The organism is Pseudomonas sp. HR96 (genome assembly GCF_034059295.1).
In the GTDB taxonomy this organism is placed as follows: Bacteria; Pseudomonadota; Gammaproteobacteria; order Pseudomonadales; family Pseudomonadaceae; genus Aquipseudomonas.
Map to the genome: position 1 here is coordinate 1,460,857 of NZ_CP139141.1, position 54,951 is coordinate 1,515,807.

Sequence of the window (54,951 nt, forward strand, 5' to 3'; positions counted from 1 at the left end):
TCGGCCATCGAAGGTCTGGAGCTGGCCTTCGACGGTATCGAACACTGGGTGGTGCCGTTGTCGCTGGTGGTGCTGGTGGGTCTGTTCCTGATCCAGCGTCATGGCACCGCGCGCATCGGCAAGCTGTTCGGGCCGGTGATGGTCACCTGGTTCCTGGTGCTCGGGGCGCTGGGCGCCTATGGCATCTCCCAGCATCCCGAGGTGCTGCAGGCGCTGAACCCGAAATGGGGCGTGCGCTTTTTCACCGCGCACATCGGCATCGCCGTGGCCGTGCTCGGCGCCGTGGTGCTGGCGCTGACCGGCGCCGAGGCGCTGTACGCCGATATGGGCCACTTCGGCCGCAAGCCGATCGCTCGTGCCTGGTTCATCCTGGTGCTGCCGGCGCTGGTGCTCAACTATTTTGGCCAGGGCGCGCTGATGCTCGGCGACGCCGAAGCGGCGCGCAACCCGTTCTACCTGCTGGCGCCGAGCTGGGCGCTGCTGCCGTTGATCGGGCTGTCCACCGTGGCCACGGTGATCGCCTCGCAGGCGGTGATCTCCGGGGCTTTCTCGCTGACCCAGCAAGCTATCCAGCTGGGTTACATCCCGCGCATGCAGATCCAGCACACCTCCAGCAGCGAGCAGGGGCAGATCTACATCGGTGCGGTGAACTGGGCGCTGATGTGCGGCGTGGTCCTGCTGGTGCTGGGCTTCGAGTCCTCCGGCGCGCTGGCCTCGGCCTACGGCGTGGCGGTGACCGGGACCATGCTGATGACCACCTTGCTGGTGTCGGCGGTAATGCTGCTGCTGTGGAAATGGCCGCCGCTGTTTGCCGTGCCGGTGCTGATCGTCTGCCTGCTGGTGGATGGCCTGTTCTTCGCTGCCAACGTGCCGAAGATCGTCCAGGGCGGCGCCTTCCCGGTGCTGGCCGGTACTGTGCTGTTCATCCTGATGACCACCTGGAAGCGCGGCAAGCAGCTGCTGGCCGAGCACATCGACGAGGGCGCGCTGCCGTTGCCGCTGTTCATCAGCAGCATCCATATCCAGCCGCCGCACCGGGTGCAGGGCACTGCGGTGTTCCTCACCGCACGTTCCGACGCCGTGCCCCATGCCTTGCTGCACAATCTGTTGCACAACCAGGTGTTGCACGAGCAGGTGGTGCTGCTCACGGTGATCGCCGAGGACACACCGCGGGTCCCGCCGGCCGAGCGTTTCGAGGTGGAAACCTTCGATGAGGGCTTCTTCCGGGTGATCCTGCATTATGGCTTCATGGACGAGCCGGATGTGCCGGCGGCCCTGGCGTTGTGCCACATTCCGGAGCTGGATTTCAGCCCGATGCGCACGACTTATTTTCTCAGTCGCGAGACGGTGATCCCTTCGAAGATTGTGGGTATGGCGCGTTGGCGTGAAGGCTTGTTCGCGTTCATGCTGAAGAACGCCAATGGTAATTTGCGGTTTTTCAGGTTGCCGGTGAATCGGGTGATTGAGCTGGGCACCCAAGTAGAAATGTAAAAGCCCCACAGCTCGCGCTCTGCAGCGCGAGCTACTTTGCTTTTGATCTGCTTTTGATCTGCTTTTGATCTGCTTTTGATCTGCTTTTGATCTGGCTTTTGATCTTGATCTACCGCGACTTCAGCAGGCCGACTGAAGCAGCGCGGGAGTGGTGGCGCGAGGCAGGAGCCGAGCGAGCGCCGCGCGGCCAGGGACGGCCGCTCGGCGCGTACGCCACGGAGCGATGCGTAAGGAGGGAACCCGTAACGTAGCGTAGCGAAGTGCAGGGCCAATGAATGGAGCGGAGGCCTTTTGCTTACTTTTGGGCCTTTCCAAAAGTGAGTCGCCGTAAGGGCGAAAAGGTGAGTACGTACCTCCCGTAGAAATGGATTAGCTTAAAAATCAACGAGTCGCTACTGCGATATTGAGGCTTATCCGGCATCTCCAACGCGGCCAGAGGCCCCTTTCGCTCTTACAGCGAGTCACTTTTGGAAAGGCCCAAAAGTAACCAAAAGGCCTCCGCTCCATTCATTGGCCCTACGCTGCGCTCCGGGTTCCCTCTCTCCACATCGCTCCGTGGCGTACGCGCCGAGCGGCCGTCCCTGGCCGCGCGGCGCTCGCTCGGCTCCTGCCTCGCGCCACCACTCCCGCGCTGCTCCGTTCGGCCTGCTGAAGTCGCGGTAGATCAAGATCAAGATCAAAAGCAGATCAAGATCAAGATCAAGATCAAAAGCAGATCAAGATCGAAAGCAGAGCAAGATCAACAGCAGATCAAGATCAGAGGCAGCTCGCAGGCTGGATCAGACCTTCGGTGTATCCAGGGAATCATTCCCGGTCACGGTCGCATCCTTGGTCGCCTTCACCGCATTGTCCTTCAACTTGACCAACTCGTCGCCCGCACGCTCGATGCTGCCACGCACCTCGTCCAGGCTCTCGCGGCCGCGTTGCAGCATGCTCTTCGCCTCGCTGTGGCCGGTAAAGCCGCGCTTGAGCGCAACGCCACCCAGGGCGATTTGCAGCAGGCCGAAGATGCCGCCGCGGGCCACGCCCTTGCCCAGCAGAATCACGCCCGCGGCAATCGAACCTGCCCGTTCCCAGCCTTGCACATTGTGCTCGGCCGGCGTGGTGTAGGGAGTGTCCAGCACTTGCAGCACCTTGTTGTCGCTCATGATCGTCTCCTGATGGCAATGATAATAAGCTGACTGCCAAAGCGCCGGGCTGTTCCATCGGTTATTTGAATTTCGGCCCCGAACGGGTGTTGTTGCCCTTGGCCATGCGGTCATAGAGCACCACGTTCACCGTCGCGGCCAGGTTCATGCAGCCGTGCGTAGGGATGTAGATGGTCTCCTCGCACCAATCGCGCACGCTGGCGTCGAGGCTGCCGTCTTCCGGGCCGAAGATGTAGATGGCGCGGTCCGGGTGGGTGTATTCCGGCAGGGGCCGGGCGCCGTCCACCAGCTCTACCGCCACCGGGGTGCAGCCCAGCGGGATGATTTTCTGCAGGTCGTCGATGCCGATCAGCGGGATGTCGTAATGAATGCGCTTGGTATCGGTGACGAAGTCGCGAGCCCGCTCGTAGCGCTTGCCGGTGTAGAACACCGAATTGACCCCATAGCACCCGGCGGCGCGCATCACCGAGCCGACGTTTTCCGGGGACTTGGGGTTGAACAGCCCGATGCAGCTGTAACGTTTGTTGTAGCGCTGCTGATAACTGTCTTGCGTCACGCTCAGTCCTTCTTCATCAGGCCGGCAAGGGCCGCGAAGGGATTGTGGGTGGCCTTGGCAATGGTCGGGCTGCTGGTGGAGCCTTCGGCATAGTACTGCTGGTCGGTGTAGCGCGAGTGCTCGTTGTCGTGGCAGTACAGGCACAGCAGCTCCCAGTTGGAACCGTCCTGGGGGTTGTTGTCGTGGTTGTGGTCGCGGTGGTGCACGGTCAGCTCGCTCAGGCGCTTGCCGGCGAACTCGCGGGCGCAGCGGCCGCACACGTGCGGGTACATTCTCAGGGCCTTGTCGCGGTAGCCGCTTTCGCGCTCGCGCTGGGCCTCGGCGAGAATCTTGTCGAGCTTGGCGGTATGGGGGGTGGACGAACTCATGGGTTCACCTCGGGCATAGGACGGTTAAGGGGCCATTCTACAGCTTCTGGGCGATCCAGATGGTATGGCGCGTGCCCTTGTTGCCATGGGCGAACACCTGCACCTCCTCGGCCTTGAAGCCGGCCTTGCGCAGCTTGTCGGAGAACTGCCGGTCGGCGCTGGCCGACCACACCGCCAGCACGCCCTTGTTGCGCAGGGCCTTGGCGCAGGCCGCCAGGCCACCGCTGGAGTACAGCCAGCTGTTGGCGCGCTGGGTCAGGCCTTCGGGGCCGTTGTCCACGTCCAGCATGATTGCGTCGAAGCCGGCGGGCTCGGCCTGCAGCACCTTGGCCACGTCCTCCAGACGAATGGTGGTGCGCGGGTCGAGCAGCGGCCGGCCGGCTTTTTCGCCCAGCGCGCCGCGGTTCCACTCCACCACCCCGGGCACCAGTTCGGCGACCACCACCTCGGCGGTCTTGCCCAGGTGCTTGAGCGCCGAGGCCAGGGTAAAGCCCATGCCCAGGCCGCCGATAAGCACCCTGGAGTTTGGCCGGCCCGCCACCTTGCGGCAGGGGATCTCGGCCAGGGCGTCCTCGGAGCCGTGCATGCGAGTGTTCATCAATTGGCCGCCGTCGCCGCCCTGGATCTTGATGACGAAGTCTTCGCCGTACTCGAACAGGCACAGGGCACCGCCGTTTTCCGGAATGGGGGCGGTGTCGAGTAATACGAAACGTTTCATGTGGCGCTCATTAGTAGTAGCCTCGTCACGGGCAGGAATGGGTCAGGCAGCAAGAAGTGCAGACAGTGGAAGCAGCAATGAAGTCAATCATGGTAGCGGTGATGGTCGGTGTGGCCTGCTGGGCAGGTGGCGCGGTGGCTGAAGACGCGCCTTTCGGCAACGGGGCGACGGTCAAGTCGGCCGGCCCGAGTGCGCCCATCCCCACCCCTTACCCGCAATTGACGGTGCCACCGCCGCCCGGCGATGGCGGGATCACCCGTGATTCGCCGCTGTTGCCGGCGATCAAGCCGCCCAGCCCGCCCAAGGAGCAGGACTCCGGCGGCTTCGAAAGCACCGAGAACAAGGCGCGTGCACCGACCGGTTGAGTCAGCTCGGCGCAGCGCTCAGGGTTTGGACGCCAGCAACTGGCCGTCGACCATGCGCAGGCGCCGCGACAGCGCCACCGCCAGCGCGCGGATGATCTTCGCCGCGACCTTGGGTGCGTCATTGATCATCTTGTCCAGCGAGTCCTTGCCCAGGTTCAGTAGATAGCAATCGGTGGCGGCGATGCAGGTGGCCGAACGGCGCTCGCCGTCCAGTACCGCCATCTCGCCGAACGTGCCCTTGCGCAGCACCGCCATCTCCACCTGACGATCGTCCACGCTGGTCTTCTGCACCGAGACGTGGCCGGAGTGGATGATGCACATGAAGGTGCCGGCATCGCCCTCGTGGAAGATTTCCTCGCCTTTTTTCATCTGACTGATGATGAAATAGCCCGCCGCGGTGGTCAGCTCCGCCGGTGGCAGGTTATTGAACAGTCCGCAGTCCATCAGCTTGTCGCGAATTTCGATTTTGAGCGTGGCTTGGTCTGACATGGTTCACGGTCTTCAAATTGTCGTCTGGGGCGAGCGGCCGATGCCGGCTGCCTCGCCCGGTGATTGTTACACCAACCCCAGCACCTTGAATACAAAACCGTATTCGAGGGCCAGGTCACGCAGACCCTGGTAGCGGCCGCTCATGCCGCCGTGGCCGGCACCCAGCTCGGTCTTGAGCAGCAGCAGGTTGCTGTCGGTCTTGCGTTCGCGCAGGCGCGCCACCCATTTGGCTGCCTCCCAATACTGCACGCGGCTGTCGTTGTAGCCGGCGATCACCAGCATCGCCGGATAGGCCTGTGCGCGCACGTTCTCATAGGGAGCATAGGCCTTGATTCGCGCGTAGACCTCTGGATCTTGCGGGTTGCCCCACTCGTCGTACTCGGTGACAGTCAGCGGCAGATCGGGGTCGAGCATGGTGTTGAGCACGTCGACGAAGGGGACCTCGGCGATGGCCGCCCGGAACAGCTCGGGCCGCTCGTTGAGCACCGCGCCGATCAGCAGGCCGCCGGCGCTGCCGCCGCTGATGACCAGTTGCTCGGAGCGGGTAAGGCCCTGGGCGATCAGGTGCTCGGCGCAGGCGATGAAGTCGCTGAAGGTATTGGCCTTGTGCTCCTGCTTGCCGGCGCGGTACCAGGCTTCGCCCAGCTCGCCGCCGCCGCGCACATGAGCGATGGCAAAGGCCACACCACGGTCGAGCAGGCTCAGGCGGCCATGGGAGAACCAGGGGTCCAGGCTAGAGCCGTAGGCGCCGTAGCCATAAAGATACAGCGGGGTCGGCTGGCCCACGGCGTCGCGGCGCACCACCAGGCTGATCGGCACCTGCACGCCGTCCGGGGCGGTGGCCCAGAGGCGCTGGCTGACGTAGTCATCGGCATTGAAGGTGCCCAGCACCGGGGTTTCCTTGAGCACCTGCTGGCTGCCGTCGGCCAGCGTCAGCTGGCGGATCTGCCCGGGGCGGTTGAGCGATTCGTAGCGCAGGCGCACCCGTGTGCTGGTGAATTCCAGGCTGTCGTAGAGGTACAGGTTGTACACCGCGTCGGGCAGTTGCACGCGATAGGGCGCCAAGCCCTGGGCGTGCACCTCGATCACCGGCAGGCCGCCCTCGCGCAGGCTCAGGCTGAAGGCCTGGGCGTTTAGGGTGACACCTTCGAGCATCACCTGGTCGCGATGGCCGATCAGCTCCTGCCACTGCTCGCGGCTGGGCACCTGGCCTTGATCGGGCACCTGATAGAGGGCGAAGTTGATGCCGGTCTGGTTGCTGCGCACAAACCAGGTCCATTGACCGTCGAGCTGGCCGTGGTCGATGTGATAGTCGTGGTCTTCGACCCGAGCGGCAACGCACTGAAAGGCGCCACGCGGTTGTTCGGCGTCAAGCACCCAGTTCTCGCTGGTGGTCTTGCTGCCCAGTTGCAGGATCAGCTGGCGCTCGGAGCTGGAGCGGTAGCAGTGCAAAAAGAAACGCCCGTCGGCCTCCTCGAACACCGCCTCGCTGCCAGGTTCGCCGAGGGTGTGGCGGTACAGCTTGAACGGCCGGTGGGTTTCGTCCAGCTCGGCGAAGAACAGCGTCTGGCTGTCGTTGGCCCAGGTCATGCTGCCGTCGCAATCGTCGAACGGCAGTTGCTCCACGGCGCCGGTGGCCAGCTCCTTGACGTACAGGCGGTAGATCTCGTCGCCGGTGGTATCCAGGCTGTAGGCCAGGCGTTGGTGGTCGGGGCTGACGTTGAAGGTGCCCAGCGAGAGAAAACCGCCGGCGGCCAGCTCGTTGGGGTCGAGTAGCAGCTGCTCCTGGCTCTCGTCGACCGTGGCCGAATCATCGGCCGGGCGCGGGCAGCGGTAGTGGCGCGCGTATTCGTCGCCCGCCGTGGTGCGGGTGTAATACAGGTAGGCGCCCCAGGGCGAGGCCAGCGACAGGTCGGTTTCGCGGATGCGTGCCTTGATCTCCTCGAACAGCTGCTCGCGCAGCCCTTGTTCATCGGCCAGGCAAGCTTCCTGCCAGGCGTTCTCGGCCTTGAGGTAGTCCAGCACGGCCGGGTCGTCGCGCTCCTGCAGCCAGGCGTAGGGGTCGGTGCCAGGCACGGTGTGGGCGATCGGGGCGTGAGCGGATTGGGGCATGGGCGGTCTCCGGTTCGGCCATTGGCCGCCATGTGGCGAGCCGGTCGGGCGAAAAGCCGTTATCATAAGCGCCCCCCGGACTCCCAGCCATGAAAAACCATGACCGAAAACGACTATCTGCACGCATGGGCAATTTACGCCGTTGCCGCCCTGGGCTGCCTGTTGGTGTGGTTCAGAATCACTCGCTGGATGTGGCGCTTTCTGCGTGAGCCGCTGCGGGTCATCGGCCTGGTGGCGCTGGTGGCGCCGACGCTGATCGACCCGGCCCAGGAAAAATACGCCCCGGCCGTGGCCGTCACCGCCCTGGACCTGGTGTTCAAGGTGGGCAACAACGCCTGGCGGTCGATCTCCGAGTTGCTGATGTACAGCATGATCGCGCTGGGCATCTACCTGGTGTTCGCCCTGATCCGCTGGCCGTTCCTGCGCAAGGCCAACGAGCGCCGCGCCGCCCAGGCCCAGGCCGCTGCGGCGGCAGCGGCCGCACCGGCGCCGCAGCCCGAGGTGGAGGAGCCCTTTGGCGCCGCCGGGCGGCCGCATTACAGCGCCGATCCGGTGCCGCGCAGCGCGCCGCGCAACCCGCCCGCCGCCGGCCCGCGCGGCCGCGTTGAACCGCGTCTCTGAGCAGGGCAAGCGAACATGTGCGAACTGCTGGGCATGAGTGCCAATATCCCCACCGACATCGTCTTCAGCTTCACCGGGCTGATGCAGCGCGGTGGCCGCACCGGCCCGCATCGCGATGGCTGGGGCATCGCCTTCTATGAAGGGCGCGGCCTGCGCCTGTTCCAGGACCCGGCGGCGAGCAGCGAGTCCGAGGTCGCGCAGTTGGTGCAGCGCTACCCGATCAAGAGCGAAGTGGTCATCGGCCACATCCGCCAGGCCAACGTCGGCAAGGTCTGCCTGGCCAACACCCACCCGTTCGTGCGCGAGCTGTGGGGGCGCAACTGGTGCTTCGCGCACAACGGCCAGCTGGCGGACTTCAACCCGACGGCCGATTTCTACCGCCCGGTGGGCGATACCGACAGCGAGGCGGCGTTCTGCGACCTGCTCAACCGGGTGCGCGGCGCGTTTCCCGAGCCGGTCGAGATCCAGCAGCTGCTGCCGGTGCTGATCGACGCCTGCAGCCAGTACCGCTCGCAGGGCGTGTTCAACTGCCTGCTCAGCGATGGCGACTGGCTGTTCTGCTTCTGCTCGACCAAGCTGGCGCACATTACCCGTCGGGCACCTTTCGGCCCGGCGCGCCTCAAAGACGTGGACGTGATCGTCGATTTCCAGGCCGAGACCACGCCCAACGACGTGGTCACGGTGATCGCCACCGAGCCTCTGACCGAGAACGAAACCTGGAACCGCTACCAGCCGGGTGACTGGGGCCTGTGGCGCCAGGGCGAGTGCATCGCGCAGGGCTCTGAAGCATAACCACGCAAGGGAAGGGTGTTCATGCTGCGAAGCTATCTGCGACTGGTACTGTTTGCCTTCGGCCTGCTGGTGGGTGTGCAGGTGCCCGGCTTGATCAACGACTACAGCCAGCGTGTCCAGGCCCACCTGATCGAGGCGCGCACCAGCCTGCAAGGCTTCAACGACACCGCGCAGAAGTTCTTCAACGGCGACCTGCAGGCACTGGTGGAGCATTACCGCAGCAGCGACGACCCGGTGTTTCGCAGCGACGCCGACAGCATCGGCGCACTGCTGACCCGCAGCCAGTCGCTGGAGCACGAGTGGCAGGCCCTGCAAGCACCCTGGTACGCCCGCGATTGGCATGTGCTGGTGGGCGCCGACCCGCAGATCCGCCAGGAAACCCTGCAGGGCTATACCTACCAGATCCTGCTGTCTCCGCAGGCCATTGGCTGGGCCATCGCGCTGGGCTTCCTGCTGTCCTGGGTCATCGAAAGCATCGGCGTGATCATTGGCTGGGTGTTCACAGGCGGGCGCCGGCGCCCGGTGATTTCCCGCGACACCCGTTAAGCTTTTCTTATCGGCCGCGTGCAGTTTAATTCGCTGGACGCCACGGGCGGTCGGCCTCAAAAATGTATGTCAGGCCATGACAACATTTTCAGGAGCACGCCCGTGAGCCGTCTTCTACTCAACTGCGACATCGGCGAGAGTTTCGGCGCCTGGACCATGGGCCTGGACGCCGAAGTCATGCCCCATATCGATTGCGCCAACATCGCCTGCGGCTTTCACGCCGGCGATCCGACGGTGATGGGCAAGACCGTGGACCTGGCCCTTGAGCACCAGGTGCAGATTGGCGCCCACCCGGCCTATCCCGACCTGGTCGGCTTTGGCCGGCGTTCCATGGCCTGCTCGGCCGACGAGATCCGCGACCTGCTGCACTACCAGATCGGCGCCCTGGACGGCATCTGCCGCGCCCGTGGCGGCCAGGTCAGCTACGTCAAGCCGCACGGCGCGTTGTACAACGACATGATGGCCAAGCCCGTGCAGTTGCGCGCGGTGATCGAGGCCGTGGCGCGCTACGACCGCCCCCTGCCGCTGATGCTGCTGGCCATGGCCGACAACAGGGCGGCGCAGGCGCTGGCCGACGAGTTCGGCGTGACCCTGTGGTTCGAGGCCTTCGCCGACCGCGCCTACGACGGCGCCGGCAAGCTGGTGTCGCGGGCCTTGCCCGGCGCGGTGCATCACGACAGCAAGGTGGTGCTCGACCAGGCCCTGCGCCTGGCGCGCGGGCAAAGCCTCACGGCCAGTGATGGCAGCCTGCTGTGGCTCAAGCCCGACACCCTGTGCGTACATGGCGACAACGCCAGTTCGGTGGCGGCGGTGCGGCAGATTCGCCAATCCCTCGATGCGCTGCTGGCGCCATGAAGGCGCGGGTCGAGGTGGTGGCCATCGACTGCCTGATGGTGCGGTTGTTCGAGACCATCGACGAGGCCCACATGCCATGGATGCTGGCGGCGGCGGGGCGCTTGCGCAGCGCTTTCGGCGCCGCGCTGGTGGACCTGGTGCCGTCCTATACCACGCTCATGGTGCACTACGACCTCCAATCCCTGAGCCCGGCCGACGCCCGTGCCTGCATCGCCGCCGCGCTGCACGACCTGCAACCCGAGGCCGCCGGCCAGGGGCGGCTGCACCGGCTGGCGGTGTGGTACGACGTCAGCGTCGGCCCCGAGCTGGCGCGCATCGCCGAGCGCACCGGCAGTGGCGTGGGCGCGGTGATCGCCAGCCATAGCGCCAAGACCTATCAGGTGTTCGCCCTCGGCTTCGTGCCGGGCTTCGCCTTCATGGGCCTGGTCGACCCCAGCATTGCCACCCCGCGCCTGACCACCCCGCGCCAGCGGGTGCCGGCCGGCAGCGTGGCCATCGGCGAGCGTCAGACGGCGGCCTACCCGGTGCAATCGCCGGGCGGCTGGAACCTGATCGGGCGCACCGCCGCGCCGCTCTTCGACCGCCAGCGCGACGGCTACAGCCTGCTGCAGCCGGGTGATCGGGTGCAGTTCGAGGCGGTGGAGCGCGCCGAATTCGTCCGCCTGGGCGGTGACGACAGGCCTGTGGAGGAGCGCTCATGAGCCGTCTGCTGATCCAGGCCAGCACGCCACTGTGCCTGCTGCAGGACACCGGACGCTTCGGCGTGCGGCACCTGGGCGTGACCCAGGGCGGCGCCCTTGACTGGCTGTCGATGGCCTGGGCCAACTGGCTGCTGGGCAACGCGCCGGGAGCGGCGGTGCTGGAGGTGACCCTGGGCGGCCTGACCCTGCTCGCCGAAGACGATTGCCAGTTGGCCCTGGGCGGTGCCGACCTCGGCGCCGAAGTCGACGAAGTACCGCTCAAGCCGTGGCGCAACTTCATTCTGCGCGCCGGCCAGACCTTGCGCCTCAGGCATCCACTGCACGGCGCCCGGGCCTATCTGGCCGCGCCTGGCGGCTTCGTCGCGCCCGAGGTGCTGGGCAGCCGCTCGACCGTGGTGCGTGAGGGCCTGGGCGGGCCGGACGGCGAGGGGCGGGCACTGGCAGCGGGCGCGCAGCTGCACTACGCCGGGCCCCTGCGCCAGGCGCGAGGCATGCCCCGTGGCGCCGAGCCGCAGTTCGAGGCTGCGCCGCAGCTGGACCTGGTGATGGGCGCGCAGATCGGCGAGTTCGCCGGGCAGAGCCTGTTCGATGCCTTCAACCTGCCCTGGACCCTGGACAGCCGTGGCGATCGCATGGGCATCCGCCTGCTCGGGCCGGCCTTGCAGTACCAGGGCAAGGCGTTGATTTCCGAAGGCATACCCCTGGGCGGGGTACAGGTGCCGCCGGACGGCCAGCCAATCGTGCTGCTCAATGACCGGCAGACCATCGGCGGTTACCCGCGGCTGGGGGCGCTGACGCCATTGGCGCTGGCGCGCCTGGCACAATGCCTGCCGGGGGAGGAGGTGCGCTTGCGGGCGGTGGTGCAGGAGCGGGCGGTGGCGGAGCACTTGGCGGTATTGCGCTCGTTCAGCGAACACGGGTGAGGGCAGAGAAGCTCGGGGGGCTTTGCCCCCCCCCGCCTTCTGCCCCTACGCTTCAGGATTCTTCGATCGACAGCGACTCACCGCTCACCGCCGCAGTCTGAAAAATCTGCTCCGGCAACTTGAACCCCCGCAGCTTGAGCAGCGCCAACGGCCCATGGCCCAGATCGGTGCGCAGGTGCCAAGTCAGTGGCAGGCCATCGGGCGCCTTCAACAACAGGGCAAAGCGTGTGTCGCTGTCGTCCAGCGGTGTGACCTTGGCCAGTTCCAGGCAGCCCCTCATGCCTAATTTAAAATTTGTTAATGAAAGTCCCGAATACCCGTCATCCCAGAAGCCCCCAATGCACCCGCTCTTCTGTGACCGTATGCTTGTCGGAGAACGGCCAGGACCGGACGAAGTATCGCTCGGCCAGATGGGTAGGCATGATCTCGCCCTCTTTGACGTGGCGGATGACCTCGGAGTGAAGCATCCCGCGAACTTCATGGGGCAACCACATGGCTTTCCAGTATCCGGTCTGCGGGCAGACCTGTCCGCTGAAGCAACTTTTGACTGGAAACTTCGACTAGTCGAAGCCGGCAGCGCCGGGCATGGGTTTGCCGGTGGCGGGCTCTAGCTTCTTCTCATCAGCGAGCCGTTTGATCAGCTCCTCGGTGGGTTTCTCAGGTGGGATGTTGGCGAGGCGCTCTTCCAGCCACTGGAGTTTGCCGTCCCACTCAGGTAGGGGCGCTGGGGGGAGCGGGACGATCTCGTTGATTTCGGGGACTTTCGGATGGGCGTAGGAATAGCGCGCGAGAATGCGCCATATGATCGTGTAGCGCTCCGCACGCTCAAGGTCTTCTTGCTGAGCTAAGTATAATGCATCAGATTTAGGCTGACCCAGAAAACCATGGCGTAAGAACGACGCCGATGATTCGTTGCCAGCGGCGACGCCGAGTTGAAAAGCGCGTATAGCTTCAGGGTATTTTTTTTCGAGTTTAAGTTTCATGGCCAAAGCTTGTGCCGCTTTAGGATGCCCCTGCTGGGCCGCGCACTCAATCATTTGCCATCCAGCATCCCAAGCTGCTGGAGCCTGTAAAAGTCGATTCCCTAAATACTCTTGGGCGTCGGCACTACCATGGTCGGCAGCCATACGAATATACCGAAGCGACATTTCCTGATCCTGTCTCAGCCCGGCTGATCCCCTTTGTAAATAAATACCAATTAGGTAATACCCTGTTGCAAGACCTCTATCAATGAGAGCTTGACTGAGCCTGATATGCTCTTGGGCGCTTAACTCGAATAAACCCTGCCTCGATCCATTTTGCAGATTTACATTCGCTTTATAATGACCGTGCTCAGCTGCAATACGATACAGTCGCTCAATTTCTGCATTCATCAATTTATCCTGCTTGAGCACGTTGTTTTTCTGTAGCCAGCGTGCGTCGTTGAACAGGAGATCGGGCTCCGGGTCAGGCGCAGGAATTTTTTTATGGACGCAGGTAAACGCAAGATTGGCTTTGACATCGGCGAGGTTATCTATATCGGCTAACTTATTAGCGTTAGTTGTTTGGCTGTTGTCACAAGCAGCGACGACAAGGCAAGCTGAAGCCACAGCGCCACGGGTGAACTTAACACTCCGATCGCTTATTGGCGCAAAAGCGGCGCTGTACTTGATACGTTTACTTTTATTACCGAGTGCTCCCTCATGCCTGAACTTAAAATTTGCTGATGAAAGTCTCAGAATACCCGTCATCCCAGCAGCCCCCAATGCACCCGCTCTTCAGTGACCGTATGTTTATCGGAAAATGGCCAGGACCGGACGAAGTATCGCTCGGCCAGATGGGTAGGCATGATCTCGCCCTCTTTGACGTGGCGGATGACCTCGGAGTGAAGCATCCCGCGAACTTCATGGGGCAACCACATGGCTTTCCAGTATCCGGTCTGCGGGCAGACCTGTCCGCTGAAGCAACTTTTGACTGGGAACCTCGACTGGTCGAATCCGGCAGCGCCGGGCATGGGTTTGCCGGTGGCGGGCTCTAGCTTCTTCTCATCGGCGAGCCGTTTGATCAGCTCCTCGGTGGGTTTCTCAGGTGGGATGTTGGCGAGGCGCTCTTCCAGCCATTGGAGTTTGCCGTCCCACTCAGGTAGGGGCGCTGGGGGGAACGGGACAATTTCGTTTATTTCAGGTACTTTGGGGTTGGCGTAAGAATAGCCAGCTAGAATGTCCCAGATCTTCATATACCGCTCAGCTCGCTCGCTATCCTTCTCTTTCCCTAGGTAAAAAATGCTGGATGACGGTTGACCGTTAAAAGCTTCTTGTAAGTATGCTGCGGAAGTTTCATTACCTGCAGTGACCCCAAGCTGGAATATTTTCAATGCTTCCTCATATTTTTCATTCGCTTTATATTCGGTCGCTACAGCGAGCGCTGCCCTTCCTTCTCCTTGTTCTGCAGCGCAACGACGCATCTGCCAACCAATTTCCCAACCCTGTGGCGTTGCCGCTAACTCTTTTCCCACGTAATCTTGAGCTGCCGCGCTTCCTTTATCGGCCGCCATACGGATATACCGAAGCGCCATCTCTGGATCCTCTTTGAGACCGGCAGATCCCCTCTGCAAGAAAATGCCAATCAGATAATAACCTGTCGCTACCCCCGCATCGATGAGGTTTTGACTCAACCTTAGATGCTCGTAGCCCCCAAGGTGGAACAGACCCCGCCTTGTCCCATTTTGCAGATTTATGTTAGCTTTGGCGTGATTGTGCTCCGCTGCAATCCGGTAGAGCCGTTCGATCTCTTGATCGACCAATTTATCCTGAGCCAGCTGATTGTTCTTTTGCAGCCATCGCGCATATTTAAACAACCTGTCGGACTCAACACTTGGGATCGGCAAAGCCTCCTGCACACAAACAAATGCCAGCTTAGCTTTCAGATTGTTTTCATGGTGCATATTAACGCCCTTATTTAGATGATTTGTTTTACTTTCGGCACCACAACCAACAACTAAAATACAACCAGCCAATATCAAAGATCGCATCAGTCTAAATCCTTCAAAGAGGCTTTTCCAAAATAGAATTCTATGATAGGAGCGTATGGGCCGACGTTTTCAGCAGAATGTGCGGACGCGGTCTGGCGTCGGGAATTCTCATTTAAAATAAATGCCCATTTTTTAAATGCCGCCTTTGGATCATCTTGATCCCCCATCCCATTCGTATGCATGCCCCACAACTTGCGCCGCAACGCCTGAGTCACACTCACCCACTCATGGGCAATGTTCAGCTCGCTGTCCACCTGCATACTTCGTGTATTGATGTTCGCCGAACCATGGGTGGTGAACACGTCGTTGACGATCATCAACTTGGAGTGGATATACACCGGCATCCATGGCAGTTCCGCCGGGGAGTCCTGGGCGACCAACGAGCAGATGTGAATCTTCAGCCCCGGGATTTCCATCGGCTCGATGGTGCTTTCTTTGATTTCCTTGATGGCTTCCTGAAGTTCCTCGTGGGCTTTGCTTACCCGTCGGTCGTCAGGGTCCAAAGGCGGCGCCGCGAGCCTGGCTTTTTCGATACGCCGAAGTTTGGTCACGTTCGGGATGGCGTCTGCGCGGCCAAGACACTCCAGCATGCGCTGGGTATTGACAGTGCCAGCGCCGATGCCGTCATCGGTGGCATTGGTGATCACGAACAGATGCAGCGCGCCGTGCAGCCCGGGGTCGCGACCTGCGCGCGTCTGGTCCGCCGCCGCCTTCTTGATCGCCTCGGCCAGCGGTGGCCAGCGGAAATACTGGTTTTCGATGTAGATGAACTGCGTGGCATTGTTGACCGCCTGCAAGTACGCCCGCTCGATGTCCCGCGCCCCCGTCTGCGCTTGAGTACGCAATAGCTGCGCGATCTGCCAGGGCCTGGGGCCGCGCTGGAGCGCCTTGCCGACCTTGTCGGCCTCGCGCGCTGTCATCAGGTCTTCGCGGTCTCCTTGAGCCAGGCCGTGGCGAAATTTGGAACTGATTTCGCGGTCGAGACTGCTGTCTTGCCTAAACTTAAAATTTGCTAATGAAAGGCTCAGAATACCCGTCATCCCAGCAGCCCCCAATGCACCCGCTCTTCTGTGACCGTATGCTTGTCGGAGAACGGCCAGGACCGGACGAAGTATCGCTCGGCCAGATGTGTAGGCATGATCTCGCCCTCTTTGACGTGGCGGATGACCTCGGAGTGAAGCATCCCGCGAACTTCATGGGGCAACCACATGGCTTTCCAGTATCCGGTCTGCGGGCAGACCTGTCCGCTGAAGCAACTTTTGACTGGAAATCTCGACTGGTCGAATCCGGCAGCGCCGGGCATGGGTTTGCCGGTGGCGGGCTCTAGCTTCTTCTCATCGGCGAGCCGTTTGATCAGCTCCTCGGTGGGTTTCTCGGGGGGGATGTTGGCGAGGCGTCCTTCCAGCCATTGGAGTTTACCGTCCCACTCAGGCAGGGGCGCTGGAGGGAGGGGGACGATTTCGTTAATTTCGGGAACTTTAGGATTGGCATAGGAATAGTCAGCTAAGATGCTCCATATTTGGTTATAGCGATCAGCCCGGTCTAGGTCCTTTCTCTGTCCAAGATAGCTCAGGACGTCGGCAGGAATAGGGCCGGAAAAAACATCACGCATGATTCCCGCAGATGTTTCGTCACCAGCACCTATGCCAAGCTGAAGGTTTTTTGCAGCTTCGTTATATTTTTTGACCGTTTTGTAATACATACCTAATGCAAGCGCTGCCTTCCCGACCCCCTGCTCCGCAGCGCATTGCCGCATTTTCCAACCAATATCCCAAGCTACAGGCGATCGCACCAACTTTTTCCCCACATACTCTTGAGCTTCAGCATTGCCTCGATCCGCAGCCATGCGAAGATATTTCAGCGCCATTTCAGGATCTTCTGCGAGTCCGGCATAGCCCCGCTGCAAGAATGTTCCTATCAGATAATAACCAGTTGCCACGCCAGCCTCTATAAGATCTTGACTTAACCTCAGATGTTCTTTGCCATTCAGCTTGAACATGCCTAACCTCGTTCCATTTTGTAAATTGATGTTTGCTTTGTAGTGACCGTGTTCTGCTGCGATTCGATAAAGACGCTCTATTTCAGCGTTAACCTTACTATCTCGGACCAGCTGATTGTTTATTTGGAGCCATCGCGCGTACTTAAACAATAGGTCAGAGTAATCATTGGGTATTGGAAATTTTTCATGCGAACAAGCAAATGACAGCTTGCTTTTAGTATCACTTTGGGAGTGCATCATAAGCGCCTTGTGCGAGTTATTTTTCTCATTTTCCGCATAACAACCTGCAAAAAAGAGAAGAATCAAAAGAATTGAAATCTTCATCAGTCAAGATTTTTCAGAGAGGCTTTGCCGTAGTAGAACTCTACGATGGGGGCATAGGGCCCTAGTTTAATCCTTGGCTCTTCTGAAAAACTTTGGCGAGCAGAATTCTCAGCTAAAAGCTTGCTCCAGTTAAAAAAGGCAGCTTTTGCATCATCCTGATCCCCCATCCCATTCGTATGCATTCCCCACAACTTGCGCCGCAACGCCTGAGTCACATTCACCCACTCATGGGCAATGTTCAGCTCGCTGTCCACCTGCATACTTCGCGTATTGATGTTCGCCGAACCATGGGTGGTGAACACGTCGTTGACAATCATCAACTTGGAGTGGATATACACCGGCATCCATGGCAGTTCCGCCGGGGAGTCCTGGGCGACCAACGAGCAGATGTGAATCTTCAGCCCCGGGAAGTCCATCGGCTCGATGGTGCTTTCTTTGATTTCCTTGATGGCTTCCTGAAGTTCCTCGTGGGCTTTGCTTACCCGTCGGTCGTCAGGGTCCAAAGGCGGCGCCGCGAGCCTGGCTTTTTCGATACGCCGAAGTTTGGTCACGTTCGGGATGGCGTCTGCGCGGCCAAGACACTCCAGCATGCGCTGGGTATTGACAGTGCCAGCGCCGATGCCGTCATCGGTGGCATTGGTGATCACGAACAGATGCAGCGCGCCGTGCAGCCCGGGGTCGCGACCTGCGCGCGTCTGGTCCGCCGCCGCCTTCTTGATCGCCTCGGCCAGCGGTGGCCAGCGGAAATACTGGTTTTCGATGTAGATGAACTGCGTGGCATTGTTGACCGCCTGCAAGTACGCCCGCTCAATGTCCCGCGCCCCCGTCTGCGCTTGAGTACGCAATAGCTGCGCGATCTGCCACGGCCTGGGGCCGCACTGGAGCGTCTTGCCGACCTTGTCGGCCTCGCGCGCTGTCATCAGGTCTTCGCCGGTCTCCTTGAGCCAGGCCGTGGCGAAGTTGTGGTGGACATCGCGCAGGATCTCGCCGGTCAGCTTGCAGGAGATGTCCTGGCGAGGGGTGAAGCCTCGGGGGCCTCGGTTGGGTTCAGGCCAGGTGTGGGTGGAGCGATTGAGCGCGGAATGCGCATCGGTGTCCCAATACGCGTCCAGCATGTTGTGCCCCATGACAAACCCCACCGCCCGGTCCGGCACTTCGAAGTCCACCAGCACACTTTTTTGGTGATGCGTGGCCGACAGCTTCAGGACCTGGCGCGTCTTGAAACTGATTTCGCGGTCAAGACTGCCGTCTTCCAACTCGGCGCTGATTCTCTTGCGTTCCTCCCAACTGAAGCCGCGGCTGACGAACAGCGGATGTCCCGCCTCTGCCTTGCCTGCCGCGTTGCCATCAGCCACGGCGCAATCCGAAAACCACTGTCGGTCCTCTGCATACTGCCTGGGGGTCGAGTTCTGCTCTGCCCGATCCTTGATGCGCAACGCGCCCTTGCCCGGAAGATTGCCCTCACCCCCGAGGCCCGCCAGGTTGAGCGGCATTTCCCAACCCAGTACCCGCACTCGAACGCCTTGGCGGGCCTTGGTCCGCAGCAGTTCGCCGATGCTCGGGTGCCGGCCATCACGAATGAAGAACATCGACGGCTGAAAACCCCAGCAGATGATGTCCACGGTCCTGGTGGCGGCCGCAATGGCCAGATGCACGGCTCTGAAGGTTTCTTCACCGTTGACCAGGGCTACGTACGTACAGAGCGCGGGGTCGTACTCACTGCGCTGGACGTACCAGGGCGCCGTGCAATACACCACATTGGTTTCGCTGAGTACGCAGGGAACGACGATTTCGTCTTGTGTCATGAGTGGGCTCCTTGCGGGTCTGTTCCGGCTTGCAGGGCGGTGATGTGCCGGGTGTGGTCGATGAACAGCGGACGTGGCTGTGACATGTGGGTCCTGCCTCCAGGTGGGCTGGGCTTTTTCAGGGGCGTGGGGAAGCCGACCCAGTGGGGCCAGTCCGAACGCGATCTAGAGAGAGAGCGGTAGCGCTAGCGCTAGCGCTAGCGCTTAGCCGGTGGCCGAGCGCTGCTCGAGAGGGGTGACGTCGAGGGTTTTTAGCCGGAAAAAGGCGGGAATGATCATGTGAAGCTCCTTTCGCTTTTTATTGTTAGTCGTCCATTCAATGGGCGATCGTCGCAAAATTGGGGTGAAGCGAGGGGGAGGAGTCTACGCTTGGCTGGCGCCAAAAATGTGTCGGGAGTTGTAACAGAGGGGGGTAATTTTTCTGATTTACATATAGGTTCTTCCCGGCGGGGTTGGCTCTGGAGGTGCGCCGGCGCTGCCAGAGCCTGCCAAAGTCTCCACCGGGCTCTCGCCTATTTGGCGAGAAAGCGCATCCCTTCCTCCAGCCCGCGCAGGGTCAGCGGATACATCTGCTCCTCGATCAACTCGCGGATGATGTTGGTCGAGGCGGTGTAGCCCCAGGCGTCCTTGGGGTAGGGGTTGATCCAGATCAACTTGCGGTACTTGGCCATGAAGCGCTGTATCCAGACATAGCCGGCCTCTTCGTTCCAGTGCTCGACGCTGCCCCCCGGCTGGGTGATCTCGTAGGGCGCCATCGCGGCGTCGCCGACGAACACCACCTTGTAGTCGGCGCCGTACTTGTTCAGCAGGTCCTGGGTATTGAAGCGCTCTGAAGTGCGGCGCAGGTTGTTCTTCCACACCGACTCGTACACGCAGTTGTGGAAGTAGAAGTACTCCAGGTGCTTGAACTCGCTCTTGCAGGCGCTGAACAATTCCTCGCAGATTTTCACGTGGGCGTCCATCGAACCGCCGATGTCGAGCAACAGCAGCAACTTCACGCTGTTGCGCCGCTCCGGGCGCATCTGGATGTTGAGCAGGCCGGCATCGCGGGCGGTGTGGTCGATGGTGCCGTCGATGTCCAGTTCGTCGGCTGCGCCCTGGCGGGCGAACTTGCGCAGGCGGCGCAGGGCCACCTTGATGTTGCGCGTGCCGAGCTCCACCGAGTCGTCGAGGTTTTTGTACTCGCGCTGGTCCCAGACCTTGACCGCCTTGCCCTTGCGCTCGCCGGCATCGCCGACGCGGATGCCCTCAGGGTTGAAGCCACCCGAGCCGAACGGGCTGGTGCCGCCGGTGCCGATCCACTTGTTGCCGCCGGCGTGGCGGCCTTTCTGTTCTTCGAGGCGCTTCTTGAATTCCTCGATCAACTTGTCCAGGCCACCGAGCGATTGAATCTGCGCGCGCTCTTCGTCGCTCAGGCTGCGTTCGAACTCCTTGCGCAGCCACTCTTCAGGAATCAAGGCCTGCAGGTGATCGTCGAGTTTTTCCAGGCCGTTGAAGTAGGCCGAGAAGGCCCGGTCGAACTTGTCGAAATGGCGTTCATCCTTGACCAGAATGGCCCGCGACAAGTAATAGAACTCGTCCATGTCGGCAAAGGTGACCCGCGCCTGCAAGGCGTGGATCAGGTCGAGCAGCTCGCGCACCGACACCGGCACCTTGGCTGCGCGCATCTCGTTGAACAGGTTGAGCAGCATGGCAATGGCCCCGGTGGTCAGCGATTGCCGCGACGGCTCATGAACGCCAGCCGCTCGAGCAGCTGTACGTCTTGTTCGTTCTTGACCAAAGCGCCTGCCAGCGGTGGGATGGCCTTGGTCGGGTCGCGTTCGCGCAGCACCGCTTCGCCGATGTTGTCGGCCATCAGCAGTTTGAGCCAGTCGACCAGTTCCGAGGTGGAAGGCTTCTTCTTCAGCCCGGGCACCTTGCGCACGTCGAAGAACACGTCGAGCGCCTCGCTGACCAGCTCTTTCTTGATGTCGGGATAGTGCACGTCGACGATCTTCTGCAGGGTCGTACGGTCGGGGAAGGCGATGTAGTGGAAGAAGCAGCGACGCAGAAAGGCGTCCGGCAGCTCTTTCTCGTTATTGGAGGTGATGATGATGATCGGGCGCTGTCTGGCCTTGATGGTTTCGTCGATCTCGTAGACGTAGAACTCCATCTTGTCGAGCTCCTGCAACAGGTCGTTGGGGAACTCGATGTCGGCCTTGTCGATTTCGTCGATCAGCAGGATGACCCGCTCCTCGGACTCGAAGGCTTCCCACAACTTGCCCTTCTTCAAGTAGTTGCGCACGTCGTGAACCTTGTCCACGCCCAACTGCGAGTCACGCAGGCGGCTCACCGCATCGTACTCGTAGAGGCCCTGGTGGGCCTTGGTGGTGGACTTGATGTGCCAGGTGATCAGGCGCGCGCCGAAGGCCTCGGCCAGTTGTTCGGCGAGCATGGTCTTGCCGGTGCCCGGCTCGCCTTTGACCAGCAGCGGGCGCTGCAGGGTGATGGCGGCGTTGACCGCCAGTTTCAGATCGTCAGTGGCGACATAAGCGCGAGTGCCTTCGAACTTCATCCAGCCTTCCTCAAAAATGCTGCAGCGAAAAATCAATGGCCGATAGTACCGCGCCGCGAGTGAAGACGCAGCCCGGCAGAACGGTCATTCCTTGGGCGGCGCCTGCTCGTAGCGTGCATTGAATGCCTGGACGAAACCGTTGTGCAGGATCTCCCAGAAGGCCTGCAAGGCGCTGATGTCCTGGCGGTGCACGCTGCCGCTCAAGTCGACGCGGGTGGCGAACTGGTTCTTGTCATGGTTCTTCAGCACCGCCTGGGTGCCGCCCACCAGCGCCTCCCAGACCGAACGGAAGAAGCCTTTATCCTTGTTTTCGACGTCCTGCTGCCAGTTGAACACTTCGACGTTGTGCAGCAAGGGTTTGATGTAGCCACTCAACTGCGCCTTCTTGGCGTCAGCTTCGATGACGATGTCACCGGTGCCGGCATTGAAGTCGAACTTGCCGTAGGCCGAGGAAAAGTCATTGAGTTTGCGCAGCTCGATGCCGGTGGTGCGCAGGCGGAACTGGAAGTCTTCGAAGTTGCTGAACGGGTCGAAGGTGGTGGTGACGTCCAGCGGCGCCTGACCGAACAGCTGCGCCTTGCCTTCGAAGCGCGCGTCGCGCTTGCCTTGCTTGTCCTCGACGTTGGTGAGGTTGTACAGGCTGGCGTCGATCTGGGTGGCGCTGAGGTTGACCGGCGGCTTGGAATTGAAGTTGCGAAAGGTGATCTTGCCGTCTTGCACTCGCACTTCGTTGAGGGTGATGGGCAACAGCTTGTTCATCTGCTCGCGCCAGTCGGTGCCGGCACCCGTCTGCGAGGCCTGCTTGTTGGCGCCGCCGTCGACGAAGTTGAGCTCCGGATGCCAGAACTCGACGTGGGCGACCACGGCATGGTCGTGCCACAGCGAATGCCAGCTGACCGCCAGGTCGATCAAGGGCACGCTGAGCAAGGGCACCGGGACCTTGCCGTCGACCTTGACGATTTTCAGCCCGTTGATCTTGTAGGCGCCGCGCCACAGGGCCAGGTCCACGTCATCGACGTGGCCACTGTAGGCGCCCATGTCCGCCAGCTTGGCGTTGAGCTGGTTGCGCACGACGATGGGCAGGGCAATATGCACCACGATGAGCAGCACGACGATGATTGCCAGAATCCAGACAGGCCAGCTGTAGCGACGTTTCATGATGGTCGAGGTCCTTGACGGTAATAAAGGATGGACTCTGCCCGGCCGCGCAGGTTCTGCGGCCCTGCGAGATGGCAGCGCGGACTGGACTGGACTGGCCTGGCAGGCAGGCATACCCTTGCAGGTCAATGCTGGTGCACAAGGACCTCCTCACCATGAGTCGAATTTTCGCCGACAACGCCCATTCCATCGGCAACACGCCGCTGGTGCAGATCAACCGCATCGCGCCGCGCGGCGTGACTATCCTGGCCAAGATCGAAGGCCGCAACCCCGGGTATTCGGTGAAGTGCCGGGTGGGCGCCAGCATGATCTGGGACGCCGAAAGCAGCGGTAAATTGAAACCGGGCATGACCATCATCGAGCCCACCTCGGGCAACACCGGCATCGGCCTGGCGTTCGTGGCGGCGGCCCGCGGCTACAAGCTGATGCTGACCATGCCCGCGTCGATGAGCATCGAGCGGCGCAAGGTGCTCAAGGCGCTGGGCGCTGAAATCGTCCTGACCGAGCCGGCCAAGGGCATGAAGGGCGCCATCGAGAAGGCCGACGAGATCGCCGCCAGCGAGCCGGGCAAGTACTTCCTGCCGCAGCAGTTCGACAACCCGGCCAACCCGGCCATCCACGAGAAAACCACCGGCCCGGAGATCTGGAACGATACCGACGGTGCGGTGGACGTGCTGGTGGCCGGTGTCGGCACCGGCGGCACCATCACTGGGGTGTCACGCTATATCAAGCACACCCAGGGCAAGTCGATTCTCTCGGTGGCGGTAGAACCGATCGGCTCGCCGGTCATCACTCAGGCCCGTGCTGGCGAAGAGATCAAGCCCAGCCCGCACAAGATCCAGGGCATCGGCGCCGGTTTCGTGCCCAAGAACCTCGACCTGTCGATTGTCGATCGGGTGGAGCTGGTGGGTGACGAGGAAGCCAAGGCCATGGCCTTGCGGCTGATGCAGGAGGAGGGGATTCTCTGCGGGATCTCCTGTGGCGCCGCCATGGCCGTGGCGGTGCGCCTGGCCGAGAAGCCGGAGATGCAGGGCAAGACCATTGTGGTGATCCTGCCGGACTCGGGCGAGCGTTACCTGTCGAGCATGTTGTTCAGTGATCTGTTCACCGAGGCTGAATTGCAGGCTTGAAGGCCTGGATCGATCCGGTAAACCGGCCGTGAGGGCTCTCGGGACCATGCCGCTCCCACAATGATCGCAGACCCCTGTGGGAGGGGCATGGCCCCGAGAGGCCGCAGGCCGGTTTGATCCCCCGTAGCCAGTTTCAGCCGAACAACCAATACCCAAGCAAAGCCGCCACCACCACCGCCAATACCGGCCGCATGATCCGGTAACCCTTGGGGTTGGCCTTCTTGAATTTCTTCACCTTGCCGGCGAAGCCGTCGCTGAAGGTCTTGCTCCAGGCGTAGGCCTGGTTGATGCCGCCGACGCGCTCGTCATCGAGGTTCTGCGGGGCCGTGGCGCGGCCCAGGAAGGCGCTGACGCTGCGGTTGATGCGGGTCATCAGGCGGCTGCTCAGCGGACGCTCGATGTCGCAGAACAGGATCACCCGGGTCATCTCGGTTTCGTTCTTGACCCAATGCACATAGGTTTCATCGAACATCACGTCCTGGCCGTCGCGCCAGGCGTACTCGGTGCCGTCGACGAAGATCCGGCAAGCGTCGGAATTGGGTGTCGACAGGCCCAGGTGATAGCGCAACGAGCCGGCGAACGGGTCACGGTGCGGGTTCAGGTGGCTGCCACCGGGCAGCAGGGCGAACATCGCGCCCTTGACGTTGGGGATACTGTTGACCAGCTCAACGGTCTTCGGGCAAAGCTGGTTGGCCGACGGCAGGGATTTGTCGTACCACTTGAGGTAGAAGCGCTTCCAGCCTTTCTTGAAGAACGAACCGAAGCCGGCGTCGTTGTTCTTCTCGGCAGCACGAATGTAGCCCTCGTCGAACAGGTGCATGGCCTCGTCACGAATGGTCTGCCAGTTGTCCTTGAGCAGGTCCAGTTCGGGGAATTTGCTGCGGTCGAGGTAGGGCTTGGAGGGCACTCCGGAAAACAGGTACATCAGCGCGTTATAGGGAGCGAACAGCGCCGAATGGTTGACGAACTGGCGCAACACCGGCAGCCGCGCCTTGCCGCGCAGGTGCACGTACAGCGTGCTGCCGATGAACAGCAACAGCACGGCGAGCTTGGCGGCTAACGAAAGGGTCATGCAGCAACTCCTGAGAAGGGCAGTCCGCCATGATAAACCCTGGACGCCCCAGCACAAACCCGCCGGTCATGCATTTCATTGATGGCAGTCATGCAAGGGCGGCGACGCCCGCCTTGGCGATCCGCGCGTCGTCACTGGACTTGACCCCCGACACCCCGACCGCACCGATCACCTGGCCCTGGTGAATCACCGGCACGCCGCCCTCCAGGCAGGTGAAACCCTCGGCGGACAGAAACGCCACACGGCCGGGAATCATCTCTTCGTACAGGCGGCTCTCGCGTCGGCCCAGGGCTGCAGTCGCCGCCTTGGCCGGCGCCAGCCGCGCGGTGCTGGGCGCCGCGCCGTCCAGGCGTTCGAGGGCCAGCAGGTGGCCACCGTCGTCGACCACGGCGATGCTCACTGGCCAGTTTCCCGCCAGCGCCTCGGCGCGGGCAGCGGCCATGATGCGGGTGACGTCACTGTGCTCGAGTACGGCTTTGCTGTGCATGCGCGGGGTTCCTGTAGGAGAGGAGGCGGGTGCCGGAGGGGAAGCTGGAGAATAGGCGCTCGCGCCTGTACACGGCAACGATCATCGGAAAAGCGTCATGTGGACCGAACGGTCTGGAACTGTTTGGCCTATCTGTGCCAAGATTGTGCGTCACTCAGGTTGGATCCATTGAGTGGCGACTGTGAACCATGCCTGCGGTCCAGGACCCGTCCCGCCGGCTCATCTTCGAGATACCTGTGATGAAGTTATCCAGTGTCAGAACCGCCCAGGCGCATGACGTCGCCTCGGTCCGGACGGTTCTGCAAGCACGCGGCGGGGCCCTGAGTCAGGTCGCCGACGCCTGTTCGAGCAGTGAGCAGAGCTTGCTGCATCGGCTTGAAACCACCCTGCGCGATTTCCCGTTCCTGCTGGCGTTCGACGACGAGCGCTGTGTGGGCCTGGCGTATGCGCGGCCGCATTGCGCCGGCGCCTACCGTTGGTCGGTGGACGTGGCCCTGCAGGTCGATGCCCAGGCCACCCCCGGCACCGCCGAACGCCTGTATCGCCAGTTGCTGCGCGACCTCGCTGCCCAGGGCTACCTGGCCGGCTATGCGCTGGTGGCGCCCAGTGATGCGCAGAGCGTGGCCTTGCATCAGAGCCTGGGCTTCGTGCGGATCGGCGCCCACCAGTGCATCGACCTGCACCAGGACACTGACTGCTGGTGCGTGTCGCTGGGCGACAGTCACCCGCTGGCCGAGCCGGTGTCATTTCAGGTGTTGCAGCAGTCTCGTCAGGGGTTGGTGGCGGGCTGAGGCAGTGGAACGCTCGCAGGCTGGGCCCCGAGCATTTCTGAGTCAGCCCGCCTGCTTGACCGCCTGCATGCACTTGAGCTCGGCAAAATCCTGACGCAGTTCAGCCAGCTTCTGCTCGATCTGCTGTCGCTGCGCGGGGCTGCTGTCGGCGATCAGACCGATCAGCAGCTGGCGCGTGGCGGCTTCTGTCTGCGCGAAGGAAGCCTTGTACTGCGGCGTCCACAGGCTCTCGCGCTGCTGCAGCAAGTGGGCGATGCGCTGGCCGAAATCGGCGTCGTGGCGGTGCTGCAAGGCGTCGAGGAACAGTCCCTGCCAGTGCTCGCGGTTGTCGATCCACTGCTTGTACTGATCGTTGAGTGCCAGGGACCATGCATTGACCCGCTGTACCTGGTTGTCGCTCAAGGTGCCGAACCACGGCAGCAGGCGCTTTTGCATGCGCTTGGAGCGGTCGCTGATCTGCTGGCTGAGCGGCGGCTGCACGAACTCGGCGCGACGCTTGCGCAGGTCGTCGCTGAACGATTGCTGCATGGCCCGTACCTGCTGGTCGTCCAGGCCCTGCAGCAATTCGACGGCGGAGGGGGTGATTTCCCTGGCCACTTCGCCGATGGCCTGCTTGGCCTCGGCGGTGCGCGCCTGCAACTGCTCGTCGGTGACCTGGTTGCTGGCCACCATCTGGGTGACCTTGTCCAGCCAGGCGAGGTTTTCCGGCAGTTGCGTGGCGCAGTGCCAGCGCAGATGCTCCTTGAGGCGGTCGTTGAACCAGCCTTTCTGGTCGCGGTTCATGTCCAGGTAGTCGCCCAGCGTCCAGGGCACTATCACGTCCAGGTTGCGGTAGGCGAGGTCGACGCGGGTGCAGGCGGCCAGCCCGAGTGACAGGGCCAGGAACAGGATTCGGGCAAGCGCGCGCATCAGCATGGCGTATCCCTGCAATGGTGATCTCAGGGATGTAGAGCGCGGCGCCTTGCCGAGGGTTCAGCGGCCGATTCAGAAGAACGAGCGCTGCGCCTTGAGGGTGAACACCCCTTCGCAGTCTGGGTTGTGCCCCGAATAGGCCGCGCAATCGGGCCGGGCCAGGTTCGAATCGCTGTAGACGAAGGCCAGGTCAACGCCCATCAGCGAGCGTGAGAGCTGCACCGACCAATCGTTGTAGCCGCGCACCTCGTCGCCGTTGTCCACCGCGAAAGGGGTGGTCAACTGGTGTGTGGTGACCTTCATGGTCATGTCCAGGTGCAGCAGGGGCAGGCCGCCGAGGTCGGCGAACAGCGTGCTGTCGCGCTGGGCGGTGGAATTGTTGAAGGCCGCCCCAAAACGGGTGCCGAGCATCTTCAGGCCGGCATAAACCTCATGGCTGTCGCTGCCGTCCAGGTCCGGGAAACTGTAGTGGATGACGCCGACTTCATAGCCCACGCGGTTGTCGAACGGGTGCTTGAAGCCGACATAGGAATCCACTTCCAGTGAATGCAAGGCATTGAGGCCCATGCTCGGCGACCACTGGCCAGCGTAGAAGCCGCTGTCGTGGGTCAGGTCGAAACCGCCATGCACGGTGTCGGTGGTGGCCGGTTGCACCAGGCCGGCGGCCATGCTGCGAGAAGGCGTGGTGCCCAGCTTGACGTCATAGTCGCCCCATTCGCGCTGCACGGTGTCTGCGAAAGCGGGGGCGGCGGTACTGGCCATCAAGCCTGCGATGATAAGAATGCCGTGTTTGCGCATCATGATCAGCTCCAGTGGCGGCGAGGCCTGTGCTAGAGGCTACCCAGCATACCGACGCGGCGCGTGGAGTTCGCGCCGTTCGTCGATTCAATGGAAATTATTCGCATCTGCACGGTCGTGGGGCGGGGGATTACTTCTTGCCGAGGCTGATGTGCTTGGATGGTGCGAAAGTCTGGCCGCTGACGCCCTTGGCGATCTGCTGGATTTCGCCACCGGACTTGAGGAAGGCAGCGATCTGCTCGTTGATCGACTCGCTGGTCTCAACGGCGGGGGCTGGCTTGGCTTTGCTGGTGGATGCTTTTACGCGCATGGCTGCCACGGACCTGTCTGATTGAAGAATGGCCAGCCATTGTACAGGAAATGTGCAGCCTCTGTCGGCCTGATTCGGCTGTCCGACCCGCGGTGCCCCTGCTGGCGACGGGCCATGTCCCGGACAGCGCAGGCTTTCTCGGGTAGAATGCGGCCTCGTTACGAGGGGTATGAAATGGCTTTGGTCGGTCGCTACAACAGTTTGCAGGTGGTTAAACATACGGATTTCGGTTTGTATCTGGATGGCGGCGCCGACGGCGAAATCCTCCTGCCCAACCGATATATCCCCAAGGACACCCCCAGCCAGGACGAGGACTGGCTGAACGTGTTCGTCTACCTCGACAGCGAAGACAAGCTGCTGGCCACCACCGAGCGGCCGAAGGTCCAGGTCGGTGAGTTCGCCAGCCTCAAGGTCAAGGAAATCAACAGCATCGGCGTGTTCCTCGACTGGGGCCTGCCCAAGGACCTGCTGCTGCCGTACTCCGAGGAAAAACGCCAGCTCAGCGCCGGCGACTATTGCGTGGTGCACGTCTACCTCGACAAGCGCACCCGCCGTATCACCGCCACGGCGCGTCTGGACCGCTACCTCGACAAACTGCCGGCGACCTATAGCGTCGGCCAGGAAGTCAGCTTGCTGGTGGCCGAAGAGACCGACATGGGGTTCAAGGCCATCATCGACAACAAGCACTGGGGCCTGATCCACAAGAACGAAATCTTCAAGTACATGCGCGCCGGCAAGCAGGAGAAGGGCTATATCAAGGAGTTGCGCAGCGACGGCAAGATCGCCCTGAGCCTGCAGCCCATCGGCGCTCAGGCCAGCAGCAGCCTGCACGCCACCATCCTCGACAAGCTGCGCGCCAATGGCGGCACCCTGGCCGTCAGCGACAAGAGCGAGCCGCAGCTGATCAGCGACCTGTTCGGGGTCAGCAAAGGCAACTTCAAGAAGGCGATCGGCGCGTTGTACAAGGAAGGCCGTATCCTGATTCACCAGGACCGCATCGAGCTGGTCTGATCAGCCCTCCATCTGGCCTAGGGGCCACGCCCCCTGGCCGGTTTCAGGACTGAAGAAAGCCTGCGAACGAGACGTTCTTGCCGGCCGGCCGTACATCCAGCAGGAACGAGTCCTTGTCCGCGCTCAGCTCCAGGCTGACTTCGGCCTTGCGCTTGCCGGCGTTGCGCACCACCAGGCCGTCCATGTGCTCGCGAAAGTACGCGGTGGGTACGCGCAAGTGCAGCAGCTGGTCGCTCTCCACCGTGTGCAACAGCAGGTGAATCCACTCGTACTGGCCGATCTGCAGACGGCTGAGCGGAATGTCGAACCACCAGATGTTGCGTTTCTTGTCCAGCAAGGTGAAGTGGCAGTTGTTGACGCCGAGCACGTTGCCGCCCAGTTCTTTGTTGCGACGGGCAATCGCCTGGGGTTTGTCGAGTTTCATAATATTCCTACGGGTATGACGCTTCGGCGCCAGGGCCGAATCCGAGCGGCATTCTGCACAGGTTTGCCGGGTATTTCATCGGGTATTACCTTTTTGTAGCACCGCTTGCGAAAAAATTTTGAAACTCTGCGCGACGCTCACGAGTCAACCTTATGTCGATTGTTGACGCTAATTTATTCCTATTGGGAGAAATACCATGAGTGGCACTGGCGATAAAATCAAAGGCAAAGCTAACGAACTGGTTGGCGAAGCCAAGCAAGGCATCGGTAAAGCGACCAACAGCCCGAAGACTCAAGCGAGCGGCGCTGCCCAGGAAGCCAAGGGTAAAGCGCAACAAGTCAAAGGCGATGTGAAAGACGCTGTCACCAAGAAGTAAGCCTCTTGAGTAGCAACGCCTCGGTTCAGCGGTCATCCTCGGATGGCCGCTGTGCTGTCTGGACCCTGCACGGCGCCGCAGCCGCCCTTGCGAAGCCCTGTAAAAAAAGGAACAGCCATGATATTTCCGGATTTGCGGGCATTGCCCTTCACCAAAGTGATGGTGCGCACCGTCAAGGAATTCCTTGATGACGAGATGTCGACCTATGCGTCGGCCCTTGCCTATCAGATGCTGTTCTCGCTATTCCCCTTTCTGTTGTTTCTCATTGCCTTGATCGGCTTCCTGCATCTGCCGGACTTCTTCACCTGGCTGCGTGAGCAGGCGGCCTATGTGCTGCCCTCCCAGGCGCTGGATCAGGTCAACCCGATCATCGACCAGCTGCAGCAGTCCAAAGGCGGCTTGCTGTCGGTGGGCATCGTGGTCGCCTTGTGGACCGCCTCGGCCGGCGTGCGCCTGATGATGAGCGCGATGAACGCAGCCTACGACGTGCCCGAGGAGCGCCCGGCCTGGAAGCGCATCCCGCTGTCCATTGCCTACACCATCGGCTTCGCTGGCCTGCTGCTGACGGTGGCCGCACTGATGGTGCTGGGCCCGCAGGTCATGACCTGGCTGGCCGAGCAGATCGGCATGGAATACTTCATCGTCACCCTTTGGACCATCGCCCGCTGGCCGCTGATCGTGGTGCTGCTGATGATTTCCGTGGCCTTGATCTACTACGTGATGCCTGACGTGAAGCAGAAGTTTCGCTTTATCACCCCAGGTTCTGTGCTCGCGGTGGTGGTGTGGATCGTCGCTTCGGTAGGCTTCGGCATCTACGTGAAGAACTTCGCCGACTATAACGCCATGTATGGCAGCATCGGCGCCATCATCGTGCTGCTGCTGTACTTCTATATCTCCTCTGCGGTATTGCTGCTCGGCGCGGAAATGAATGCGGTGATCGAGCACATGTCCGCCGAAGGCAAGGACAAGGGCGAGAAAGACCCGCAGGAAAGTCCGAACGCCAAATTCGAACGCCCGCCCGTCGACGGTGTGGGCGCAGCCAAGGACCCGGGCAAGAACGTCGACCCTGACCTGCACCGGGTTTGATCAGGAGCCCGTGCAATGATTCGTGACATTCTCAAGATGGGCGATGAGCGCCTGCTGCGCATCGCTCCGCCGGTGCCCGCTGCAATGTTCGGCTCCGCCGAGCTCAAGCAGCTGATCGCCGACATGTTCCAGACCATGGAGCATGTCGGCGGGGTGGGGCTGGCGGCGCCGCAGATCGGCATCGACCTGCAGCTGGTGATCTTCGGTTTCGAGCGCAGCGAGCGTTACCCTGACGCCGAGCCGGTGCCGCAGACGGTCCTGCTCAACCCGCTGATCACCCCGCTCAGCCCGTTGCTGGAACAGGGCTGGGAAGGATGCCTGTCGGTGCCCGGCCTGCGCGGCGTGGTGGAGCGCTATCAAAGCATCCGCTATGAGGGGTTCGACCCGGACGGCCAGCCCATCCAGCGCATTGCCAATGGGTTTCATGCCCGCGTGGTGCAACACGAGTGCGATCATCTGATCGGCCGGCTATACCCCTCGCGCGTGACCGATTTCACCCGTTTCGGTTTTACCGAAGTGCTGTTCCCCGGGCTCGACCCCAACGCCGACGATTGAAGCCGGCGCGGGCAGGGATTCAGGGCTTGGTGAAGCGCAGCGTCATGCGGTCCGATTCGCCGATGGCCAGGTAGCGGGCCTTGTCCTGTTCACCCAGCTTGAGGGTGGGCGGCAGGGTCCACACCCCTTGGGGGTAATCCTTGGTGTCCCTGGGGTTGGCGTTGACCTCGCTCTGCCCGGCCAGCTTGAAGCCTGCGTCGGTCGCCAGCTTGATCACGTAGGCAGTGGGCAGGTAGCCGCTCTGCTTGATCTGCGCGAGGGATTCGTCCTGAGGGCCACGGTGGTCGACCACGCCCAATGTGCCGCCATGCTTGAGCACCTTGTAGAAAGCTTTGAACATTTGCGGCGCGTCATCGGCCATGACCCAGTTGTGCACGTTGCGAAACGTCAGCACGGTATCCGCCGAGCCGGCGGCGCCGAAGCGTGGGTGGGCGGGCTGGAAGGTGACCACGCTGCTCTTGGCGTAGTGCGCGGGGTCGGCGCTGAACTTGGCGTTCAAGGTGCCGGGGCTGTCGACTTCGACGGCGGCGATGTAATGCCCCTTGTCCTGCAGCAGCGGGCCCAACACCTCGCTGTACCAGCCGCCGCCGGGGGTGATCTCGATCACGGTCTGCTCGGGGCGCAGGCCGAAGAACTGTAATGTTTCGCGCGGGTGGCGGTATGGGTCCCGGGCGCTGTTCTGCGCCGGGCGCCAGTCGCCAGCGAGCACCTTGTTGAATGTGGCGTCGTCGATGGTCGAGGCGGGCGCGGCGGCGAAGGACGGCAGTGAGGCCAAGCTCAGCAATGCGGCGGTCAGGAGCTGGAGTTTCATGTCGATCCTTGCATGAGGGGATCAGCCGAGGCTAGCACATGAGGCCATGGCCAGCAGAAACTTGCTTTGCTGATAGCCCCTCAGCCGCTCGGCCAGGGGCACTGGCAGCGGTGGGTCGGGGGTGAAACCGAGCTTTTCATAGAAGCCCTGCAGGTCCGGGTGGCAGAACAGCCAGACCGGGCCGTGGACGCTGAGCCTGGCGGCGCCCACCAGCCCGCGGGCGAGGCCCTGGCCGCGTTGCGCCTGGGCCACCAGCAGGCCGGTCAGCCAGTGGCCGTCGGCGATCGGCGTCAGGCTCAGGCCGGCGACGATGGCCGGGGCCCGGGCCACCCACAACGTAGCGCCATTGCCGGCGCGCATGGGCGAACGCTGGTCGCGGTAGAACTTGTTGAGTAGCTGGCGGGCGTCGAGTGGGGCGTAGGTGATGGGGGGCATCGGCAACCTTGCGGGGCAGAGAATGCTTGGGTGGGGCGGGCCGGGGCAACAGAGCTTTGGACTCTGCGCAGCCAATCGGTTGCATTCCTACCCACAACAGCGGTCGAGCACGGTACTATTTTCCGACCGACTTAAAAACAATGGACGTTGGCTTTTCGATGCAATTCACCCGTGGTTTTCTCCTGTCTCTTTCCCTGTGCCTGGACATCGGCATCGCCAATATCGCGATGATCACCCTGGCCATGCAGCGCGGTTATCTGCAGGGCTTCTGGCTCGGCCTGGGCACCTGCTTCGGCGACCTCGCCTACGCCATTCTCGCCCTGGCCGGCATGACCGTGCTGCTGCAATACAGCTGGATCCGCTGGGGCTTGTGGGTCGGTGGCTCGGCCTTGCTGATCTACTTCGCGATCAAGATGCTGCTCAACGCCTGGCGCGGTGCTGGCAGCGTGGAGCCGGGCGCCAGCGTGGCGGTCCATTCCGGCTGGCGTGAATTCGGCCGAGGGGTGTTTCTGGCAATGTCCTCGCCCACGGCGATTCTCTGGTTCGCAGCGGTCGGCGGGGTGCTGATTTCCCGGTCCGGGGCCAGCGGGCCGCTGGGCACCGGGGTGTTCCTGGGTGGGTTCTTCACTGCCGGGGTGCTCTGGTGCGCAGTGCTGTGCCTGGCCGCCAGCCAGGGCGGCAAGCTGCTGGGCGATCGGCTGCTGCGCTACTCCTACCTCGCCTCGGCGGCGATCTTCTGCTACTTCGCGGTGTACGTGATCGGTTCCGGCTATGCCGAGTTCATTCTCAAGGCCGGCCCCACGCTCTGAGCGATAGCTGCTATACCTCAAGAGTCATCCCCACCGGGGGACGACATCACGTGGAGCATGCCCCATGAAAGGCCTCGATTCGAAAAAAGCCGCGAAGAAAAAACCGAGCAAATCGGCCGACGAAAAACGCGCCGAGAAAAAAGCCAAGAAGGCCGGTGTCGGTCTGTTTGGTCATTGAGGAGAAAATTGACTATGGTGAGGCGACCTGTGAACAGAGCGCCCCACCATGTCAGAGAGCAGTGCAGAACAACCCGTCCTCACCCCGGCCCGTTTCGAAGACGGTCGCGGCCTGATCATCGCCGGTTTCGGCGAGCGCTTCACCCTTGAGACTGCCAGTGGCATCCCGGCCTTGTGGCAGGAGTTCGCCCCATTTCTGGGCAAGGTCCCCGGCCAGCAGGGGATAGTCAGCTATGGCGTGTGCTGCCACCCGGACGGCCACGGCGGCTTCGAGTACATCGCCGGCGTCGAGGTGAACACGCTGGAAGGGCTGCCCGAGGCGTTTCGCACCGTGCAGCTGACGCCGCAGCATTATGCGGTGTTCGAACACCAGGGCCACATTTCCACCATCGGCCAGACCTTCAAGGCAATCTGGCAGCAATGGCTGCCGGGCAGCGACTACGAGACGGCCGACGCGCCGGAGTACGAGCGCTACGGCGAGCACTTCGAGGCGCTCACCGGAACCGGCGGCCTGGAAATCTGGCTGCCGGTGCGGCCCAAGGCCCAGGCCTGACGGTCAGCGTGGTGCAGCGCTGCGGCAGCTGTGGAACATGTCCAGCGAAGCGTCGTAGACATGGGTTTCGACGCCCAGCAGGCCCAGCACCGAATGGAACATGTAGTCGTGGCTCAGGTCCGGCTGGTCGCGCTTGGCCTGCAGGCAGTCGCGGTCGACCCCAGCGTCCTTGAGGGTCTGGTCGCCGAACCAGAACACCATCGGCACGTGGGTCTGGCTCTCCGGGGCGATGGCATAGGGGGCGGCGTGCAGGTACATGCCGTTCTCGCCCAGCGACTCGCCGTGGTCGGACACGTAGAGCATCGAGGTGTCGTACTTCTCCTGATTCTTCTTCAGCAACGCCACCACCTGGGCCAGGAAGTGGTCGGTGTAGAGGATGGTGTTGTCATACACGTTGATCAGCTCGTCGTGGCTGCAGCTGCCCAGCTGGTTGGTGCGGCACACCGGGGTGAACTGCTCCTTGTCCTTGGGGTAGCGGTCGTAGTATTCCGGGCCGTGGCTGCCGTCGGCATGGAGCACGATGATAGCGTTGTCGGTCAGGCTGTCGATGTAGTCCTGCAGGCCCACCAGCAGCGATTCGTCGAGGCAGTTGGTGCCGTCGCAGAACGGGCTGGCCTGGCTCTTGGGGATGTCCTTGTGGGGCACACGCAGACAGGTGCCCTTGCAGTCGCTGTTGTTGTCCAGCCACAGCACCTGCACACCGGCGCGCTGGGCGATGTCCAGCAGGCCCTCGTAGGTTTTGCCCTTCCTGTCGCTGTATTCCTTGCGCGGGAACATCGAGAACATGCACGGCACCGACACCGCCGTGGAAGTGCCGCAGGAATGCACCTGGGTGAAGTTGAGGATGTCGAGCTGCTTGAGTTCCGGGTTGGTCTCGCGGCCATAGCCATCCAGCGAGAAATGGTCGGCGCGGGCGGTCTCGCCGACCACGAACACCATCAGGCTCTTCTTCGGCCGGGCCTGGGCGGCATTGCTCATGCGCGCATCCTCGCCCACGGTCTGCACCTTGATGTCCTGCTTGAGGCCCAGCTGGCCCTTGCCCAGCTTGCCGACCGCATAGATGTAGTTGGTCGGGTTGATGAAGTGGGTCAGTTTGTCCGGCTGGCGGAATACCGGGGCGTAGGTGGAATAGAAGGCGCCCACCGACACCAGGATCAGCACCACGCAGGCGACCATCACCAGCAACTTGTTGAGCAGCCCCGGCAGCGGTCGGCGGTAGGCCACCGGCCAGCGCCAGATGAGGATGATCGGCAACAGGCCGAGCACGGCGAGGTAGACTAACAGCTTGACGCTGAGCAGGGCCTTGGCCTCACCCGGGTTGGTCTCCAGGATGTTCTGGATCATCACCGTGTCGATGGCGATGCCGTAGTCGTTCATGAAGTAGGCGGCAGCGGCCGAGCACAACGCGATGATCGACAGCACCGGCTTGAGCGTGGGGCGGAATGAAAACGGCATCAGCAGCAGGCTGAAGGCGGCCCAGAGGAATACCGCCCAGGAAATGTTGAAGCCGATGGCCTTGATGCCGTCCAGTTGCACCAGCGAGTTGACGGCCTTCCACGTCTCCAGGTTGTACAACGCCACCAGCGCCAGTGAGAACAGCAAGACCAGCCGAGTGGAGCTGACACGCTTGAGCATGGATGTTTCCCCCTACTTGTGGATATCAAGGCCGGAATTCGAGAGCCTGCCGATGGTTACCGCGCCGGCGGCGGGAATTTAGCGGTGCGCTCGTCAAAAATGTGTCAAATCTTGAGTGAAAGGCGCCGTTCGTATCCTACACGCCCGCGATAGGCGGTCCCGGAGTCGACCCAGCCCTCGCTCAGGTACAGGCCCATGGCGGCCAGGTTGTCGCTATCGACCGACAGCATCAGCTGGCGTACCCGGGGCCACACGGCACGGCTGGCGGCGGGCAGGGCTCGCAGGCAGGCGCGGCCGTAACCGCGGCCCTGCTGCCGGCTGTCGACCTGCAGGGCGTGCAGGGTGGCGGCCTTTTCGTCGGCCCAGGGCGGCAGGAACGGCGGGCGCTTGAGCAGCAGGAAGGCCACCGGGCGCTCGTCGTCGAGCAGTGCGAAGCCCTTGATGCCGGGGCAGGGCGCGCTGGTCAGGGTGTGCAGGGCGCCGGCGATATCGCCCGACCAGCGTTTCTGCTCGGGCAGTATCTGCAGTTCGCTCAACTGTTGGCGTTGCTCTTCGTCGAGCAGGTCATGGTCCACGAGGCGGGTGGGCACGGCGCTATCCTTGCAGTGCGGTGGTCAGGTCAGCGCCAGGGTCGGCGCCGTGGAGGGCATATGGAAGCTGAACAGCGTACCGGCTTCGGCGGTGGACAGCACTTCCATGTGGCCACCATGGGCCACGGCGATCTGGTTGGCGATGTACAGCCCCAGTCCGAGGCCGCGATGGGTGGACTCCGCGCCCGGGCGGGTGAACGGCTGGAACAGCTGGGTCTGCACCGCCAGCGGGATCGGCTGGCCGAGGTTGTGCACAGCGATGACGAAGGCATCGCCGAGCATTTCCGCGCTGACGTGTATCGGGCTGTCGCTGGCGCCGTGGTTGATGGCATTGCCCAGCAGGTTGGAGAGCAACTGGCAGACCCGCTCGCGGTCGCAGACGATGCCCTGGGTGTCGCGCACCCGCAGCAGGATCACGCGCTCGGGGTGCACCCGCTGGATCTCGTGCACCACATGCTGGATAGCTTCGGCGAGGTCCGGGCAGGGCTGCAAATTGAGGGTGATGCCCTCGCCCAGGCGTCCGCGGGCGAAGTCGAGCACGTCCTCGACCAGCTGCGTCGCGCGCCGGCCGCTGGTGAGGATGTGGCGAATGATCGACAGGCGTTTTTCGTCTTCGTCACGGCGCTCGAGCAGCTCGGCACCGGCGGTGATGGCGAACAGCGGGTTGCGCAGGTCGTGGCCCAGCACCGCGATGAACTGCTCGCGCAGCCCGGCCACTTCGCGCTCGCGCAGCAGCGCGGCTTCGGTGCGCTGGACGTTTTCCTCGCTTTCCATCTGGATCGCCAGCAGCCGCGCGAACGACTCCATCATCGGCTGGATGGGGCTGTTCTTCAGGGCGGCGGGGCGTGGGTCGAGGGCGCAGATGGTGCCGAAGAAGCTGCCATCGGTGCGAAACACCGGCACCGAGATGTAGCTCTCGAACTGGTAGATGCGCGGCGTGTGGTGGTCGCAGTACGTCTCGTCTTCGCTGGCCTTGTCGATGATGATGGTCTGGTGACTGCCGCGGATCTCGTGGCACAGCGTGGTGGTCAGGTCGAGCTCGCCGCCGGCCTTGAGGCCGAAGCCGAGGTTGTCGAGCACCGCGCAGGCGGTCCAGGTGGTGTCGGTGACGCGCGCGACCGCCGCGAAACGCATGCCGGTGGTCTCGCAGATCACCTGCAGGATGGCCGGGACCGCGTTGATACGGCCAATGGTGGCGATGTCGGTGGCTACTGATTTGCCCATCTGCGGATATGCCTGAGGGCACCGGGTGCCATGTGGGGAGACCGGGAAAGTCTAATGGCCGGGGTGGGTGGCTGTCATCTGCTCTGCACGATTTGCCATCGACCCGACAATGCTGATCGAGTGGCTGCCCGCCCTACAGCCGCCCCACCCGCCGCTCAAGCTCCAGGGCCGGCTGGGCCTTGAGCAGGCGGCTGAAGGCCTGCTTGTCGATCGGGCGGCTGAGGAAGTAGCCCTGCACCTCGTGGCAATCGTCCAGGCCCAGGGTGTCCAGCTGCTCCTGGGTCTCGACGCCCTCGGCGGTGACGGTCAGGCCCATGGCCCGGCCCAGGTTGATGATCGCCTGCACCACCGCATGGTCGTTGGCGCCGTTGCCCATGGAGGCGATGAAGCGCTTGTCGATTTTCAGCCCGTCGAACGGATAGGTGCGCAGGTAGCCCAGCGACGAATAGCCGGTGCCGAAGTCGTCCATGTTCAGGCGCACGCCCAGCTCCTTGAGCGCGACCATGGTCGCCAGTGCGCCGTCGACATCATTGAGCATGACGTTCTCGGTGATCTCCAGCTCCAGGCGCGCGGCGGGAAACCCGGTCTGCACCAGCACATCGCGCACGTCCTTGACCACGTCGCTGCGGGCGAATTGCGCCGGCGACAGGTTGACCGACACCATTAACGGCTGCGCCCAGTCCAGCGCGGTTTCGCAGGCTTCGCGCAACACCCAGCGGCCCAGGGGCACGATCAGGTCGGTCTGCTCGGCCAGGGGAATGAACGCATCGGGGCCGATCAGGCCCTCGATCGGATGCTGCCAGCGCACCAGCGCCTCCACCGAAACGATTTCCTGGCCGTCGAGGCGATAGCGCGGCTGGAAGTGCAGGACGAACTGCCCCTGCTTGACCGCCTCGCGCAATTCGGTTTCCAGCTGGCGGCGGTGCTGGATGCGCTCGTTCATCTGTGCGGCGAAGTAGCGCCAGGTGTTCTTGCCGTCGGCCTTGGCCTGATACAGGGCGATGTCGGCGCAACGGATCAGCTCGCCGGCCTCGAACCCCTGCACGCCGCTCTGCGCCACGCCGATGCTGACGCCCACGTGCAGGGTGTGGCCATCGTGCAGGATCGGCCGGTGCAGGTTTTCGATCAGGCGCTGGCAGAAGCGGTCGATTTCCGGGCGGTTGTGCATGCTGGAAAGGACGATGACAAATTCGTCGCCGCCGATGCGTGACACCAGGTCCTGGTCGCGGGTGCTTTCGCGCAGGCGCCCGGCCACCTCCAGCAACACCGCATCACCGGCGGGGTGGCCCAGCGAATCGTTGATCGGCTTGAAGCTGTCGAGGTCCAACAGCAGGACGGTCAGCTGCGGCGAATGCTCCTTGAGTGCCAGGGCTTCATCCAGGTAACGGGTCAGGCGGTTGCGGTTGCACAGGCCGGTCAGCGCGTCATGCATCGACAGGTGCTGGATCTGCGCGTGGGCGGCGACCTCGTCGGTGATGTCGCTGGCGGTGCCGCGATAGCCCCAGACCTCGCCATGGCGCACCACGGCGCGCGCAGCGATCCGCGAATAGCGCAGCTGGCCGGCCTTGTCGCGGTAATGACAGCGCAGCGGGGTAACGTTGGGGCTATCGTGCAGGGTCTGCATCCAGGCGGTCAGCGGCGTGGTCTCGCATTCCAGCAGGCCGTCGATCGGCTGGCCCAGCCAGTTGTCGCCGGGGTAGCCGGTGACTTCGACGAAGCGCGCCGACAGGTAGGTGAGGTGAAATTGCGCGTCGGTTTCCCAGATCCAGTCGGACGCCGCCTCGGCCACCGCGCGAAAGCGATCCTCGCTGGCTTCCAGGGCCGAGTTGGTCTGCGCCAGGTCCGTGAAGTTCGAGGCGATGGTGCGCGAGCTGCGCAGGGCGAAGCGAAAGAAGTAGACCATCAGCACACACAGCACCAGCAGCGCCAGGCTCAGGGGCGGCAGCACTGCATGCAGCAGGCGCAGGCCGGGGCGGGGCGCCTGCCAGGTGAGGTTGAAGCCGGTCTGCGCCAGGCTCAGGCGCGGCTGATCGGCGGCCAGGTGCTGGTCGTCCACCAGGGCCAGGCCGTGCAGGTCGTAGTCCAGGCCCAGTTTACGCAGCTTGGTGGGGGTCAGCTGGTCGACGAATACCAGCATCGAGGTGCTGTCGCTGGGCACCGCTGGCCGGTCGTCGTCGGGCAGGATGGCGGCGGCGGTGACGATCGCCGGCCAGCCTTCGAACAGTGCGTAGCGGCTCACGGGCGCCCGTTGCGGCGCCTGGCTCTGCACCGCCTGGAGCAGCTCCCGGCGCGGCAGCGGTAGCAGGCGGTCGGCCGGTTGTGCGCTCAGTTGGCCGCGCAGCATGGCGTACTTGACCGCCGCCTGGTCGGCGACGAACACCCCTTCGTAGCCGCTCTCGGTAAACAGCGCCGGGCCCAGGTTGCGTTCGGTAAAGGCCCAGTCGATGTCCACGAGGCCATTCAAATGGTCGTAGCCGGAGGTCCAGAACGAGTTCTGGATCAGTTCCTGGGCGGTGGCCGCCATGCGATTGTCGAGGGCCCTGACGGCGTAGAAGCGGCTCTGCTGCAGGGCCTCCTGGTTCAAGGTGCGGGCCACGTTCCATAGCCCGCCCAAGGCCACCAGTGCGCCGAGGCAGAAGAGAATCGCCATGGTCAGGATGAGTTTGCGGGTGTGGCTTCGATGGTTCATGGCAACCGCGGGAGAGCCGGCGGATGTGTCCATTCGGGCTTATCCTTGAGACCTTGAGGAGAGACCTGAAGATTCCCTGTCGTAGCTGGAGTATGGATCCCGTGGCGCTGATGACCAGCCAGACGACCCTGTGTCAGACGAAATGCACTTTCGTACATTTTGTAAAAATTATTTAAAGGGCGATTTCGGCCGGTGCCCTTGCCAACGGCCGCCCACGGCCCCATACCCCTGTGCATGCCCATTCGAGGAGCAATTGCCCATGGCCAGTCATCCCGACCTCGCCTCGTCGCCTGCCGTCCCTGCCCACATGGCTTCGCAGCGGGTCGACGGCCAATACCGCAACCTGGTGACCCTGCCGCGCGACGGTTTCCTGAAAAAACTGCGCATCGGCGTCAAGTACCTGCTGCTGAAAAAGCCCAGCAATACCCGGCCCGACGCGCCACTGCCGGTGCAACCCTTGACCACCGATGACCTGACCCGAGCTCCAGACGACAGCCTCTGGCGGCTCGGCCACTCCACCGTGCTGCTCAAGGTGCGCGGGCATTTCTTCATCACCGACCCGGTGTTCGGCGAGCGCGCCTCGCCGGTGCAATGGGCCGGCCCCCGGCGCTTCCACCCTGCGCCGATCGCCATCGAGCAGCTGCCGCCGATCAAGGCGGTGATTCTCTCCCATGACCACTACGACCACCTCGACCGCGAAGCCGTGCTCAAGCTGGCGCCACGCACCGAGCATTTTCTCACCACCCTGGGCGTGGGCGACCGGCTGATTGCCTGGGGCATCCCGGCGGCCAAGGTGCGCCAGCTCGACTGGTGGGAGGAAACCGAGGTCGACGGCACCCGCTTCGCCGCCACCCCCACCCAGCATTTTTCCGGGCGCAGCCTGAGCGACAGCAACAGCACGCTCTGGGGGTCGTGGGTGATGATCGAGCCGAACTGGCGGCTGTTCTTCAGTGGCGACTCCGGGTATTTCCCGGGCTTCAAGCAGATTGGCGAGCGCTACGGGCCGTTCGACCTGACCCTGATGGAAACCGGCGCCTACAACGTCAACTGGCCCAGCGTGCACATGCAGCCGGAGGAGAGCCTGCAGGCCCATCTCGACCTGCGTGGGCGGCGCATGCTGCCGATCCACAACGGCACCTTTGACCTGGCGATGCACAGCTGGCAGGAGCCGTTCGAGCGCATCACCGCGTTGGCGGCGGCGGCCCGGGTGGCGCTGAGTACGCCGCAGATGGGCCAGCGCGAGAGCATCCTCGCGCCGGACGCGGGCCAGCCTTGGTGGCAGGGCATCGGCAGCGCGCCGGGCGAGCCGCTGCTCAGCCCGGACTAGGGGCGTTCGCGCTCGAGCTTGCGCCCTTCGCGCGCCTGTTTGTCAGCGCCAGTGCGCAGGCCTTTGCCCTTGGACTCGCTGCGCACCTGGGCGTGGCTGAGCAGGGCGAAGATGAAGCTGCCGCCGATGATGTTGCCGGCCAGGGTCGGGCCGGCGAAATGCACCAGGAATTCGCGCCAGCTCAGTTCACCGGCCCACACCAGGTACGACACTTCGGCCGAGCCGACCACGATGTGGGTGAAGTCGCCCAGGGCCATCAGGTAGGTGATGAGCACGATCACCCACAGCTTGGCGCTCTCCTGTGACGGGATCATCCACACCAGGGTGGCGATCATCCATCCCGAGATGATGCCTTTGGAAAACATCTGCGCAACGTCGTTTTCCATGACCTTGCGGCCGATCTCGAGGAAGGCCATGTCGGTTTTGGTGTCGAAGATCGGCAAATGCAACATCACGTAGCTGACCAGCAGCGTGCCGGCCAGGTTGCCGGCCAGCACCACGCCCCACAGGCGCAGCAGCCGCCCGAGGTTGTTCAGGGTCGGCTTGGTCATCACCGGCAGGACGGCGGTCAGGGTGTTTTCGGTGAACAGCTGCTGGCGCGCCAGAATCACCGCCAGAAAGCCCGCGCTGTAGCCCAGGCTGGCAATCACCTTGCTGGCTTCGGTGTCGGGCAGGCGCGAGTTGAACAGGCCCATGGCCATGAGCGACAGGCCCATGGTCAGGCCGGCCGCCAGTGCCGACCACCACAGCGCGGCGACGCTGCGCTCCAGTTCCTGGTCGCCTTCGGCACGAATGATCTCGTGCAGCAGGGCGGCCCGGGGGGCCTGTTTCTCCTCGGCTTCCTGCTCCTCGCCGGGTGAGAGGCCGGGGGTCTTTTCATGCTGGTCGATGTGATTGTCCATGGGGTGCTGGCCTGGTGATAGGTGAAGGGCTAGAGCACAGACCTGCCCCGGCTGGGTTAGTTGCCTGCGGCCTTACCGGGTACCCAGCACCGGCCCCAGGTTGAACACCTCGCGTACCGCCTCGGCATATTCGCGGCTGCCCAGCTGCATGCTGTTGTTGTGGTTGGCGCCCGGCACCAGCAGCAGGCGCTTGGGCTCGGCGGCGGCAGCGAACAGCTCGCGGCTGAAGCGCGAGGGCACGTACGGGTCATCAGCGCCGTGCACGATCAACACCGGCACGCCGACGTCAGCGATCTTGTCGATGGAGTCGAATTTCTCCGACAGAATCCAGCGCACCGGCAGCGAGGTATGAATGACCGCTGCGGCCACCGAGCCCAGGTCGGTAAAGGTCGACTCGATGATCAGGCCGGCGGCCCGCGCGTCGTTGTCCCTGGCCAGGCGGTCGGCGAGGTCCACGGCAATCGCCCCACCCAGTGAATGGCCGTAGATGAAGCGCTTGCCCGGGTCGGGCTGGAACTGGCGCAGCCGCTGCCAGCCGGCATCGGCGTCTTCGTAGACGCTGCGTTCGGAGGGCAGGTCGCCGGGGCTCTTGCCGAAGCCGCGGTAGTCGATGGCCAGCACCGCGAACCCCATGTCGTGCAGCTCGCTGATGCGCCGCACCTGCGCGGTGAGGTTCCAGCGGGTGCCGTGCAGGTAGAGCACGGCGGGCGCATTGGGCCGCCCGGCCGGCCACCACCAGGCGTGCATCGATTGGTTCATGCCCAGCGCGGTCTTGACCGGAATGTCCAGTTCCTGCACCCCGTTGGGTACGCCGGCGAACCAGCTGGCGGTGCCGGGCTCGATATTGAACAGCAATTCGCGCTCTTTCAGGTGCAGGCGCGAACAGCCGTAGGGCAGGGCCACCACCAGCACCAATGCCAGGCCCAGCAACAGCCGCCAGCCGCGCCGCCGGGCCGGTGGCAGGGAACCAGGGGCGGGGGACGGGGGATCGGTCAGCGTTGCCATGGGTTGCCCTCGAGGATGTGCCCTGTGTGCGGCATGGGGTCATGCAACTGCAACACGCTGTATCAGGATAGAGTTAGTGTTATTCAAATTATTTCAAAACATTTTTCATCGAACTGAAAAGGAGCTCCGGATGACCCCCGGTATTCGCATCGCGGTCACTGCCGCCGTTCTCTCCACCGGCACCTGGCTTGGCCTTGCCAGGGCCCAGGCGCAGGAGCAGCCGGGGGTGTATCAAGGCACCGTAGGCACGGCGGCCGTGGTGGTGGAACTGGACATGGCCGACCCCAGCCAGGTCAGCGGCCGCTACTTCTACCTCAAGCATCACCGCGACCTGGCGCTGGAGGGCAGCCTGGAGGGCGAGCAGCTGGAGCTCAACGAGGGCCTGGAGAACTTCGACGAGGCGCCGCGCCCGACCCTCAGCCTGCACGCCGATGGCGCCCAGGGCTGGAGCGGGCAGTGGCAGGACCCCAAGGGCAAGCGCCTGACCGTCACCCTCAAGCCGGCGCAATTACCCCCCGAGCAGGCCGATGCCGCGCCGTTCTGGCATGACCTGCGCAGCGCCTCGCCTTATGAATACCTGCGCCTGAGTGGCCTGAGCCTGGTCGACGGCAAGACCGAAGACAGCATGGGCTACCGCCTGCAGTGGCAGCAGGAGCCCGACTCCAAGATCAGCCTGTTCCAGGTCAGCAAAGGCTACCCGGCGGCCCAGCAGGCCCTGCTCGACCGCGAACTGCAGGCGCGTTTGTGGACCGAAGTCAGCGCCTATCACGCCTGCATGCTGGGCGCGAGCCGCATGGGCGAAGGCGAATTCGAGCAGACCGTCACCCCTGAGCTGCTGACCCCGAGCATCCTCAGCGTCAGCGTCTTCACCAGTTACAACTGCGGTGGCGCCCATCCGGATTTCGGCGACGCGCCGATCAATCTCGATGCGCGCACCGGCCACTACCTCTCCCTGGAGGACGTGCTGTGGATCGGCGAAGGCAAGCCGCTGCACTACGACGACCGCGACGGTGCCACGCCCACCGACCGCTCCGATGTCGACTTCGAGACCTTCTCGCACTACCGCGAGCAGGTGCTGGCACCCTGGCTGGTGGCGCAGTTCAAGCAGCTCTACCCGCAACAGATGACCAAGACCACCGACGACGACTGCGACTACAGCGACCCGGACATCTGGCGCTTCCCCTCCTGGCACTTCACGCCCCAGGGCATCTACCTGGGCCCCAGCTTTGCCCGGGTGATGCGCGCCTGCGAGGGCAGCGACTGGTCAGTGCTGCCCTACAGCGTCATCCGCCAGCACCCGGGGGGTGTTGCATTGCCCTTGCCGGCGACATGAGCGGGCGGGATGTTTTCCACCGCGCGCCGGAAATCCCCTACAACATTTTCGGAAAAGCCTGATGGTTAAATTCGAATGGGTGAGTTTTCATAAGAAAACTGCCCGTTCGGGTTTATCAGCGCAGGTCCTATCGTGAAAACAGCCATCCAGCGACCTCTGACCTCCATCAGCCTGCTCAGCCTCTGGCTGTGGCTGTTGTTCACCGGGTTGCTCAGCGGCCCCATGCTCGCCCGTGCCCTGGATCTGCGCGGCGCCTGGCCTGATTACCAGGCCATCATGGACAACCTCGACCACCCGGCCGCGCTCTGGCGCTGGATCGTCGGCGACCTCAGCGAAGTGATGTTCTACAAGCACGAGTTCGCCTCGCTGGGGCTGCTCGGCGGCGCCGCATTGGCCTGCTGGGCGACGCGGCATGGCAGGCCATGGCAGGGTTTCGCGCTGGCGCGAGGCAGCGGTCTGTGGCCATGGGTGGCGGCCAGCGGGCTGCTGGGCGTGCTGTTGGGCAACTTGCTGTGGAGCTGGGCCCTGACCCCGGCGCACTGGCAGCCGACCTTCGTCGCCTTCGCCTCGCTGCCGGCGGCCGCGGTGTTGCGCTACGGTCCGGGATGGCGGGTGGCCTGTTGTGGTGCGATCGGCGCCGCTGTGCTGGTAACGCCGCTGAGCATGCTCGCCGTGCACCTGGTGTGCGCGCCGCTGCAGTGGCCACGGCTGGTGGGGCAGGCGGCCGGGATGCTCGGCGGTTGCCTGCTGGCCATGCAACTGTTTCGCCGCTATCCAGGCCTGACCCAAACGCCGCCGCTGTCGGATAGCCCGCGCCCGGCGCCCGGCCTGGCGCCGGTTCAGGATTACCGCTGGGTCTTGCGCCGGGCACTGGCCGACTTTTCCGAGGCCCCCGCGTTCGGCAACGAGTGGGCCAGCGCCGGGCTGATCCTCGGCGTACTGCTGGCCTGGTGGCTCAACCCCTTGGCGCCGGTCTACGGCAGCGGCCTGTTGCTCGAGCTGCTGGGCGCCCAGGCGCTGGCGGCGCTGCTCGGGGTGCTGCGCTGGCGCCGGGAATGGGCCTGCCAGGGCTGGTACCCGACCTACGTCCCGCTGGTGTCGGTGGTGCCTTCGGCGATCCTGCTGCTCGGCGGGGCGCTCTGGGTGATGATTGCCAGCGCGCTGCTCGGGGCGCTGATCACCCCGCCGCTGGCAGCCCGGTTGCGCTGCCGCCTGCCCGCATCGGCGCCTGGTTGCGTGGCCGACCTGCTGGCGATGATCCTCGGCGTGCTGCTGATTCTGCCGCCGCTGGCCCTGCTGGCCAGCTGGCAGTAGCGGCATGACTGGCGATTGCGCTGCGGCTGGCGTTTAATACTGGCCTCATTGCCGTCGCATTTCCGATGACGGCACTTGCCGCCGGACTCTACATGGCTATCCCCCTGAGCAACGAACCCCTTGGCGAAGACGATCTGAACTACCTCGAGGACGTGCTCGAGAAATACCGTTCCGAGGCCTCGGTGTACAACGTCTCCGAACTGGACGGCTTCTTCACCGCCGTGGTCTCAGGCCCCGAAGCTGTCGGTTTCGACGACTGGTACTCGATGCTCTGGGGCGCCCCGGAATTTCTCCCGCAATGGAAGGACGAGCGTGAGTTCGAGCGGTTCTTCACCTTGTTGATCCAGCACATGAACCACGTCGCCACCCTGCTCATGGAACAGCCCGAGGACTTCGAGCCGCTGTTCAACGAAGCCGAGGTGGATGGCGAGATGGCGCTGATCGTCGAAGACTGGTGCTTTGGCTACATGCGCGGCATGAGCACCGGCAACGGCTGGCCGGACCTGCCCGAGCAGGAGCAGCAATACCTCTCGGCGATCATCATGCACACCGAGGAAGAGAGCCTGCTCGATGAAGACGGCCCACTGGCCATCGACCCCATGGAGACCGTCGCGCTGATCCCGGTGGCCGCCGTCCATCTGCAGCAGTACTGGCTGGGCCGGCGCGCCGAATTCCTGCCCCATCGCGCCGAACCCAAGGTCGGGCGCAACGACCCTTGCCCGTGCGGCAGCGGGCGCAAGTTCAAGCAATGCTGCCTGCATTGATTCGCTGTTGACAGGCGCTGCCAACTGCGTAGAATGCCGCGCCACAGCAGGCACGTAGCTCAGTTGGTTAGAGCACCACCTTGACATGGTGGGGGTCGTTGGTTCGAGTCCAATCGCGCCTACCAAACAAAATCCGCTCTGCTGGGCGGTGAAAGAAGGGCGATCCGAAAGGGTCGCCCTTTTTTGTGCAGGCGATTTGTCACCACTGTGTCACCATTTCCTGATAATGCCCGGGCCAGAGCCTTTCGGTAGATTTGCTGCATGCTTCACAAAAGCCATCACGTCAGGGAATTTAAATGCGGGTACCCCCTCTAAACCAGTTCAGCCAGACCCGACCTTCGGTACGGTCTCTTTTGACGTCAACATTGGACTGACTGTGACGCATGATTGAACACGCCATAACACCTATCGCTGGTGCTCGTATTCTGGTGGTGGAAGACGAAGAAGTGCTGCGGGTCCTGACCGACGACATCCTTTCCGAGGAAGGCTTCATCGTCAGCCAGGTGCCAAATGCCGAAGAGGGGCTCAAGTACCTGGCCCAGCACAGTCACGAGTGTGACGTAGTGCTGGTGGATGTGCGCATGCCGGGCGCCCTGGACGGGATCGACTTCGCCCATGTGGTGGAGGCCGTATGGCCGCACATTTCGATCGTCATCGTCTCCGGCTACTCCAACTCGCAGACTCCGGCGCCACGTTCGGCGGTGATGCTGCGCAAGCCCTGGCGGCTCGACACCCTGGTGGCCGCAGTGACCACGGCGAGCAAGAAGCGCCAGCTCTGATCAGCGCCCTGCCAGCACGCGCTTGACCATGGCGTCATGGCCGCCGCGGTCATCGGCCCGGGAGATGATCTGCACCAGCGACAGGGTCTGGCCGGAGCCGGCGATGAAGGTCGTACTCAAGGTCGGGCCACCGCCCAGAGTGGCGGTGCTGTCGACTCGGGTCACGCCCAGCTTCTTGAGCACCAGGGTGCTCTCGGCGGTTTTCTTGAAGTCGGGGGCAGCCTTGCTCTGGTCGGCGACGAAGTCGGCCGTGGCCTGTTGCAGGAACGCCGGATCGTTATCGCCGGCGCTCACCCCGGCAGGGGTAGGCACCTGAGTCGCCATCACCACCCGTTTGCTTTTCTCGCTGGCGTACATGGTGCCGGTGGAGCCTGCCGTGCCGCTTTTCGCGTCGCCCGGGGTCATGGCTTCGGCGGTGTAGCCAGTGGGCAGGGTGAAGGAGAATTTGCCACCCAGGGTCGAGACCTTGGGGCCGGTTTCGACATGACTGGCGGCCTTGGGGTGGTGCTTGGTCTGGCTGTGCGCCAGGGGCGCGGACAGGCCGATGGCTACACTCAGTAACAGTTGAACAAGGCGAATACGCGACATGGCAATCTCCGGAAACAATTGCCGGGGATTCTACATGGGTCTCGTTGAATGCGCGTGATGGCCGTTGCGAGACAGGGGGAGTACGACTCCAATTTTTTTCAACTATAGCGAATGTCTTACACGCCGTGCCTGCAATCTCCTCTATTGCCATTCCCACCCCAGCAGTAATCTAACCCCATCAACTGAAGCAACGGATCGCTTCAGGGTCAGGGACGACTGGCCATTGCATGGACGCTGCCGACAGGACGTTGGATGGCACACAAAGAACCCGCTTCGGCGGGTTTTTTGTTGCCTGCGGAAAACCGCGCGGGCTTTGCCCGTTCCTAACAGTGGACAGCTATTGATGTTCGACAACAGTCCGCCATGCACCAAGGCGGTCATAGGCAATGCCGCTGGAACGGCACGTTCGAAGTGATGTAGGAGCCGGCGCAGCTGGCGAGCGAAGCGACCCCGGACGCAAGGTTCGATTGGCCATGAGCCGCGATACCGTCAGATGATTCAATCGGCCACCGAGGTGATGCCCTCGCCAGCTGCGCCGGCTCCTACACCGGCCCAGTTTGCTGCGCGACAGCGCGGCGTCGTAGGCGAGGCGGCACCTCCCGCGGAGCTGCCCGCTCCTGCATGGCGAGCAAGCCTACCTTTCACCCCACCAGGGACGCGATCTCGCGCGTGACGCCATCCATCGGTGCATGCCCGGAATACTGCAGCGCCACCTCCTGGGCGATGTCCACCACCTCCTCGATCAATGCCATGCCCGAGCCGGTCCGCCAGCTGGCCACGATGTCCATTGGCGGCGGCAGCGGCACATGTTCGACCGCCTTGAGCACGCCGCTGGCCAGTTCGCTGCGCACCAGGGTCGGCGGCAGCGCGCCGATGGCGAAGCCGTCACGCACCAGCCGGGTGATGGCCGAAGCCGAGTTCACGCAGTTGATGCGCGGCGCCAACGCTTCGGACAGGTGCAGCAGGTTGAGCAGGTCCTGATGCGGGCGCGAGTTGCGTGAAAAGGTCACGATGCGTTCCCCGGACAGCTGGGCGAGGCTGCTGTAGGGGCGGTCGAGCGCCGAGCCGCTCGCCACCAGCCAATGCACCGGATAGCGGTCGAGCAGGCGGTTGCGCACGCTGTCCAGGCGCATCATGTCGGTCTGCAGGACGATGTCCTGATAGCCTTTTTCCAGTTGTTCGCACAGATTGCGCGCCGTGTCGGCGGTGATTTCGATCTCCACCTCCGGGTAGCACTGGGTCAGGCGTGTTACCAGTGGACTCAGCCAGGTGTGTATCACCGTGTCCATCGCGCCAATGCGCAGGCGCCCTCGGGCCTGGTGTGGGTCCTTGATCGCGGCCTTGAGGTGATGCAGCGTGTCCATCATGTGCTCGGCGTATTCCAGTACTCGGCGCCCTTCGCCGGTCAGTTCCACGCCCTTGGAATCGCGCACGAACAGCCGCGCGCCCAGCTCCTGCTCCAGCGCCGCGACCCGGCTGGACACGGACGCCTGGGTGGTGAAGAGCTTTTCTGCTGTCAGCCGAAAGCTCTTCAGGCGAGCGATCCAGACGAAGGTTTCGAGAAATTTGATGTTCATGCCCGGGCCTGTGCAAGCCAGCTTGAAGCGCCGGCAGTGGGCCTCTGGGCTGCAGGTTGTATGCCAGCCGACTGCAAGAAAAATTGATCGCGCCCGGACGATTTTTCTCGTTGGACGCAGGCCCTATCGCCTCTAAACAATCCCCCTACAAACAATGGCGCCGCAGCGCTTCCCTGCCACCGTCGAGAGGACCCTGTCATGCCCATTCCGGTAAACCTCTGGCCCTTGCTCGGCGTGGCCGCCATCGTGCTGGGCTTCGTGTTGCGCTTCAACCCGGTGCTGGTGGTCGCCCTGGCGGCGCTGATCACCGGAGTGGCGGCGAGCATGCCATTGGAGAGCATCCTGGCCACCATCGGTGGTGGTTTCATCAAGACCCGCACCTTGCCGCTGATCATCCTGCTGCCCCTGGCCGTGATCGGCCTGCTGGAGCGCCATGGCCTGCGCCTGCATGCCCAGCAGTGGATCGCGCGGTTTCGCAACGCCACGGTCGGGCGTCTGCTGCTCGGCTACCTGTTCGTTCGTGAAACAGCGGCGGCGCTCGGCCTGACCAGCCTGGGCGGGCATCCGCAGATGGTCCGCCCGTTGCTGGCGCCGATGGCCGAAGGGGCGGCCATCAGCCGCTACGGCGCATTGCCTGCAGCGGTGCGCCAGCGCCTGCTGGCGATGTGCGCGGCGACCGACAATGTCGGGCTGTTCTTCGGCGAGGACATTTTCGTCGCCTTCGGCGCCATCGCCTTGATGCACACCTTCCTGCTCGGCGCAGGCATCGATGTCGAACCCTTGCACATCGCGGTCTGGGGTATCCCCACGGCCATCGCCGCGTTCATCGTGCACGGCTTTAGGGTGTACCGCTTCGACTATTACCTGCAACGCCACCTGGGCGAGGGCGACCGGCCATGATCCTGTCCATTCAATACCTGTACTGGCTGGCCGGCGTGGTGCTGGCGATCACCACGCTGATGATCCTGTGCGACCGCGAGCATCCCAGGCGCTGGTCCAGTGGCCTGTTCTGGGGCCTGTTCAGCCTGGCGTTCCTGTGCGGCGAGCGCCTGCCACCGGTGTGGGTGGGCGTCGGCGTGCTGGTCATGGCGCTCATCGCCGGGTGTGGCGGGGTGGGCCTGGGTCGCCATCGCGAATTGTCGCCGCAGCGCCGCCAGGCCAGCGCGACACGCCTGGGCAACAAACTGTTCGTGCCGGCGCTGGCCATTCCCTTGATCACAGTGTTCTGCGCCCTGGCCTTGAAGAACTTCAAGATCGGCGACGCCTGGCTCCTCGACCCGGCCAACAGCACCTTCGTCGCCCTCGGCCTGGCCAGCGTGCTGGCACTGGGGCTGGCCTGCTGGCTGACCCGCGACACCCCGCTGCAAGCCATGGGCGAGTCGCGCCGCCTGACCGAAACCCTCGGCTGGGCGCTGGTGCTGCCGCAGATGCTGGCCATGCTGGGCCTGGTGTTCACCGACGCAGGCGTCGGCAAGGCGGTGGCGCACCTGGCCACCGCCTACATCAACCTCGACTACCGGCTGGTGGCGGTGATGGTCTATGTGTTTGGCATGGCGCTGTTCACCGTGGTCATGGGCAACGGCTTCGCCGCGTTTCCGGTGATGACCGGCGGCATCGGCGTGCCCGTGCTGGTCGGCGTGTATCACGCCAACCCGGCCGTCATGGCCGCCATCGGCATGTTCTCCGGCTATTGCGGCACCTTGCTCACGCCCATGGCGGCCAACTACAACATGATCCCCGCCGCGCTGCTGGAGTTGCCCGACAAGTACGCGGTGATCAAGGCCCAGGTGCCGACCGCGCTGGTCATGCTGCTGGTGAACGTCGGGTTGCTGTACCTGTTGATGTGAACTCCCTCGCTGGCAAGGCTTCCTAACAGAAACCCACCACGAGAGGATCTTCTCCCATGCTCGACTCCCGCCTCAGCGCCTGCATCAAGGATTGCCTGGACTGCGTCGTCACCTGCCAGGCCTGCGCCGCCGCCTGCCTCAAGGAACCCGATGTGCAGATGATGGCAGGTTGCATCGCCCTCGACCTGGACTGCGCCGACATCTGCGCCACCGCTGCCAAACTCATGGCGCGCAACTCGGCCAATGCCCAGCGCTACTGCCAGCTGTGCGCCGAAGTCTGCCGCGCCTGTGCCAAGGAGTGCGAACAGCATCCCGCAGACCACTGCCAGGCCTGTGCCAAGACCTGCCTGTTGTGTGCCGAGGCGTGCGAGAACATGGCGGCGTAACCGAGGGCAGACAACGCGCCCTCCAGGGCGGCGTTTCACAAGTTGCCTGCCCACCGCTTCCCTCTGCCAATACCCGCTCCTTGCGCCTAGAAACAGGCACTGGCCAGCTTGCCAGGCACAAGGAGATTCAGTCATGACCATAGGCACCAGCTACAATTATCCGGCGGCCGGCATTGCCGCCAGCCCCGGCACACCCTGGGCGGCTCCCTTTCCCAATCCTCCCGACCTGTGTTTCGACTATCGTCGCTTGCTCGAACAGCCCGGTGGCATCGCTACAGCCACGGCCACGGCGCACCGGATCGCTGTCATCGGGGCAGGAGTTGCCGGGCTGACCACTGCGCGCGAATTGCTGCGCTGCGGCTTCACCGACGTCACCCTGATTGAACAGTCGCGGCGTATCGGCGGTCGTCATCTGACCGTCGACACCCAGGCCAACCCGGCTGCGCCGCCGTCCACCCCCTTTGAAATGGGCGCGATGCGCATGCCCCTGTTCAACAGAACGGGCCAGGACCCCAAGGAAGGCCGCTCGTTGATGGCTTATTACGCCCATCTGTTCGACTTGCAGCTGTCCGATTTCCCCAACCCCGGTACGCCTGTCGTGGCCTCCACCGGCATCTATCTGCACGAAGGCCAACTGCTGGGCCAAGGCGAGCCCGCTCTGTTGATCTGGGACAATGCTAGCGGTGATGTGCCCCCGCCCACTCCACAGTTGGCGGCAGTTCATGACAAATGGCAGGCCTTCGCCAGACGCATGGTCGACCAGGTGGCGGCGGTGTACGGGGGCCCGCAATGGCCGGCTTTCTGGGCGGCGATTGTGCACCGTTACCAGAATCTGTCATTTCGTGAGCTGGTCATGCTGCCTGCCATCGGGCAGTGGCGCGCCGATGCACCAGGCGATTTTGGCGGGCTGGGCATGAGCCGGGAAGAGTCGGCGATCTTCTACGCCATCGGCATTGGCGATGGCAGTTGGGGTGCGTTTTATGACGTGTGCAGCCTTTACCCTTTGCGCACCGCTATATTCGGCTTCAGCAGCCACCTGCAACTGGTGCACGGTCGTGTCGACGAAAACGGCCAACCGCGCCAGGCGCCTTACCTAAACGCCCCGGTGTACGATGTGGACGGCAGCAAGTTCCAAAGGCCTGGCTACATCGGCCTGGTGGCATTGGATCAATGCCTTATGTTCCTGCCGGGGGAGGGGCTACCGCGCTCGTTCTACGATCACTGCCACGCGCGTGACCAAGGCCTGCACACCGACGCCCGGGTGACCGGGTTGACCCGGCTGGCGACCGGGCAGATCCGGGTCGACTACACGGCCTACGCCAGCCAGGGTGCCAATGCCCAGCCGCGCAGCGCGCAATTCGATGCGGTGATCATGACCCTGCCGTCATGGATCATCGAAACCCGCCTGCAACTGAGTGGCTTCGACTCCAACAGTCTGCCTTTGCGCATCGTCAACGCCTACAAGAACGCGCATTGGGAGACCAGTTGCAAGGTCTACGCGCCGCTCAAGGAGAGTTTCCTGCGCAACAATCCGGGTATCCCGCAGATACTGATAACCGACAGCTTCGTGCATGACGTTTACGCCTACCGCTACAACGCTCACTACGCCTACGATTGCATACTGTTGAGCTACACCTGGGAAGACGACGCCACCAAGCTGGCCGCATTCGACGATGCAGAGCTGGCGCGTCATTGCCTCGGCGAGCTTGATCGGATTCTGCTACGTTGCAGCAATGTTGGCACGGCGCTTTCGCCTTATGTCGACCTGTCCGGCGCGCGGGTGCAGCGCTGGGTGACCGATGCCAACGCCCTCGGCTGCGCCAAACTCTACCGCGCCGGAACCTACGATGACGCTGTCGGTTTGATGGCCTACAACCGTGACTACAGTGCTCAATCCAACCTGTATTTCGCCGGCGAAGGCTATTGCGTCGATGCCGGCTGGACTGAACCGGCCCTGCGGGGGGCAGTGGACGCGGTGATCCATCTCTGCGCGCAGACTGGCGCTGTCTTCAATGGCGGTTTCAGCCTGAGCGATTACCCGAGTTACCTGCGCAGTTGATCCTCTGTCAGCAAGCCAGCGAGCCAGCATCCACCGCCGCGGGGGTGGTTCGCTGGCAATCGAGGCTTTCAACTGTAGGAAATTTCCGACCCAAACTTCGGAATCGTCCTCTTTAATAAAATCATATGGATGGGTTTTCATCTGTTAACACCTCATTCGGGTGATAACAACAAGGAATCCTGTCATGCCCAGTTCAACCCATGCCGTCAGCCCCGTGCGAGTCGCCGTCGTGCAGTGCGACCCGCAGGTCGGTGTCGAGCACTGTGAAAGCAACCTGCGCCATGCCTTGCAGCTGGCGCGTCAGGCCGTGGAAAACGGCGCCAACCTCATTGTACTGCCGGAGCTGGTAACCACAGGCTATGCCTTCGCCAATCGCGCCGAAGCGTTCGCCCACTGCGAGAGCATCCCCACCGGCCTGTCTTGCCAGATGCTCCTGGATTTTGCCCATGAGCATGGCATCTACCTGGCGGCCGGGGTGGCCGAGCGCGATGGCATGCACCTCTATGACAGCGCGGTGCTGGTCGGCCCCCATGGTTACCTTGGCAAGTACCGCAAGGCGCACCTGTGGAACCAGGAGAAACTCTGGTTTACCCCTGGCGACCTGGGTTTTCCGGTGTTCGACACGCCCATCGGCCGGATCGGCCTGCTGATCTGCTGGGA

At 63.1% G+C, this 54,951-nt stretch carries 57 protein-coding genes and 1 tRNA gene (2 of these 58 cut by a window edge); 27 read left to right on the forward strand and 31 right to left on the reverse strand.

Features of this window, described 5'->3' with window-relative positions:
• Nucleotides 1–1,491, forward strand: the 3' portion of a protein-coding gene (locus tag SFA35_RS06900) for a potassium transporter Kup (RefSeq protein WP_414058529.1). Its footprint begins 351 nt before the window's first position; the window shows 1,491 of its 1,842 coding nt (coding positions 352–1,842); the start codon falls outside the window, past its left edge; the stop codon is at nt 1,489–1,491.
• Between the two features lie 779 nt (nt 1,492–2,270).
• Here SFA35_RS06900 and SFA35_RS06905 read toward each other — a convergent pair.
• The 4 genes from SFA35_RS06905 to SFA35_RS06920 all read right to left on the reverse strand — a co-directional run bounded on the left by SFA35_RS06905 (nt 2,271) and on the right by SFA35_RS06920 (nt 4,281).
• A complete protein-coding gene (locus SFA35_RS06905) occupies nt 2,271–2,639 on the reverse strand; it encodes a DUF2892 domain-containing protein (protein ID WP_320576556.1) in 369 nt (122 codons plus the stop codon).
• Between the two features lie 61 nt (nt 2,640–2,700).
• Nucleotides 2,701–3,195, reverse strand: a complete 495-nt coding sequence (locus SFA35_RS06910) for an RNA methyltransferase (RefSeq protein WP_320576558.1) — start codon at nt 3,193–3,195, stop codon at nt 2,701–2,703.
• 2 nt (nt 3,196–3,197) lie between these two features.
• A complete protein-coding gene (locus tag SFA35_RS06915; protein ID WP_320576560.1) occupies nt 3,198–3,563 on the reverse strand; it encodes a YajD family HNH nuclease in 366 nt (121 codons plus the stop codon).
• 37 nt (nt 3,564–3,600) lie between these two features.
• A complete protein-coding gene (locus SFA35_RS06920; RefSeq protein WP_320576562.1) occupies nt 3,601–4,281 on the reverse strand; it encodes a hypothetical protein in 681 nt (226 codons plus the stop codon).
• Nucleotides 4,282–4,358: 77 nt separating this feature from the next.
• Here SFA35_RS06920 and SFA35_RS06925 point away from each other — a divergent pair, with 77 nt between their 5' ends.
• Nucleotides 4,359–4,646, forward strand: coding sequence for a hypothetical protein (locus SFA35_RS06925; protein WP_320576564.1), 288 nt, complete (start codon nt 4,359–4,361; stop codon nt 4,644–4,646).
• Between the two features lie 18 nt (nt 4,647–4,664).
• Here SFA35_RS06925 and SFA35_RS06930 read toward each other — a convergent pair whose 3' ends face one another.
• The gene (locus SFA35_RS06930; protein ID WP_320576566.1) at nt 4,665–5,135 is read right to left on the reverse strand and encodes a cyclic nucleotide-binding domain-containing protein; all 471 of its coding nucleotides are present in this window, start codon (nt 5,133–5,135) and stop codon (nt 4,665–4,667) included.
• A 66-nt stretch (nt 5,136–5,201) separates the two neighbouring features.
• Nucleotides 5,202–7,247 carry a S9 family peptidase gene (locus tag SFA35_RS06935; protein ID WP_320576567.1) on the reverse strand — a complete coding sequence of 682 codons (2,046 nt, stop codon included), beginning with the start codon at nt 7,245–7,247 and terminating at the stop codon, nt 5,202–5,204.
• A 99-nt stretch (nt 7,248–7,346) separates the two neighbouring features.
• Here SFA35_RS06935 and SFA35_RS06940 point away from each other — a divergent pair, with 99 nt between their 5' ends.
• The 6 genes from SFA35_RS06940 (at nt 7,347) to SFA35_RS06965 (ending at nt 11,685) form a co-directional block, all read left to right on the forward strand.
• A complete protein-coding gene (locus SFA35_RS06940) occupies nt 7,347–7,868 on the forward strand; it encodes an MFS transporter (protein WP_320576570.1) in 522 nt (173 codons plus the stop codon).
• 15 nt (nt 7,869–7,883) lie between these two features.
• The gene (locus SFA35_RS06945) at nt 7,884–8,660 is read left to right on the forward strand and encodes a class II glutamine amidotransferase (RefSeq protein WP_320576572.1); all 777 of its coding nucleotides are present in this window, start codon (nt 7,884–7,886) and stop codon (nt 8,658–8,660) included.
• A 21-nt stretch (nt 8,661–8,681) separates the two neighbouring features.
• Nucleotides 8,682–9,206, forward strand: coding sequence for a DUF2937 family protein (locus SFA35_RS06950; RefSeq protein WP_320576574.1), 525 nt, complete (start codon nt 8,682–8,684; stop codon nt 9,204–9,206).
• Nucleotides 9,207–9,308: 102 nt separating this feature from the next.
• Nucleotides 9,309–10,061 carry a 5-oxoprolinase subunit PxpA gene (locus tag SFA35_RS06955; RefSeq protein ID WP_320576576.1) on the forward strand — a complete coding sequence of 251 codons (753 nt, stop codon included), beginning with the start codon at nt 9,309–9,311 and terminating at the stop codon, nt 10,059–10,061.
• Nucleotides 10,058–10,762 carry an allophanate hydrolase subunit 1 gene (locus SFA35_RS06960; RefSeq protein ID WP_320576578.1) on the forward strand — a complete coding sequence of 235 codons (705 nt, stop codon included), beginning with the start codon at nt 10,058–10,060 and terminating at the stop codon, nt 10,760–10,762. Before SFA35_RS06955 ends, SFA35_RS06960 begins: the two co-directional genes overlap by 4 nt.
• Nucleotides 10,759–11,685: a biotin-dependent carboxyltransferase family protein gene (locus tag SFA35_RS06965; protein WP_320576580.1), complete on the forward strand. Its 927-nt coding sequence runs from the start codon at nt 10,759–10,761 to the stop codon at nt 11,683–11,685. Before SFA35_RS06960 ends, SFA35_RS06965 begins: the two co-directional genes overlap by 4 nt.
• A 52-nt stretch (nt 11,686–11,737) precedes the next feature.
• Here SFA35_RS06965 and SFA35_RS06970 read toward each other — a convergent pair whose 3' ends face one another.
• From SFA35_RS06970 to SFA35_RS07010, 9 genes are all read right to left on the reverse strand, one after another.
• Nucleotides 11,738–11,965, reverse strand: coding sequence for a hypothetical protein (locus tag SFA35_RS06970; protein ID WP_320576582.1), 228 nt, complete (start codon nt 11,963–11,965; stop codon nt 11,738–11,740).
• A 280-nt stretch (nt 11,966–12,245) separates the two neighbouring features.
• The gene (locus SFA35_RS06975) at nt 12,246–13,415 is read right to left on the reverse strand and encodes a sel1 repeat family protein (RefSeq protein WP_320576584.1); all 1,170 of its coding nucleotides are present in this window, start codon (nt 13,413–13,415) and stop codon (nt 12,246–12,248) included.
• Complete coding sequence (locus SFA35_RS06980) at nt 13,412–14,695, reverse strand: sel1 repeat family protein (RefSeq protein ID WP_320576586.1); 1,284 nt, start codon at nt 14,693–14,695, stop codon at nt 13,412–13,414. The genes SFA35_RS06975 and SFA35_RS06980 overlap by 4 nt, the downstream gene beginning before the upstream one ends.
• Nucleotides 14,695–15,735, reverse strand: coding sequence for a phospholipase (locus tag SFA35_RS06985; RefSeq protein ID WP_320576588.1), 1,041 nt, complete (start codon nt 15,733–15,735; stop codon nt 14,695–14,697). Before SFA35_RS06985 ends, SFA35_RS06980 begins: the two co-directional genes overlap by 1 nt.
• Nucleotides 15,732–17,018, reverse strand: coding sequence for a DUF6396 domain-containing protein (locus SFA35_RS06990; RefSeq protein WP_320576591.1), 1,287 nt, complete (start codon nt 17,016–17,018; stop codon nt 15,732–15,734). The genes SFA35_RS06985 and SFA35_RS06990 overlap by 4 nt, the downstream gene beginning before the upstream one ends.
• Nucleotides 17,018–18,823 carry a phospholipase gene (locus SFA35_RS06995; RefSeq protein WP_320576593.1) on the reverse strand — a complete coding sequence of 602 codons (1,806 nt, stop codon included), beginning with the start codon at nt 18,821–18,823 and terminating at the stop codon, nt 17,018–17,020. Before SFA35_RS06995 ends, SFA35_RS06990 begins: the two co-directional genes overlap by 1 nt.
• Before the next feature lie 512 nt (nt 18,824–19,335).
• Entirely contained in the window at nt 19,336–20,514 is a 1,179-nt protein-coding gene (locus SFA35_RS07000; RefSeq protein WP_320576595.1) for a VWA domain-containing protein, read from the reverse strand.
• Between the two features lie 17 nt (nt 20,515–20,531).
• Nucleotides 20,532–21,377, reverse strand: coding sequence for a MoxR family ATPase (locus tag SFA35_RS07005; protein WP_320576597.1), 846 nt, complete (start codon nt 21,375–21,377; stop codon nt 20,532–20,534).
• 84 nt (nt 21,378–21,461) lie between these two features.
• Nucleotides 21,462–22,535 (reverse strand): DUF748 domain-containing protein, encoded by a 1,074-nt coding sequence (locus SFA35_RS07010; protein WP_320576599.1) that lies wholly within the window; start codon nt 22,533–22,535, stop codon nt 21,462–21,464.
• A 155-nt stretch (nt 22,536–22,690) separates the two neighbouring features.
• Between SFA35_RS07010 and cysK the strand changes: the two genes are divergently transcribed.
• On the forward strand, nt 22,691–23,665 hold the full coding sequence (gene cysK, locus SFA35_RS07015) for a cysteine synthase A (protein WP_320576601.1): 975 nt from the start codon (nt 22,691–22,693) through the stop codon (nt 23,663–23,665).
• A 133-nt stretch (nt 23,666–23,798) separates the two neighbouring features.
• Here the strand turns inward: cysK and SFA35_RS07020 are convergent, their stop codons facing one another.
• Both SFA35_RS07020 and SFA35_RS07025 read right to left on the reverse strand, forming a co-directional pair.
• Nucleotides 23,799–24,737, reverse strand: coding sequence for an aspartyl/asparaginyl beta-hydroxylase domain-containing protein (locus SFA35_RS07020; RefSeq protein ID WP_320576603.1), 939 nt, complete (start codon nt 24,735–24,737; stop codon nt 23,799–23,801).
• A gap of 88 nt (nt 24,738–24,825) precedes the next feature.
• Nucleotides 24,826–25,224, reverse strand: coding sequence for a heme-binding protein (locus SFA35_RS07025; RefSeq protein WP_320576606.1), 399 nt, complete (start codon nt 25,222–25,224; stop codon nt 24,826–24,828).
• Between the two features lie 239 nt (nt 25,225–25,463).
• Here SFA35_RS07025 and SFA35_RS07030 point away from each other — a divergent pair, with 239 nt between their 5' ends.
• A complete protein-coding gene (locus SFA35_RS07030) occupies nt 25,464–26,015 on the forward strand; it encodes a GNAT family N-acetyltransferase (protein ID WP_320576608.1) in 552 nt (183 codons plus the stop codon).
• Nucleotides 26,016–26,057: 42 nt separating this feature from the next.
• Here the strand turns inward: SFA35_RS07030 and SFA35_RS07035 are convergent, their stop codons facing one another.
• The 3 genes from SFA35_RS07035 to SFA35_RS07045 all read right to left on the reverse strand — a co-directional run bounded on the left by SFA35_RS07035 (nt 26,058) and on the right by SFA35_RS07045 (nt 28,035).
• Complete coding sequence (locus tag SFA35_RS07035) at nt 26,058–26,930, reverse strand: DUF6279 family lipoprotein (protein ID WP_320576610.1); 873 nt, start codon at nt 26,928–26,930, stop codon at nt 26,058–26,060.
• Nucleotides 26,931–26,999: 69 nt separating this feature from the next.
• Nucleotides 27,000–27,725, reverse strand: a complete 726-nt coding sequence (locus SFA35_RS07040; protein WP_320578893.1) for a TorF family putative porin — start codon at nt 27,723–27,725, stop codon at nt 27,000–27,002.
• A gap of 130 nt (nt 27,726–27,855) precedes the next feature.
• Entirely contained in the window at nt 27,856–28,035 is a 180-nt protein-coding gene (locus tag SFA35_RS07045) for a hypothetical protein (RefSeq protein ID WP_320576612.1), read from the reverse strand.
• Between the two features lie 174 nt (nt 28,036–28,209).
• On the opposite strand from SFA35_RS07045, the gene SFA35_RS07050 reads away from it, so the two are divergent.
• Nucleotides 28,210–29,046, forward strand: coding sequence for a S1 RNA-binding domain-containing protein (locus SFA35_RS07050; protein WP_320576614.1), 837 nt, complete (start codon nt 28,210–28,212; stop codon nt 29,044–29,046).
• A 43-nt stretch (nt 29,047–29,089) separates the two neighbouring features.
• Here SFA35_RS07050 and SFA35_RS07055 read toward each other — a convergent pair whose 3' ends face one another.
• Entirely contained in the window at nt 29,090–29,470 is a 381-nt protein-coding gene (locus SFA35_RS07055; protein ID WP_320576616.1) for a hypothetical protein, read from the reverse strand.
• A gap of 196 nt (nt 29,471–29,666) precedes the next feature.
• Here SFA35_RS07055 and SFA35_RS07060 point away from each other — a divergent pair, with 196 nt between their 5' ends.
• The 3 genes from SFA35_RS07060 to def all read left to right on the forward strand — a co-directional run bounded on the left by SFA35_RS07060 (nt 29,667) and on the right by def (nt 31,487).
• A complete protein-coding gene (locus tag SFA35_RS07060; protein WP_320576618.1) occupies nt 29,667–29,846 on the forward strand; it encodes a CsbD family protein in 180 nt (59 codons plus the stop codon).
• A 117-nt stretch (nt 29,847–29,963) separates the two neighbouring features.
• Nucleotides 29,964–30,932, forward strand: coding sequence for a YihY/virulence factor BrkB family protein (locus tag SFA35_RS07065; protein WP_320576620.1), 969 nt, complete (start codon nt 29,964–29,966; stop codon nt 30,930–30,932).
• 15 nt (nt 30,933–30,947) lie between these two features.
• A complete protein-coding gene (gene def, locus SFA35_RS07070) occupies nt 30,948–31,487 on the forward strand; it encodes a peptide deformylase (protein WP_320576622.1) in 540 nt (179 codons plus the stop codon).
• Nucleotides 31,488–31,506: 19 nt separating this feature from the next.
• Here def and SFA35_RS07075 read toward each other — a convergent pair whose 3' ends face one another.
• On the reverse strand, nt 31,507–32,298 hold the full coding sequence (locus tag SFA35_RS07075) for a methyltransferase (protein WP_320576624.1): 792 nt from the start codon (nt 32,296–32,298) through the stop codon (nt 31,507–31,509).
• 21 nt (nt 32,299–32,319) lie between these two features.
• Nucleotides 32,320–32,733, reverse strand: a complete 414-nt coding sequence (locus SFA35_RS07080; RefSeq protein WP_320576626.1) for a GNAT family N-acetyltransferase — start codon at nt 32,731–32,733, stop codon at nt 32,320–32,322.
• A gap of 158 nt (nt 32,734–32,891) precedes the next feature.
• Between SFA35_RS07080 and SFA35_RS07085 the strand changes: the two genes are divergently transcribed.
• Nucleotides 32,892–33,542 carry a LysE family translocator gene (locus SFA35_RS07085; RefSeq protein WP_320576629.1) on the forward strand — a complete coding sequence of 217 codons (651 nt, stop codon included), beginning with the start codon at nt 32,892–32,894 and terminating at the stop codon, nt 33,540–33,542.
• A gap of 226 nt (nt 33,543–33,768) precedes the next feature.
• Complete coding sequence (locus SFA35_RS07090; protein WP_320576630.1) at nt 33,769–34,272, forward strand: GyrI-like domain-containing protein; 504 nt, start codon at nt 33,769–33,771, stop codon at nt 34,270–34,272.
• A gap of 3 nt (nt 34,273–34,275) precedes the next feature.
• On the opposite strand, the gene SFA35_RS07095 is transcribed toward SFA35_RS07090, so the two are convergent.
• The 4 genes from SFA35_RS07095 to SFA35_RS07110 form a co-directional block, all read right to left on the reverse strand.
• Entirely contained in the window at nt 34,276–35,907 is a 1,632-nt protein-coding gene (locus SFA35_RS07095; protein WP_320576632.1) for a phosphoethanolamine--lipid A transferase, read from the reverse strand.
• A gap of 104 nt (nt 35,908–36,011) precedes the next feature.
• Entirely contained in the window at nt 36,012–36,497 is a 486-nt protein-coding gene (locus SFA35_RS07100; RefSeq protein ID WP_320576634.1) for a GNAT family N-acetyltransferase, read from the reverse strand.
• 24 nt (nt 36,498–36,521) lie between these two features.
• The gene (locus tag SFA35_RS07105; protein ID WP_320576637.1) at nt 36,522–37,721 is read right to left on the reverse strand and encodes a GAF domain-containing sensor histidine kinase; all 1,200 of its coding nucleotides are present in this window, start codon (nt 37,719–37,721) and stop codon (nt 36,522–36,524) included.
• Nucleotides 37,722–37,854: 133 nt separating this feature from the next.
• Nucleotides 37,855–40,443 (reverse strand): EAL domain-containing protein, encoded by a 2,589-nt coding sequence (locus SFA35_RS07110; RefSeq protein WP_320576639.1) that lies wholly within the window; start codon nt 40,441–40,443, stop codon nt 37,855–37,857.
• 226 nt (nt 40,444–40,669) lie between these two features.
• Here SFA35_RS07110 and SFA35_RS07115 point away from each other — a divergent pair, with 226 nt between their 5' ends.
• Nucleotides 40,670–41,737: an MBL fold metallo-hydrolase gene (locus tag SFA35_RS07115; protein WP_320576641.1), complete on the forward strand. Its 1,068-nt coding sequence runs from the start codon at nt 40,670–40,672 to the stop codon at nt 41,735–41,737.
• Here SFA35_RS07115 and SFA35_RS07120 read toward each other — a convergent pair.
• Nucleotides 41,734–42,639 (reverse strand): formate/nitrite transporter family protein, encoded by a 906-nt coding sequence (locus SFA35_RS07120; protein ID WP_320576643.1) that lies wholly within the window; start codon nt 42,637–42,639, stop codon nt 41,734–41,736. The two genes, SFA35_RS07115 and SFA35_RS07120, sit on opposite strands and share 4 nt — an antisense overlap.
• Before the next feature lie 72 nt (nt 42,640–42,711).
• Nucleotides 42,712–43,644: an alpha/beta hydrolase gene (locus SFA35_RS07125; RefSeq protein WP_320576645.1), complete on the reverse strand. Its 933-nt coding sequence runs from the start codon at nt 43,642–43,644 to the stop codon at nt 42,712–42,714.
• A 130-nt stretch (nt 43,645–43,774) separates the two neighbouring features.
• Here SFA35_RS07125 and SFA35_RS07130 point away from each other — a divergent pair, with 130 nt between their 5' ends.
• From SFA35_RS07130 to SFA35_RS07150, 5 genes are all read left to right on the forward strand, one after another.
• Nucleotides 43,775–44,977, forward strand: coding sequence for a hypothetical protein (locus SFA35_RS07130; protein WP_320576647.1), 1,203 nt, complete (start codon nt 43,775–43,777; stop codon nt 44,975–44,977).
• Between the two features lie 132 nt (nt 44,978–45,109).
• Nucleotides 45,110–46,291, forward strand: coding sequence for a hypothetical protein (locus tag SFA35_RS07135; protein ID WP_320576648.1), 1,182 nt, complete (start codon nt 45,110–45,112; stop codon nt 46,289–46,291).
• 92 nt (nt 46,292–46,383) lie between these two features.
• A complete protein-coding gene (locus SFA35_RS07140) occupies nt 46,384–47,055 on the forward strand; it encodes a UPF0149 family protein (RefSeq protein ID WP_320576651.1) in 672 nt (223 codons plus the stop codon).
• A gap of 48 nt (nt 47,056–47,103) precedes the next feature.
• Nucleotides 47,104–47,180, forward strand: a tRNA-Val gene (locus SFA35_RS07145).
• Nucleotides 47,181–47,438: 258 nt separating this feature from the next.
• Nucleotides 47,439–47,834, forward strand: coding sequence for a response regulator (locus tag SFA35_RS07150; RefSeq protein ID WP_320576653.1), 396 nt, complete (start codon nt 47,439–47,441; stop codon nt 47,832–47,834).
• On the opposite strand, the gene SFA35_RS07155 is transcribed toward SFA35_RS07150, so the two are convergent.
• Together SFA35_RS07155 and SFA35_RS07160 are read right to left on the reverse strand one after the other, a co-directional pair.
• Complete coding sequence (locus SFA35_RS07155; protein ID WP_320576655.1) at nt 47,835–48,422, reverse strand: hypothetical protein; 588 nt, start codon at nt 48,420–48,422, stop codon at nt 47,835–47,837. It lies immediately after the preceding gene.
• A gap of 641 nt (nt 48,423–49,063) precedes the next feature.
• Nucleotides 49,064–49,999 carry a LysR family transcriptional regulator gene (locus tag SFA35_RS07160; protein WP_320576657.1) on the reverse strand — a complete coding sequence of 312 codons (936 nt, stop codon included), beginning with the start codon at nt 49,997–49,999 and terminating at the stop codon, nt 49,064–49,066.
• Between the two features lie 198 nt (nt 50,000–50,197).
• Here SFA35_RS07160 and SFA35_RS07165 point away from each other — a divergent pair, with 198 nt between their 5' ends.
• The 5 genes from SFA35_RS07165 to SFA35_RS07185 form a co-directional block, all read left to right on the forward strand.
• Nucleotides 50,198–50,899, forward strand: a complete 702-nt coding sequence (locus SFA35_RS07165) for a DUF969 domain-containing protein (RefSeq protein WP_320576658.1) — start codon at nt 50,198–50,200, stop codon at nt 50,897–50,899.
• The gene (locus tag SFA35_RS07170) at nt 50,896–51,846 is read left to right on the forward strand and encodes a DUF979 domain-containing protein (RefSeq protein ID WP_320576660.1); all 951 of its coding nucleotides are present in this window, start codon (nt 50,896–50,898) and stop codon (nt 51,844–51,846) included. The genes SFA35_RS07165 and SFA35_RS07170 overlap by 4 nt, the downstream gene beginning before the upstream one ends.
• A gap of 56 nt (nt 51,847–51,902) precedes the next feature.
• Nucleotides 51,903–52,232, forward strand: a complete 330-nt coding sequence (locus SFA35_RS07175) for a four-helix bundle copper-binding protein (RefSeq protein ID WP_320576662.1) — start codon at nt 51,903–51,905, stop codon at nt 52,230–52,232.
• A 133-nt stretch (nt 52,233–52,365) separates the two neighbouring features.
• The gene (locus SFA35_RS07180; protein WP_320576664.1) at nt 52,366–54,291 is read left to right on the forward strand and encodes a flavin monoamine oxidase family protein; all 1,926 of its coding nucleotides are present in this window, start codon (nt 52,366–52,368) and stop codon (nt 54,289–54,291) included.
• 184 nt (nt 54,292–54,475) lie between these two features.
• A protein-coding gene (locus tag SFA35_RS07185; RefSeq protein WP_320576666.1) for a nitrilase family protein crosses the window boundary here: on the forward strand, nt 54,476–54,951 show its 5' portion. 421 nt of this gene lie beyond the right edge of the window; 476 of the gene's 897 nt are visible here — the first part of the coding sequence; the start codon lies at nt 54,476–54,478; its stop codon lies off the right edge, out of view.

Bases quoted from the DNA above. Each gene is read 5' to 3' on its own strand.
- SFA35_RS06905 (WP_320576556.1), bottom strand. From the start codon at position 2,639: ATGAGCGACAACAAGGTGCTGCAAGTGCTGGACACTCCCTACACCACG.
- SFA35_RS06915 (WP_320576560.1), bottom strand. From the start codon at position 3,563: ATGAGTTCGTCCACCCCCCATACCGCCAAGCTCGACAAGATTCTCGCC.
- SFA35_RS06920 (WP_320576562.1), bottom strand. From the start codon at position 4,281: ATGAAACGTTTCGTATTACTCGACACCGCCCCCATTCCGGAAAACGGC.
- SFA35_RS06925 (WP_320576564.1), top strand. From the start codon at position 4,359: ATGAAGTCAATCATGGTAGCGGTGATGGTCGGTGTGGCCTGCTGGGCA.
- SFA35_RS06930 (WP_320576566.1), bottom strand. From the start codon at position 5,135: ATGTCAGACCAAGCCACGCTCAAAATCGAAATTCGCGACAAGCTGATG.
- SFA35_RS06935 (WP_320576567.1), bottom strand. From the start codon at position 7,247: ATGCCCCAATCCGCTCACGCCCCGATCGCCCACACCGTGCCTGGCACC.
- SFA35_RS06940 (WP_320576570.1), top strand. From the start codon at position 7,347: ATGACCGAAAACGACTATCTGCACGCATGGGCAATTTACGCCGTTGCC.
- SFA35_RS06945 (WP_320576572.1), top strand. From the start codon at position 7,884: ATGTGCGAACTGCTGGGCATGAGTGCCAATATCCCCACCGACATCGTC.
- SFA35_RS06950 (WP_320576574.1), top strand. From the start codon at position 8,682: ATGCTGCGAAGCTATCTGCGACTGGTACTGTTTGCCTTCGGCCTGCTG.
- SFA35_RS06960 (WP_320576578.1), top strand. From the start codon at position 10,058: ATGAAGGCGCGGGTCGAGGTGGTGGCCATCGACTGCCTGATGGTGCGG.
- SFA35_RS06965 (WP_320576580.1), top strand. From the start codon at position 10,759: ATGAGCCGTCTGCTGATCCAGGCCAGCACGCCACTGTGCCTGCTGCAG.
- SFA35_RS06970 (WP_320576582.1), bottom strand. From the start codon at position 11,965: ATGAGGGGCTGCCTGGAACTGGCCAAGGTCACACCGCTGGACGACAGC.
- SFA35_RS06975 (WP_320576584.1), bottom strand. From the start codon at position 13,415: ATGACGGGTATTCTGAGACTTTCATCAGCAAATTTTAAGTTCAGGCAT.
- SFA35_RS06980 (WP_320576586.1), bottom strand. From the start codon at position 14,695: ATGCGATCTTTGATATTGGCTGGTTGTATTTTAGTTGTTGGTTGTGGT.
- SFA35_RS06985 (WP_320576588.1), bottom strand. From the start codon at position 15,735: ATGACGGGTATTCTGAGCCTTTCATTAGCAAATTTTAAGTTTAGGCAA.
- SFA35_RS06990 (WP_320576591.1), bottom strand. From the start codon at position 17,018: ATGAAGATTTCAATTCTTTTGATTCTTCTCTTTTTTGCAGGTTGTTAT.
- SFA35_RS06995 (WP_320576593.1), bottom strand. From the start codon at position 18,823: ATGACACAAGACGAAATCGTCGTTCCCTGCGTACTCAGCGAAACCAAT.
- SFA35_RS07000 (WP_320576595.1), bottom strand. From the start codon at position 20,514: ATGCTGCTCAACCTGTTCAACGAGATGCGCGCAGCCAAGGTGCCGGTG.
- SFA35_RS07005 (WP_320576597.1), bottom strand. From the start codon at position 21,377: ATGAAGTTCGAAGGCACTCGCGCTTATGTCGCCACTGACGATCTGAAA.
- SFA35_RS07010 (WP_320576599.1), bottom strand. From the start codon at position 22,535: ATGAAACGTCGCTACAGCTGGCCTGTCTGGATTCTGGCAATCATCGTC.
- cysK (WP_320576601.1), top strand. From the start codon at position 22,691: ATGAGTCGAATTTTCGCCGACAACGCCCATTCCATCGGCAACACGCCG.
- SFA35_RS07020 (WP_320576603.1), bottom strand. From the start codon at position 24,737: ATGACCCTTTCGTTAGCCGCCAAGCTCGCCGTGCTGTTGCTGTTCATC.
- SFA35_RS07025 (WP_320576606.1), bottom strand. From the start codon at position 25,224: ATGCACAGCAAAGCCGTACTCGAGCACAGTGACGTCACCCGCATCATG.
- SFA35_RS07030 (WP_320576608.1), top strand. From the start codon at position 25,464: ATGAAGTTATCCAGTGTCAGAACCGCCCAGGCGCATGACGTCGCCTCG.
- SFA35_RS07035 (WP_320576610.1), bottom strand. From the start codon at position 26,930: ATGCTGATGCGCGCGCTTGCCCGAATCCTGTTCCTGGCCCTGTCACTC.
- SFA35_RS07040 (WP_320578893.1), bottom strand. From the start codon at position 27,725: ATGCGCAAACACGGCATTCTTATCATCGCAGGCTTGATGGCCAGTACC.
- SFA35_RS07045 (WP_320576612.1), bottom strand. From the start codon at position 28,035: ATGCGCGTAAAAGCATCCACCAGCAAAGCCAAGCCAGCCCCCGCCGTT.
- SFA35_RS07050 (WP_320576614.1), top strand. From the start codon at position 28,210: ATGGCTTTGGTCGGTCGCTACAACAGTTTGCAGGTGGTTAAACATACG.
- SFA35_RS07055 (WP_320576616.1), bottom strand. From the start codon at position 29,470: ATGAAACTCGACAAACCCCAGGCGATTGCCCGTCGCAACAAAGAACTG.
- SFA35_RS07060 (WP_320576618.1), top strand. From the start codon at position 29,667: ATGAGTGGCACTGGCGATAAAATCAAAGGCAAAGCTAACGAACTGGTT.
- SFA35_RS07065 (WP_320576620.1), top strand. From the start codon at position 29,964: ATGATATTTCCGGATTTGCGGGCATTGCCCTTCACCAAAGTGATGGTG.
- def (WP_320576622.1), top strand. From the start codon at position 30,948: ATGATTCGTGACATTCTCAAGATGGGCGATGAGCGCCTGCTGCGCATC.
- SFA35_RS07075 (WP_320576624.1), bottom strand. From the start codon at position 32,298: ATGAAACTCCAGCTCCTGACCGCCGCATTGCTGAGCTTGGCCTCACTG.
- SFA35_RS07080 (WP_320576626.1), bottom strand. From the start codon at position 32,733: ATGCCCCCCATCACCTACGCCCCACTCGACGCCCGCCAGCTACTCAAC.
- SFA35_RS07085 (WP_320576629.1), top strand. From the start codon at position 32,892: ATGCAATTCACCCGTGGTTTTCTCCTGTCTCTTTCCCTGTGCCTGGAC.
- SFA35_RS07090 (WP_320576630.1), top strand. From the start codon at position 33,769: ATGTCAGAGAGCAGTGCAGAACAACCCGTCCTCACCCCGGCCCGTTTC.
- SFA35_RS07095 (WP_320576632.1), bottom strand. From the start codon at position 35,907: ATGCTCAAGCGTGTCAGCTCCACTCGGCTGGTCTTGCTGTTCTCACTG.
- SFA35_RS07105 (WP_320576637.1), bottom strand. From the start codon at position 37,721: ATGGGCAAATCAGTAGCCACCGACATCGCCACCATTGGCCGTATCAAC.
- SFA35_RS07110 (WP_320576639.1), bottom strand. From the start codon at position 40,443: ATGGACACATCCGCCGGCTCTCCCGCGGTTGCCATGAACCATCGAAGC.
- SFA35_RS07115 (WP_320576641.1), top strand. From the start codon at position 40,670: ATGGCCAGTCATCCCGACCTCGCCTCGTCGCCTGCCGTCCCTGCCCAC.
- SFA35_RS07120 (WP_320576643.1), bottom strand. From the start codon at position 42,639: ATGGACAATCACATCGACCAGCATGAAAAGACCCCCGGCCTCTCACCC.
- SFA35_RS07125 (WP_320576645.1), bottom strand. From the start codon at position 43,644: ATGGCAACGCTGACCGATCCCCCGTCCCCCGCCCCTGGTTCCCTGCCA.
- SFA35_RS07130 (WP_320576647.1), top strand. From the start codon at position 43,775: ATGACCCCCGGTATTCGCATCGCGGTCACTGCCGCCGTTCTCTCCACC.
- SFA35_RS07140 (WP_320576651.1), top strand. From the start codon at position 46,384: ATGGCTATCCCCCTGAGCAACGAACCCCTTGGCGAAGACGATCTGAAC.
- SFA35_RS07150 (WP_320576653.1), top strand. From the start codon at position 47,439: ATGATTGAACACGCCATAACACCTATCGCTGGTGCTCGTATTCTGGTG.
- SFA35_RS07155 (WP_320576655.1), bottom strand. From the start codon at position 48,422: ATGTCGCGTATTCGCCTTGTTCAACTGTTACTGAGTGTAGCCATCGGC.
- SFA35_RS07160 (WP_320576657.1), bottom strand. From the start codon at position 49,999: ATGAACATCAAATTTCTCGAAACCTTCGTCTGGATCGCTCGCCTGAAG.
- SFA35_RS07165 (WP_320576658.1), top strand. From the start codon at position 50,198: ATGCCCATTCCGGTAAACCTCTGGCCCTTGCTCGGCGTGGCCGCCATC.
- SFA35_RS07170 (WP_320576660.1), top strand. From the start codon at position 50,896: ATGATCCTGTCCATTCAATACCTGTACTGGCTGGCCGGCGTGGTGCTG.
- SFA35_RS07175 (WP_320576662.1), top strand. From the start codon at position 51,903: ATGCTCGACTCCCGCCTCAGCGCCTGCATCAAGGATTGCCTGGACTGC.
- SFA35_RS07180 (WP_320576664.1), top strand. From the start codon at position 52,366: ATGACCATAGGCACCAGCTACAATTATCCGGCGGCCGGCATTGCCGCC.